General features: G+C 69.1%; 51 protein-coding genes, 3 tRNA genes and 1 pseudogene (1 of these 55 running past the window's edge). 17 read left to right on the forward strand and 38 right to left on the reverse strand.

Annotated features, from left to right (window positions below):
• From ACWCOV_RS13555 to ACWCOV_RS13575, 5 genes are all read right to left on the reverse strand, one after another.
• On the reverse strand, positions 1–293 hold the start of the coding sequence (locus tag ACWCOV_RS13555) for an MCE family protein (RefSeq protein WP_449829532.1). 742 nt of this gene lie to the left of the window's left edge; the window shows 293 of its 1,035 coding nt (coding positions 1–293); its start codon is at positions 291–293; its stop codon lies off the left edge, out of view.
• Complete coding sequence (locus ACWCOV_RS13560) at positions 290–1,618, reverse strand: MCE family protein (RefSeq protein ID WP_449829533.1); 1,329 nt, start codon at positions 1,616–1,618, stop codon at positions 290–292. The genes ACWCOV_RS13555 and ACWCOV_RS13560 overlap by 4 nt, the downstream gene beginning before the upstream one ends.
• 123 nt (positions 1,619–1,741) lie before the next feature.
• Positions 1,742–2,572, reverse strand: coding sequence for an MlaE family ABC transporter permease (locus ACWCOV_RS13565; protein ID WP_449829534.1), 831 nt, complete (start codon positions 2,570–2,572; stop codon positions 1,742–1,744).
• 1 nt (position 2,573) lies between these two features.
• Positions 2,574–3,347, reverse strand: a complete 774-nt coding sequence (locus ACWCOV_RS13570) for an MlaE family ABC transporter permease (protein WP_360527679.1) — start codon at positions 3,345–3,347, stop codon at positions 2,574–2,576.
• Positions 3,348–3,462: 115 nt separating this feature from the next.
• Positions 3,463–4,410, reverse strand: a complete 948-nt coding sequence (locus ACWCOV_RS13575) for an ABC transporter ATP-binding protein (RefSeq protein ID WP_449829535.1) — start codon at positions 4,408–4,410, stop codon at positions 3,463–3,465.
• 387 nt (positions 4,411–4,797) lie between these two features.
• On the opposite strand from ACWCOV_RS13575, the gene ACWCOV_RS13580 reads away from it, so the two are divergent.
• Positions 4,798–6,255 (forward strand): PhoX family protein, encoded by a 1,458-nt coding sequence (locus ACWCOV_RS13580; protein WP_449829536.1) that lies wholly within the window; start codon positions 4,798–4,800, stop codon positions 6,253–6,255.
• The gene (locus tag ACWCOV_RS13585) at positions 6,234–6,743 is read left to right on the forward strand and encodes a phosphatase PAP2 family protein (RefSeq protein WP_449829537.1); all 510 of its coding nucleotides are present in this window, start codon (positions 6,234–6,236) and stop codon (positions 6,741–6,743) included. Before ACWCOV_RS13580 ends, ACWCOV_RS13585 begins: the two co-directional genes overlap by 22 nt.
• 49 nt (positions 6,744–6,792) lie before the next feature.
• Here ACWCOV_RS13585 and rplL read toward each other — a convergent pair whose 3' ends face one another.
• The 4 genes from rplL to ACWCOV_RS13605 all read right to left on the reverse strand — a co-directional run bounded on the left by rplL (position 6,793) and on the right by ACWCOV_RS13605 (position 10,088).
• Positions 6,793–7,179 carry a 50S ribosomal protein L7/L12 gene (rplL, locus tag ACWCOV_RS13590; protein WP_133789427.1) on the reverse strand — a complete coding sequence of 129 codons (387 nt, stop codon included), beginning with the start codon at positions 7,177–7,179 and terminating at the stop codon, positions 6,793–6,795.
• A 66-nt stretch (positions 7,180–7,245) separates the two neighbouring features.
• A complete protein-coding gene (rplJ, locus tag ACWCOV_RS13595) occupies positions 7,246–7,869 on the reverse strand; it encodes a 50S ribosomal protein L10 (protein WP_449829538.1) in 624 nt (207 codons plus the stop codon).
• A 225-nt stretch (positions 7,870–8,094) separates the two neighbouring features.
• A complete protein-coding gene (locus tag ACWCOV_RS13600; protein ID WP_449829539.1) occupies positions 8,095–9,267 on the reverse strand; it encodes an MFS transporter in 1,173 nt (390 codons plus the stop codon).
• On the reverse strand, positions 9,264–10,088 hold the full coding sequence (locus ACWCOV_RS13605) for an IclR family transcriptional regulator (RefSeq protein WP_449829540.1): 825 nt from the start codon (positions 10,086–10,088) through the stop codon (positions 9,264–9,266). The genes ACWCOV_RS13600 and ACWCOV_RS13605 overlap by 4 nt, the downstream gene beginning before the upstream one ends.
• A 123-nt stretch (positions 10,089–10,211) precedes the next feature.
• Between ACWCOV_RS13605 and ACWCOV_RS13610 the strand changes: the two genes are divergently transcribed.
• Positions 10,212–11,027 carry a fumarylacetoacetate hydrolase family protein gene (locus tag ACWCOV_RS13610; protein ID WP_449829541.1) on the forward strand — a complete coding sequence of 272 codons (816 nt, stop codon included), beginning with the start codon at positions 10,212–10,214 and terminating at the stop codon, positions 11,025–11,027.
• The gene (locus ACWCOV_RS13615; protein ID WP_449829542.1) at positions 11,024–11,608 is read left to right on the forward strand and encodes an SMI1/KNR4 family protein; all 585 of its coding nucleotides are present in this window, start codon (positions 11,024–11,026) and stop codon (positions 11,606–11,608) included. Before ACWCOV_RS13610 ends, ACWCOV_RS13615 begins: the two co-directional genes overlap by 4 nt.
• Here the strand turns inward: ACWCOV_RS13615 and ACWCOV_RS13620 are convergent, their stop codons facing one another.
• From ACWCOV_RS13620 to ACWCOV_RS13630, 3 genes are read right to left on the reverse strand one after another with little or no spacing between them, the layout of a single operon-like run.
• Positions 11,609–12,013 (reverse strand): RidA family protein, encoded by a 405-nt coding sequence (locus ACWCOV_RS13620; protein WP_449829543.1) that lies wholly within the window; start codon positions 12,011–12,013, stop codon positions 11,609–11,611.
• Positions 12,014–12,027: 14 nt separating this feature from the next.
• Positions 12,028–12,762 carry an IclR family transcriptional regulator gene (locus tag ACWCOV_RS13625; protein WP_449829544.1) on the reverse strand — a complete coding sequence of 245 codons (735 nt, stop codon included), beginning with the start codon at positions 12,760–12,762 and terminating at the stop codon, positions 12,028–12,030.
• Positions 12,759–13,751 carry a sugar kinase gene (locus ACWCOV_RS13630; RefSeq protein ID WP_449829545.1) on the reverse strand — a complete coding sequence of 331 codons (993 nt, stop codon included), beginning with the start codon at positions 13,749–13,751 and terminating at the stop codon, positions 12,759–12,761. Before ACWCOV_RS13630 ends, ACWCOV_RS13625 begins: the two co-directional genes overlap by 4 nt.
• Before the next feature lie 118 nt (positions 13,752–13,869).
• Between ACWCOV_RS13630 and ACWCOV_RS13635 the strand changes: the two genes are divergently transcribed.
• From ACWCOV_RS13635 to ACWCOV_RS13650, 4 genes are read left to right on the forward strand one after another with little or no spacing between them, the layout of a single operon-like run.
• Positions 13,870–15,174, forward strand: coding sequence for an amino acid deaminase (locus ACWCOV_RS13635; protein WP_449829546.1), 1,305 nt, complete (start codon positions 13,870–13,872; stop codon positions 15,172–15,174).
• A 1-nt stretch (position 15,175) separates the two neighbouring features.
• Entirely contained in the window at positions 15,176–16,762 is a 1,587-nt protein-coding gene (locus tag ACWCOV_RS13640) for an N-acyl-D-amino-acid deacylase family protein (protein WP_449829547.1), read from the forward strand.
• Between the two features lie 22 nt (positions 16,763–16,784).
• On the forward strand, positions 16,785–17,414 hold the full coding sequence (locus tag ACWCOV_RS13645) for a bifunctional 4-hydroxy-2-oxoglutarate aldolase/2-dehydro-3-deoxy-phosphogluconate aldolase (protein ID WP_449829548.1): 630 nt from the start codon (positions 16,785–16,787) through the stop codon (positions 17,412–17,414).
• On the forward strand, positions 17,411–18,598 hold the full coding sequence (locus ACWCOV_RS13650; RefSeq protein ID WP_449829549.1) for a mandelate racemase/muconate lactonizing enzyme family protein: 1,188 nt from the start codon (positions 17,411–17,413) through the stop codon (positions 18,596–18,598). The genes ACWCOV_RS13645 and ACWCOV_RS13650 overlap by 4 nt, the downstream gene beginning before the upstream one ends.
• Here the strand turns inward: ACWCOV_RS13650 and srmL are convergent.
• Positions 18,581–19,696: a PheS-related mystery ligase SrmL gene (gene srmL / locus ACWCOV_RS13655; protein ID WP_449829550.1), complete on the reverse strand. Its 1,116-nt coding sequence runs from the start codon at positions 19,694–19,696 to the stop codon at positions 18,581–18,583. The two genes, ACWCOV_RS13650 and srmL, sit on opposite strands and share 18 nt — an antisense overlap.
• A 226-nt stretch (positions 19,697–19,922) precedes the next feature.
• On the opposite strand from srmL, the gene ACWCOV_RS13660 reads away from it, so the two are divergent.
• A complete protein-coding gene (locus ACWCOV_RS13660) occupies positions 19,923–20,966 on the forward strand; it encodes an alpha-hydroxy acid oxidase (protein ID WP_449829551.1) in 1,044 nt (347 codons plus the stop codon).
• A 5-nt stretch (positions 20,967–20,971) separates the two neighbouring features.
• Positions 20,972–21,823 carry a methionyl-tRNA formyltransferase gene (locus ACWCOV_RS13665; RefSeq protein ID WP_449829552.1) on the forward strand — a complete coding sequence of 284 codons (852 nt, stop codon included), beginning with the start codon at positions 20,972–20,974 and terminating at the stop codon, positions 21,821–21,823.
• Positions 21,824–21,881: 58 nt separating this feature from the next.
• Here ACWCOV_RS13665 and rplA read toward each other — a convergent pair whose 3' ends face one another.
• From rplA to ACWCOV_RS13695, 6 genes are all read right to left on the reverse strand, one after another.
• Positions 21,882–22,604, reverse strand: coding sequence for a 50S ribosomal protein L1 (gene rplA, locus ACWCOV_RS13670; RefSeq protein ID WP_449829553.1), 723 nt, complete (start codon positions 22,602–22,604; stop codon positions 21,882–21,884).
• A gap of 139 nt (positions 22,605–22,743) precedes the next feature.
• Positions 22,744–23,175 carry a 50S ribosomal protein L11 gene (rplK, locus tag ACWCOV_RS13675; RefSeq protein WP_132319511.1) on the reverse strand — a complete coding sequence of 144 codons (432 nt, stop codon included), beginning with the start codon at positions 23,173–23,175 and terminating at the stop codon, positions 22,744–22,746.
• A gap of 9 nt (positions 23,176–23,184) precedes the next feature.
• A complete protein-coding gene (nusG, locus tag ACWCOV_RS13680; RefSeq protein ID WP_449829554.1) occupies positions 23,185–24,369 on the reverse strand; it encodes a transcription termination/antitermination protein NusG in 1,185 nt (394 codons plus the stop codon).
• Between the two features lie 88 nt (positions 24,370–24,457).
• Entirely contained in the window at positions 24,458–24,700 is a 243-nt protein-coding gene (gene secE, locus ACWCOV_RS13685) for a preprotein translocase subunit SecE (RefSeq protein WP_020388149.1), read from the reverse strand.
• Between the two features lie 55 nt (positions 24,701–24,755).
• A tRNA-Trp gene (locus ACWCOV_RS13690) sits at positions 24,756–24,828 on the reverse strand.
• Positions 24,829–25,038: 210 nt separating this feature from the next.
• Entirely contained in the window at positions 25,039–25,284 is a 246-nt protein-coding gene (locus tag ACWCOV_RS13695; protein ID WP_449829555.1) for a hypothetical protein, read from the reverse strand.
• Positions 25,285–25,441: 157 nt separating this feature from the next.
• Here ACWCOV_RS13695 and ACWCOV_RS13700 point away from each other — a divergent pair, with 157 nt between their 5' ends.
• The 3 genes from ACWCOV_RS13700 (at position 25,442) to ACWCOV_RS13710 (ending at position 29,207) form a co-directional block, all read left to right on the forward strand.
• Positions 25,442–26,635, forward strand: a complete 1,194-nt coding sequence (locus tag ACWCOV_RS13700) for a pyridoxal phosphate-dependent aminotransferase (protein ID WP_449829556.1) — start codon at positions 25,442–25,444, stop codon at positions 26,633–26,635.
• Positions 26,636–26,710: 75 nt separating this feature from the next.
• A complete protein-coding gene (locus tag ACWCOV_RS13705; RefSeq protein ID WP_449829557.1) occupies positions 26,711–27,754 on the forward strand; it encodes an adenosine deaminase in 1,044 nt (347 codons plus the stop codon).
• 82 nt (positions 27,755–27,836) lie between these two features.
• Positions 27,837–29,207: a TrpB-like pyridoxal phosphate-dependent enzyme gene (locus ACWCOV_RS13710; RefSeq protein WP_449829558.1), complete on the forward strand. Its 1,371-nt coding sequence runs from the start codon at positions 27,837–27,839 to the stop codon at positions 29,205–29,207.
• Here ACWCOV_RS13710 and ACWCOV_RS13715 read toward each other — a convergent pair.
• Positions 29,204–29,599 carry a hypothetical protein gene (locus tag ACWCOV_RS13715; protein WP_449829559.1) on the reverse strand — a complete coding sequence of 132 codons (396 nt, stop codon included), beginning with the start codon at positions 29,597–29,599 and terminating at the stop codon, positions 29,204–29,206. The two genes, ACWCOV_RS13710 and ACWCOV_RS13715, sit on opposite strands and share 4 nt — an antisense overlap.
• Before the next feature lie 867 nt (positions 29,600–30,466).
• Here ACWCOV_RS13715 and ACWCOV_RS13720 point away from each other — a divergent pair.
• Positions 30,467–31,783 (forward strand): hypothetical protein, encoded by a 1,317-nt coding sequence (locus ACWCOV_RS13720; protein WP_449829560.1) that lies wholly within the window; start codon positions 30,467–30,469, stop codon positions 31,781–31,783.
• 10 nt (positions 31,784–31,793) lie between these two features.
• Positions 31,794–32,408 carry a 2'-5' RNA ligase family protein gene (locus tag ACWCOV_RS13725; RefSeq protein WP_449829561.1) on the forward strand — a complete coding sequence of 205 codons (615 nt, stop codon included), beginning with the start codon at positions 31,794–31,796 and terminating at the stop codon, positions 32,406–32,408.
• Between the two features lie 48 nt (positions 32,409–32,456).
• Here the strand turns inward: ACWCOV_RS13725 and ACWCOV_RS13730 are convergent, their stop codons facing one another.
• The 10 genes from ACWCOV_RS13730 to ACWCOV_RS13775 form a co-directional block, all read right to left on the reverse strand.
• Complete coding sequence (locus ACWCOV_RS13730) at positions 32,457–34,655, reverse strand: FAD-dependent oxidoreductase (RefSeq protein WP_449829562.1); 2,199 nt, start codon at positions 34,653–34,655, stop codon at positions 32,457–32,459.
• Positions 34,656–34,666: 11 nt separating this feature from the next.
• Positions 34,667–35,590 (reverse strand): MurR/RpiR family transcriptional regulator, encoded by a 924-nt coding sequence (locus ACWCOV_RS13735; protein WP_449829563.1) that lies wholly within the window; start codon positions 35,588–35,590, stop codon positions 34,667–34,669.
• A 10-nt stretch (positions 35,591–35,600) separates the two neighbouring features.
• The gene (locus tag ACWCOV_RS13740) at positions 35,601–36,974 is read right to left on the reverse strand and encodes a hypothetical protein (protein WP_449829564.1); all 1,374 of its coding nucleotides are present in this window, start codon (positions 36,972–36,974) and stop codon (positions 35,601–35,603) included.
• Positions 36,971–37,789, reverse strand: a complete 819-nt coding sequence (locus ACWCOV_RS13745) for a carbohydrate ABC transporter permease (protein WP_449829565.1) — start codon at positions 37,787–37,789, stop codon at positions 36,971–36,973. Before ACWCOV_RS13745 ends, ACWCOV_RS13740 begins: the two co-directional genes overlap by 4 nt.
• Positions 37,782–38,729 carry a carbohydrate ABC transporter permease gene (locus ACWCOV_RS13750; protein ID WP_449829566.1) on the reverse strand — a complete coding sequence of 316 codons (948 nt, stop codon included), beginning with the start codon at positions 38,727–38,729 and terminating at the stop codon, positions 37,782–37,784. The genes ACWCOV_RS13745 and ACWCOV_RS13750 overlap by 8 nt, the downstream gene beginning before the upstream one ends.
• Positions 38,729–40,027, reverse strand: coding sequence for an ABC transporter substrate-binding protein (locus ACWCOV_RS13755; RefSeq protein ID WP_449829567.1), 1,299 nt, complete (start codon positions 40,025–40,027; stop codon positions 38,729–38,731). The genes ACWCOV_RS13750 and ACWCOV_RS13755 overlap by 1 nt, the downstream gene beginning before the upstream one ends.
• 75 nt (positions 40,028–40,102) lie before the next feature.
• Positions 40,103–41,653: an alkaline phosphatase D family protein gene (locus tag ACWCOV_RS13760; RefSeq protein ID WP_449829568.1), complete on the reverse strand. Its 1,551-nt coding sequence runs from the start codon at positions 41,651–41,653 to the stop codon at positions 40,103–40,105.
• Positions 41,654–41,729: 76 nt separating this feature from the next.
• The gene (locus tag ACWCOV_RS13765) at positions 41,730–42,755 is read right to left on the reverse strand and encodes a UDP-N-acetylmuramate dehydrogenase (protein ID WP_449829569.1); all 1,026 of its coding nucleotides are present in this window, start codon (positions 42,753–42,755) and stop codon (positions 41,730–41,732) included.
• A complete protein-coding gene (locus tag ACWCOV_RS13770) occupies positions 42,752–43,159 on the reverse strand; it encodes a MaoC/PaaZ C-terminal domain-containing protein (RefSeq protein WP_449829570.1) in 408 nt (135 codons plus the stop codon). The genes ACWCOV_RS13765 and ACWCOV_RS13770 overlap by 4 nt, the downstream gene beginning before the upstream one ends.
• The gene (locus ACWCOV_RS13775; protein WP_449829571.1) at positions 43,156–43,578 is read right to left on the reverse strand and encodes an FAS1-like dehydratase domain-containing protein; all 423 of its coding nucleotides are present in this window, start codon (positions 43,576–43,578) and stop codon (positions 43,156–43,158) included. Before ACWCOV_RS13775 ends, ACWCOV_RS13770 begins: the two co-directional genes overlap by 4 nt.
• Before the next feature lie 79 nt (positions 43,579–43,657).
• On the opposite strand from ACWCOV_RS13775, the gene ACWCOV_RS13780 reads away from it, so the two are divergent.
• Positions 43,658–44,404, forward strand: coding sequence for a hypothetical protein (locus ACWCOV_RS13780; protein ID WP_449829572.1), 747 nt, complete (start codon positions 43,658–43,660; stop codon positions 44,402–44,404).
• Between the two features lie 68 nt (positions 44,405–44,472).
• Here the strand turns inward: ACWCOV_RS13780 and rpmG are convergent, their stop codons facing one another.
• The 8 genes from rpmG to ACWCOV_RS13820 form a co-directional block, all read right to left on the reverse strand.
• Positions 44,473–44,640 (reverse strand): 50S ribosomal protein L33, encoded by a 168-nt coding sequence (rpmG, locus tag ACWCOV_RS13785; RefSeq protein ID WP_337003938.1) that lies wholly within the window; start codon positions 44,638–44,640, stop codon positions 44,473–44,475.
• A 69-nt stretch (positions 44,641–44,709) separates the two neighbouring features.
• Positions 44,710–44,783: transfer RNA gene (locus tag ACWCOV_RS13790), tRNA-Met, on the reverse strand.
• Between the two features lie 50 nt (positions 44,784–44,833).
• Positions 44,834–44,906: transfer RNA gene (locus ACWCOV_RS13795), tRNA-Thr, on the reverse strand.
• 123 nt (positions 44,907–45,029) lie between these two features.
• The gene (locus tag ACWCOV_RS13800; protein ID WP_449829573.1) at positions 45,030–45,755 is read right to left on the reverse strand and encodes an NAD-dependent epimerase/dehydratase family protein; all 726 of its coding nucleotides are present in this window, start codon (positions 45,753–45,755) and stop codon (positions 45,030–45,032) included.
• A gap of 55 nt (positions 45,756–45,810) precedes the next feature.
• Positions 45,811–46,587, reverse strand: a complete 777-nt coding sequence (locus ACWCOV_RS13805; protein WP_449829574.1) for a DUF1684 domain-containing protein — start codon at positions 46,585–46,587, stop codon at positions 45,811–45,813.
• 36 nt (positions 46,588–46,623) lie between these two features.
• Positions 46,624–47,568 carry a hypothetical protein gene (locus ACWCOV_RS13810; RefSeq protein WP_449829575.1) on the reverse strand — a complete coding sequence of 315 codons (945 nt, stop codon included), beginning with the start codon at positions 47,566–47,568 and terminating at the stop codon, positions 46,624–46,626.
• Entirely contained in the window at positions 47,565–47,984 is a 420-nt protein-coding gene (locus ACWCOV_RS13815; RefSeq protein ID WP_449829576.1) for an NAD(P)H-dependent oxidoreductase, read from the reverse strand. The genes ACWCOV_RS13810 and ACWCOV_RS13815 overlap by 4 nt, the downstream gene beginning before the upstream one ends.
• 175 nt (positions 47,985–48,159) lie before the next feature.
• Entirely contained in the window at positions 48,160–48,240 is an 81-nt protein-coding gene (locus tag ACWCOV_RS13820; RefSeq protein WP_449829581.1) for a putative leader peptide, read from the reverse strand.
• Between the two features lie 340 nt (positions 48,241–48,580).
• Between ACWCOV_RS13820 and ACWCOV_RS13825 the strand changes: the two are divergent.
• Positions 48,581–48,957: pseudogene (locus tag ACWCOV_RS13825) on the forward strand (M23 family metallopeptidase); the annotation flags it as partial.

The following is a 48,957-nucleotide window of genomic DNA, read 5'->3' on the forward strand; positions in this document are numbered from 1 at the left end:
TGCGTCGAGGTGTCCAGGACCTGGTCGGAGTCGACGCTGAACGTCACCATCGCCAACGTGTCCTGGTAGAGCGCGATCTTGTCGACCTGGCCGACCTTCACCCCGGCGATCCGGATGTCGTCGCCCTTGTTCAGGCCGACCGCGTCGGTGAACACGGCCCGGTACTTCGTCGTCGGGTTGAAGCTGATGTTCCCGATCGTCACCGCCAGCAGCGCGGTCGCGATCGTGGTGACGACGACGAAGATCGCCAGCCGCACGGTGTCGAAGGTGGTCTTCCGGTCCAGGATCTTCACTTCAGGTTCACCTGGCCTCCGCGCAGCAGGGGCCCGACCATCAGCGTGGTCAGATCCGGCACGTCGGACGGCGCGACCCCCAGCTCGGGGGCGACGACCGAGTCGATCACGGTCTGCTCGGCCGGCGTGCCGACGCCATGGGTGTCCAGGGCGAAGCCCGGCATCGCGCGGTTGAGCTGCAGGTTGAGCGGGAAGCGCTGGTTCTTGTTGTGGTCGCCGATCACGCCGTCCTCACCGGTGATGTACGGCGCCGGGTTCTCCTGGGTGTACGGACCCGGCTTCTCCCCCGGGTGGCTGTAGTTCTTCCCGACGCAGGTCGGCCCCCGGTGGTCCTCGTACGCCGGGAGCTCGTTCGGCTCGTACGGCGTCGGCTGGTTGGTGATGACCTCCAGGTTGATGTTCAGCCGGCCGTCCCGGAACGTGTCGTTCAGGATCGGCGCGGTGTCGGTCATCACCTTGAGGAAGCACGGGAACTCCGGCGAGTACCGCTCCAGCAGGTCCAGCACCGGCCGGCTCACCTCGCCGAGCCGGATCACCCGGTCCTCGTTCTCCGTCAGGAACGTGTTCCCGGTCGAGGACAACCGCTGGACGTCGACGAAGAACTGCTGCAGCTGGACCTGCTTCTCCACCACGGTGTTCCCGGTGACGGTCAGGTTGCGCAGCGCGCGGACGAGGTCCGGCGTCGCGTCGCCGTACAGCTGGGAGACCTGGGTGAGCTTGGTCAGCGCCGCCATCAGCTTCGGGACGTTCGGGTTCAGCTTCTTCAGGTACGCGTCCAGCTGGGTCAGGGTGCCGGCGATCTCGGCGCCGCGGCCCTCGAGGGCGGTCGCGAGGGTGTTCAAGGTCGCGTTCAGGTCGGCCGGGTCGACCGCCTGCAGCAGTGGCAGGGCGTCGTTCAGCACCTTCTCGATCTCGATGCCGACCGCGGTCTTGTCCCGCGAGATCACGTCACCGGCCTTGATGTGCCGGCCCTGGGCGCCGGTCGGCGGGACCAGCGCGACGTACTTCTCGCCGAACAGCGTCTTCGGCAGGATCCGGGCGCTGACCGCGCTGGAGATCTCGTCCACCTCGTCCGGCTTCAGGGACAGCTCGACGGTCGACTCGTCGCCGTCGGTGGACACGCTGCGGACCTCGCCGACGATGATGCCGCGCAGCTTCACGTCGGCGTGCTTGTTCAGCTGCAGTCCGATGTGGCTGGTCTTGAGCTCCACCTCGACGGTCTTGGTGAAGACCTTGGCGTAGAACGCGTAGGTCAGCCAGAGCAGGAAGCACAGCACGCCGATGAAGGCGACACCGAGGACCTTGTGGGACACGAGTCTGGTCATGGGGCCTCCCGTCCTGGACTGAGGAGCGGAGGGAGCGAAGCGACTGGAGTGACGAGGGAAGGACGGGAGTTCCAGCCCCATGACCCCCGCGCCGGAGGCGCGGCATTCAACTCAGTCATGGCGTCACCCCGCCAGCCTGACGGTGGTCGTCGTACCCCAGATCGCCATCGACAGGAGTAGGTCGACAACGTTGATCACGACGATGGAGGTCCGTACGGCGCGGCCGACGGCGACACCGACACCGGCCGGGCCACCGGTCGCGTGGTAGCCGTGGTAGCAGTGCACCAGGATCACCAGGACGGCGAAGACGAGCACCTTCCCGAACGACCACAGCACGTCCCCGGGTGGCAGGAAGAGATGGAAGTAGTGGTCGTACGTGCCGGTGCTCTGGCCGTAGAACATGGTCACGGTGAGCCGGGTGGCGAAGTACGACGCGAGCAGGCCGACCACGTAGAGCGGGATGACCGCGACCAGGCCGGCGATGATCCGGGTGGTGACCAGGAACGGCAGCGACGGGATCGCCATCACCTCGAGGGCGTCGATCTCCTCGCTGATCCGCATCGCTCCGAGCTGGGCGGTGAACCCGCAGCCGACCGTCGCGGCCAGCGCGATCCCGGCGATCAGCGGGCCGATCTCGCGGGTGTTGATGTAGGCGCTGACGAACCCGGCGAAGGCCGAGGTGCCGATCTGGTTCAGCGCCGAGTAGCCCTGCAGGCCGACCTCGGTGCCGGTGAAGAAGGCCAGGAAGGTGATCACACCGACGGTGCCGCCGATCACCGCGAGCGCGCCGGTGCCGAGCGTCACCTCGGCCAGCAGCCGCAGGATCTCCTTGCGGTACCGGGTGATCGACTTGCCGGACCAGGCCAGCGCCTTGATGTAGAAGGCGAGCTGCTCACCCAGACGATCGAGTGAGTCGAGCGGCTTCTTGACCAGCGTGTCCACCAGGGCCGACATGTCAGGCCCCCTTCGGCGGGACGAGCTGGAAGTAGATCGCCGTCATCGCGAAGTTCGCGACGAACAGCAGCATGAAGGTGATGACGACGGACTGGTTCACCGCGTCGCCGACCCCCTTCGGCCCGCCGCCGGCGTTCATTCCCTTGTACGACGCCACGACCGCCGCGATGAACCCGAACACCAGGGCCTTCGCCTGCCCCTGCCAGAGGTCGGGCAGGTGGGCGAGCGCGGTGAACGAGGCGATGTAACTGCCTGGTGTCCCGTCCTGGAGCACGACGTTGAAGACGTAGCCGCCCATCACGCCGACCACGCTGACGAAGCCGTTCAGGAAGAAGGCGACCAGCATCGTCGCCAGCACCCGCGGCACCACCAGCCGCTGGATCGGGTCGATGCCGAGCACCATCATCGCGTCCAGTTCCTCGCGGATCTTGCGCGCGCCGAGGTCGGCGCAGATCGCCGAGCCGCCGGCGCCGGCGATCAGCAGCGCGGTCGCGATCGGCGAGGCCTCCCGGACCACGGCCAGTACGGCGGCCGACCCGGTGAAGGCCTGCGCGCCGAACTGCTTGATCAGACCACCGACCTGCAACGCGATCACCGCGCCGAACGGGATCGCGACCAGCGCGGTCGGGATGATCGTCACGCTGGCCACGAACCAGGCCTGCTGAAGGAACTCGCGCAACTGGAACGGCCGCCGGACCGAGGCCCTGGCGGTATCGAGAGCAAACGAGAACAGCGAGCCGGCATGCTTCAGCGGGGCGGTCGCGGACACGGTCACGGGGCCTCCCGGTCTGGACCGAGGAGCGCAGGGAGCGAAGCGACCGGAGGGACGAGGGAAGACCGGGAGTCACAGCCCCGGGACCGGCCGCGCGGCAGCGTGGCATTCAATACAGTCACGTCGCGCCCACCACGTCAGCGGCAAAGGAGCCTGGTGGCGGGGTGACGCCGTTGTCGCGGCACCACTCGCCGGGCGGGCGCTGGGTCGGCCGGATCAGGCCGCTGCTCGGCAACTGCTGCAGCGGGATCGGGGGCAGTGGCGGCAGCTCCTGGTCGGCCTCCCGGGCGAGCTCGTCGGCGTCCTTCTCCTCCGACATGCCGATCGGGCCGACCCGCTGCGCGTTCAGGAACTGGCGAACCACCGGCTCCTCGCTGGACAGCAGCATCTCGCGCGGGCCGAACATCGCCAGGTGCCGGTGGTACAGCAGGCCGATGTTGTCCGGCACGGTCCGCGCGGTGTTGATGTCGTGCGTGACGATCAGGCAGGTCGCCTGGGTCATCTCGTTCAGGTCGATGATCAGCTGGTTGAGAAACGCCGTACGGACCGGGTCCAGACCGGAGTCGGGCTCGTCGAAGAGCAGGATCTCTGGCTCCAGCACCAGCGCGCGGGCCAGGCCGGCCCGCTTGCGCATACCGCCGGAGATCTCGCCGGGCAGCTTCTTCTCCGCGCCGACCAGGCCGACCATCTCCATCTTCTCCATCACGATGGAGCGGATCTCGGCCTCGGACTTCTTGGTGTGCTCGCGCAGCGGGAAGGCGACGTTGTCGTAGAGGTTCATCGAGCCGAACATCGCGCCGTCCTGGAACAGCACGCCGAACAGTTTGCGGATCTCGTACAGCTGCCGCTCGCTGCAGGTGGCGATGTCGGTGCCCTCGATGTGGACGTGGCCCCGGTCCGGCTTGAGCAGGCCGATCAGCGTCTTGAGGAAGACGGACTTCCCGGTTCCGGACGGGCCCAGCATCACGCAGATCTCACCGGCGGGCAGCGTCAGGGACACGTCGCCCCAGATCAGCTGACTTCCGAAGGACTTGGTCAGACCTTCGACGCGGACTTCTACGCCCACCGGTCCTCCTCACGGGATGTCTGTCTGGCCCCGAACCGACGACGTTCTGCCGGGTCCAACGACGGGCAGTGGCCTAGGTTACGCACGAGTACGATTTTCCGTAACCCCCGCATGTCAAGCGACGGTGACCAATGCGTCACGCTCCGGTCACACCGATCACGGTGTGTTGATCGGTGGAACACTGTGTGCTGATCGGCACGCGGCCCGAGTGATCCTAGCGGCTGCCCGGGTTCGGCTACGCCGCCCCCACCGCGGACCACGGCCGAACTGGTATCCCAGCGCAAACGACCCGACACACACGGCGACCGGTGGTCCGAGATCTGTCCGGAATACGGCCCGAAAGTTAGCGTCGATCCAGGGAAACGCTGTGGCCGAGGAGGGGAACGGATGAGTATCGAACGAAGGACATTCCTGAAGGGCAGCGCGGCGGTGGCGGGCGGCGTGCTCGCGGGCGGGCCGTTCCAGGGATTCGTGGCACAACAGGCGACGGCCGCGCCGGCCGGCCGGTCGCCCGCTCTGCAGGCGATCCCGGACCTGCGCGACGGCAAGGTCCGGCTGCACCTGCCGAAGGGCTTCGCCTACCGGTCCTTCCACGACACCGAGTTCCCGGTGGTGCTGACCGACGGCACCAACCTGCCCGGCCGGCACGACGGGATGGGCGCGTTCAAGCGACGCAACGGCAACATCGTGCTGGTCCGCAACCACGAGCTGAACAACCCGGGACCGCCGTTCGGGCCGGGGACGCCGTACGACGCGATGGCTCAGGGTGGTACGACGACGATCGAAGTGACCCGGCACGGCCAGGTGATCGAGGCGTTCACCAGCCTGAACGGCACGATGATGAACTGCAGCGGCGGGATCATGCCGTGGGGCAGCTGGGTCACCTGTGAGGAGACGGTGAACGGTCCGGACGTCGGACCGGACTTCACCGGGACCTCCAACGTGCCGCTGACCAAGCCGCACGGGTTCGTCTTCGAGGTGCCGGCCCGGGGGCAGTCCGACCGGCAGCCGATCACGCACGCCGGCCGGTTCGCCCACGAGGCCGTCTCGTTCGATCCCAAGGACGGCATCCTCTACCTGACCGAGGACAACTTCGCCTTCCCGTCCGGGTTCTTCCGCTACATCCCGCCGAAGAACCCGCTGAAGACCGGCCGCTTGCTGGACGGCGGCCGGCTGCAGATGCTCGCCGTCAAGGGCCGCCCGAACCTGAACCTGGCCGCCGAGCAGCCCAAGCGGGCGACGTACGACGTGAAGTGGGTCGACATCGACGACCCGGCGCCGAGCTTCCCGTACACCCCAGGACAGACCGCGCCGACGACGAACGACCAGGCGCTGGTGTACGTCGGCGACCAGGGTCGCGCGCAGGGAGCGGCGTACTTCTCCCGGCTGGAAGGACAGGTGTACGACAACAACGTCGTCTACTTCACCTCGACCCAAGGTGGCGGTGCGGCCGAGACCGGACCGGACTCGGTCGGTGGCTACGGCAACGGCTTCGGCCAGGTCTGGGCGTACCACACCCGGGCACGCAAGCTGCAGCTGATCTTCCAGTCGCCGAACCGGGCGACGCTGGACTTCCCGGACAACGTGACGACCAGCAAGCGCGGGACTCTGGTGCTCTGCGAGGACAACACCGAGGACAACTACCTGCGCGGTCTGTCCCGTGGTGGGCAGCTGTGGGACATCGCGCTGAACCGGCTGACCAGCAGCACCGGCGTGGACCGGTCCGGTGACGAGTTCGCCGGGTCGACGTTCAGCCCGGACGGGCACACGCTGTTCGTGAACATCCAGGCCAGCCGCGGGATGACGTTCGCCATCTGGGGACCGTGGCACCGCATCGGCGTCTAGCGCTCGAGGACGACGTCCTCGTCTGGTTGCACGACGACGCACCGGCTGCCCAGGCGGTCAGCGACCTGACCGAACTGGAGCCGCTCGCAGCCGTTGCGCTCGTCGTGCTGGTGGTGCTGCTCGTACTGCGCCGGTGGCGCGACGCGATCTTCTTCACAGCCGGGGTCGGGGTCGTGTGGGCGGTGAATCCGCTGCTGAAGGAGCTCGTCGGGCGGTCGCGGCCGGATCTCTGGCCGCTGCCGCCGGACGTGTCGGAGTACAGCTTTCCGAGCGGTCATGCGGCGAACACCGCGGCCCTCGTCGGCGCGCTGGTGCTTATGGTGCGCCGGCTGCCGGTTGTCTTGCTGGGTGCGGCCGTGCTGCTGCTCGTGGGGTGGTCGCAGCTGGCACTTGGTCGGCACTACCCCACCGACATCCTCGCCGGGTGGCTGTGGGCGCTGGCCTGGGTCGGGGTGGCCCGGAACATGACGAAGGGCGGCCCTGGGTAGGACCGCCCTTCGGCGTACAGCTGGTTGTGCGGTCTGCAGACCGCACAGGTCACTTCAGGGTGACGGTGGCGCCGGCGCCCTCGAGGGCCTCCTTGGCCTTCTCCGCGGCAGCCTTGTCGACCTTCTCGAGGATGGCCTTCGGGGCCGACTCGACGAGGTCCTTGGCCTCCTTCAGGCCGAGGCTCGTGAGACCGCGCACCTCCTTGATGACCTGGATCTTCTTGTCGCCGGCGCTCTCCAGAACGACGTCGAACTCGTCCTGCTCCGCGGCCTCCTCGGCAGCGGCAGCCGGCGCGCCCGGGGCGGCGGCAACGGCGACCGGGGCGGCGGCGGTGACGCCGAACTCCTCCTCGAACGCCTTAACGAACTCCGACAGCTCCAGCAGGGTCAGTTCCTTGAACTGGCCGAGGAGCTCTTCGGTGCTGAGCTTCGCCATGGTGGCGGTCCTTCCTAACTGTGGTACTTCGTGATCACTGATGGGGTACTACGTGTGAGCTTCGCTTCAGCTGTCAGCCGAAGCGGTCTCCTCGGTGCTCGCCTCGGCAGGTGCCTCGACCGTGTCCTGCACGGCCGGCGCCTCGTCCGCCACTGCGTCCTGCACAGGGGCGGCCTCGGCCGGCAGCTTCTCCTGCAGCGCCGCGAACAGGCGCGCGGCCTGCGACAGCGGAGCAGCGAACAACGACACCGCCTGCTGCGGAGCCGCCTTCATCGCACCTGCGAGCTTCGCGAGGAGAACCTCACGCGACTCCAGGTCAGCGAGCTTGCTGATCTCGTCAGAGCCGAGTGCCTTGCCTTCCAGCACTCCACCCTTGATGACGAGATGGGGATTCGCCTTGGCGAAGTCACGCAGGCCCTTGGCCGCGACCACCGGGTCACCCTTGATGAACGCGATGGCCGAGGGACCCTGCAGCAGCGAGTCGAACGACTCGAAACCGGCGTCCTTGGCCGCAATCTTGGTCAGCGTGTTCTTCACCACGGCATAGTTCACGTCGTCACCGAGCGCAGTCCGCAGTTGCTTGAGCTGCGCCACGGTGAGTCCGCGGTACTCGGTCAGCACGGCGCCGTTCGAGCTGCGGAACTCGTCCGTCAACTCGGCGACTGCGGCTGCCTTGTCCGGCCTCGCCATGGGGTCTCCTTCTCTATGGCTTCCACGCCTCGGACCCCTGGACAAAAGAAAAACGCCCCTGCGCAGGCGCAAAGGGCGTGAAAGAAACGACTCACACTGTCTAAGCTCACCTGCGCGGGCCGCCCACTCGAGAGTGGGACCTTCAGTCACCCCCACACTTTCACACAGGGGCGACAACCAGCGGTCTTCGGCAGTAGACAGTGTGCCTGGTGTACACGCCGTTAATCAAATCGGCCGTGGATGGGGTGGTATCCAGCGGTGCATCGCGGTGGCCGCCGCCCAGCCGGTGGCCGCCATGATCACGATCGCCGGCCCCAGACCGAGCATTGCCGTGGCACCCGCCAGCAGCAGTGGACCAGCACCGTTGCCGGTGTCCGCGAACAACCTGAACGCACCCAGGAACTGAGCCCGCCCGACCGCCGGCGACGCATCCGCCCCCAGCGTCATGATCACGCCCGCACCCAGCCCGTTGCCGATCCCCATCAGCAGCGCGACCGCGGTCAGCGTCGCCATGGTGTGGGTCAGCGGGAGCAGCAGGTGCGCCAGGCCGAGGACGAACATCGACGGTACGGCGACCCACTTGCGACCGAGGCGGTCCATCACCGACCCGGCCGGGTAGAACAGCAGCATGTCGACCGCGCCGGACAGCCCGAAGATGATGCTGGTGGTCTCCGGATCGAGCCCGATGTGCAGCGCCCACAGCGGGATCACCACCTGGCGTGACGCCCGGACCGCACCGACCAGCAGCGCCCCGACCCCCAGGGTCCGCAGGACCGGCAGGTGCTCCCGGATCACGGTCCAGGTCGACTGCGCGACCACGGGCCGGCTGCCGCGCGTCCGCCGTACCGACTCGATGTCGGGGAGGCTGAGCAGGACGCCGCAGGCCAGGACCGCGGCGACGAAGTGGACCCAGTAGGCGCCGTCCGTGCCGAGGAACCGCATCGCGAACGCGCCCAGGAACGGGCCGATGAAGGAGCCGATGCGCTGCACACCCCCGAGCGTGGACAGCGCGCGAGCTCGCATCTCGATCGGCACGGCCTCGCTCAGGTAGGCCTGCCGGGCCAGCCCCCAGACCGCGCCCGCGACGCCGGTGGCGCCGATCGCGATCGCGAGGCCCCAGACCGTCGGGACGAGCAGGCAGGCGACCAGGGCCAACGCGACCAGTCCGGTCGCGAGGAGCATCGCGTGGCGTTCACCGATCTTGTTGGTGAGCGCACCGGCCGGGATGTCGCCGATGACTTGGCCGAGGCCGGCGGCCGCGACGACCAGCCCGGCGACTGCGACCGAGGCGCCGAGATGGGTGGCCGACACGGCCACGACCGGTGCGATGGCGCCCTGGCCGATGCCGTAGAGCAGCGCCGGGAGGTAGACCGACGGTGCGATTCGCCAGAGGTTCATGAGGCCGGCCCGGAAGCCAGCGCCGTACCGCGGTCACGCTCGGACTCGGTCGCCCCGAGCAACTCGGACACCGTCCACGCCGCCGGGACGATCAGCTCACCGAGCTCTTCCAGCCGCTCCGCCGGCATCCGCAACTCCGGCCCGGAGATCGACAGACACCCCACGGCCTGGCCCGAGTAGTCGAAGACCGGCGCCGAGACGGACCTGATTCCCGGTGTGCGTTCCGACATCGATTTGGCGAAGCCCCTCTGCCGGATCTCGGCCAGCTGCGCAGCCAGCACGGCGGGATCCGTGATCGTCTGCAGAAGCACCTGCTCGAGTGGAGCCGCCAGCACCTCGGCCTGCCGCTGCCACGGCGAGAACGCGAGCAGCACCTTCCCCGGCGCCCCCAGCGGCAGCGGCACCGGGATGCCGAACTCCGTGTAGGTACGGCGCAACTGGTGCCGGCTCTCGACCTGGTCGAGGACGACGCGCTGCCCACTCGGGAGCAGCTCGTGCACGGCCGCGGTCTCCTCGGTCGCGTCCCGGAGCTCACGCAGCACCGGCATCGCGGCGTCACGCAAACCGGCCGGGGTGCCGCCGCTGTGCGCCAACTGGACGACCAGCGGACCGATCGCGTACCGGCGGTGTGCGGTCTGCCGGATCAGGCCGTTCTCCTGCATCGCGAGCAGCAGCCGGTGCACCGTGCTGGTGGACAGGCCGGTGGCCCGGGCCAGGTCGCTGATGCCGAGATCCGGCGTGCGGGCGTCGAAGCAGCGCAGGATCGCCACCGCCCGGTCGATCGACTGCACCGACCCGCGGCGAAGGTCCGATTCCTGCATAGCGGCATGCTATCCCACGATGCGGGAAATGGACCCGGGTTCTCGATCACTGGACACAGCGACCCCCTAGGCTGCAGACATCGCCGATCACTTGGGAGCCGCATGTCCGTCCAGCTGGGGTCCGTGAGAGTTGCTGAAGGCAACGAGGCCGCCGCGGTGGTTTCGGAACGAGGAGCGGCGCTGGCTACCGACCTGGGGTTCGACGGCGACACGCTGTCGATCCTGTCCCGGACGTCGCTGAACGAGCTGGCCGCCGCGTCCGGCGACTTCCGCGACCCGGCCGGCTTCGAGTTCGTCGCGCCGTACCGGCATCCGCGCAAGCTCTGGGGCATCGGGCTGAACTACCTCGAGCACGCCGGCGACCTGTCCGAGAACGTGCCGACCGAGCCGGCCTCGTTCCTGAAGGGCGACCACACGATCATCGGGCCGGGCGACCCGATCCCGGTGCCGTCGCAGAGCAGCCGGACCACGGCCGAGGCCGAGCTCGGGCTGGTGATCGGCCGGGAGTGCTACCAGGTCGAGGAGGACGAGGCGCTCGACTACGTGTACGGCGTGGTGCCCGTGCTGGACCAGACCGCCGAGGACATCCTGGAGCGCAACCCACGGTTCCTGACCCGGTCGAAGAACTTCCCCGGATTCTTCTCCTTCGGACCGACGATCGTCGGGCTGGACGCCGTACTCGCACACTGGGGCTCGCTGGACGCCGTCGAGGTGTCGACGGTGCTCAACGGCTCGGTGCACCGGAGCAACACGGTGTCCAACATGGCCTTCAGCCCGGCGTTCCTGGTCAGCTTCCACAGCAAGGTGATGCCGCTCTTCCCCGGCGACATCATCTCCACCGGTACGCCGGGGGCCGTCCACATCAACCCGGGTGACGTGGCCGAGTGCCGCATCCCCGGCGTCGGCACGCTCACCAACCCCGTGATCGCCGGCCGATGACGATCACCGAGTCCTGGCGATCCATCGACGCCTGGCTGGCACAGCACGCGCCTGCGACGTACGCCGTCCTCGCGCCGCCGGCAACCGACGTGGAGCTCGCCGGGATGGACCTGCCCCCCGAGGTGGTCGAGTCGCTCCGTTGCCACAACGGCCTGACCGAGTGGGCCAACGTCCTGCCCGAGGGCCCGCCGTCGAGCGCGGCCGAGATCGCCGCCAACTACCAGATCCGCCTGGACCTGGCCGAGGAGTTCGTCTATCCGCCCGACCAGGAGCCGTACTGGCACCCGGCCTGGATCCCGTGGTCGGACAGCGACGGCGACCTGCAGTTCGTCGACCTCCGCCCCGGCCCGACGTACGGTCAACTCGCCCTCGCGCCCCACGACGGCCCCGTCGACTTCATCGACGCCTTCGCCAGCCTCACCACGTACCTGCAAACCGTGGTCGACTCCCTCAACCACGGCACCGGCATCAACAACTGGTACCCCTACCTCACGACGCACCAGGAACTCTGGTGGGACCAGGGCCCGGACAAGCGGTCCGTCAACGACGAGCCCCTCGTCCGGGCCCCCACACTGGGCTAGCTAGCTCAGGACGGCGAGGGCGTCGATCTCCACCAGCATGTCCTCGAGGGGAAGGCCGGTGAAGACTGTGGTGCGGGAGGGCAGGACGCCGCTCGGGGTGCGGGTGGAGAGGAACTCGGCGTACGCCTCGTTCATCGCGGCGAAGTCGTCGCGGGTGGTGAGGTAGACACGCATCATCACCACGTCGTCGAAGCTGCCGCCGCCGGCGGTCAGGATCGCCTCGACGTTCTGCAGCACCCGGGCCGTCTGGCTCTTCACGTCACCGGTGTGGACGAACTCGCCGCTGGCCGGGTCGACCGAGCCCTGGCCGGACACCTGCAGGATGTTGCCCTTGCGCACGCCCTGCGAGTACACCGGCAGTGGCGCCGGCGCTTCGGTGGTGGAGACGGCGGTCTTGTCGGACATCAGCGTCATACCTCTCAGTTGTAGTCAGCACTGATCGCTCGCGTGGTGGCGAGCAGGTCTGGCAGCAACTCCAGCACCTGCTCGTAGTTCAGCAGCACGTCGGGTACCGAGACCGACACCGCCCCGACGATCCGGCCGGCGCGGTCGGCGACCGGCGCCCCGATGCAATTGATGAAGGACTCGTGCTCGGCCCGGTCCTGCGCCCAGCCCTGCGCCCGCACCTCGTCCAGCTCGTCCCGCAGTACGTCGGGATCGGTGATCGTCTGCGGCGTGAACGCGTGGTAGTCGATCGACGCCAGCAACGCTTCGCGCTGCCGCTTGGGCTGCGCGGCCAGCAACACCTTCCCTACCGCAGTGCAGTGCAGCGCGGCAGGTACGCCGACCTGCGAGTACATCCGCACCGACCGCACACTGTCCAGCTTGTCGACGTAGATGACCTCGCCGTTCTCCCATGCCGCGAGGTGGACGGTCTGGCCGGTCCTCTGGTTCAGCTGACGCAGGTGCGGTGCAGCGACCGCGCGTACGACGTGCTGTTCGCGAGCAGCGTCCGCCAGCGAGAACAGACGGGAGCCCAACCGGTAGCGGTGCGACTCGTCACGCCGTACGAACCTGTCTGCTTCCATGGTGCGCAGCAGCCGCAGCACGGTTGTCTTGTGGACGCCGAGCTCGGTCGCGAGCTGATCCAGCGACCGCTCGCCCTCTCCCAAGCTGGACAGGATCTGCAACGCCCTGGCGAGGCTCTGACTCATGGCAGCGTCACACCCGACGGACCGACCTTGACCACCGCCCACTCCTCGTCGGAGCAGTCCAACAGCTTCTGACGTACAGCGGGATCCAACGGCGCAGCGTGGTCCTCAGGCACGGCCAGCACCGCGGCCGCGCCCAGATGCCCCTGCCGCAACCGCTGCTTCATCGGCAACCCCTGCAACGTCCCCGCGAGGAACCCGGCCGCAAACGCGTCACCGGCGCCGACCGGCTCGACCACCTCGACCGTCACGGCAGGAACCTCGGTACGGCGACCATCCGGCTCCAGCACGAGGGCAGTATGCGCATCGTTCTTCATCACCAACGTGCACCGCGGCCCGAGCGCATCACGCAACTCTGCCGGGTCGCTGGTCCCAGCAAAGACCTCAGCCTCGTCGGCGCCGATCAGTACGACGTCAGCCGCCCGCAGCACCCGCCACAGCGGCTCCGGGTCCTTGTCGCGCCACAGCGCCGGCCGCCAGTTGAGGTCGACACTCAAGATGTAGTCCCGCGCATCACCGGCCAGGCGCTCCAGCATCTCGGCGCAGGTGCTGGAGATGGCTGCGGTGATACCGGTGGTGTGCACCAGGTCAGCGCCGGCAAGCCGTTCGCGCACCGCGGGCCGGTCCAGGAACGCGGGGGCCATCGCGGACGCGGCCGAGCCGGAGCGGTAGTAATGCATCCGCGAGCGACCGTCGGTCGTGTGCTTCACGTACAGCCCGGTCGGCCGGTCCGGGTCCGCCTCGACGCCGCCGACGTCGACCCCACGCTCCCGCAGGTCACGCAGTACGTGCCGGCCGAACCCGTCGTCGCCCAGCCGCGACACCCAACTCGTCGAGACCCCCAGCGCAGCCAGTCCGCCGGCCACGTTGCACTCGGCGCCACCCACCGACCGCCGGAACGTCTCGACGTCCTCCAGCGGTCCGCCGGCGTCCCCGGCGAGCATGATCATCGCCTCACCGAGACACACTGCACGTGAGACGACATCCGCCATCGGCGTTCTCCCGGAATGCTTGTCTTTGACTGGAGTTCGGGCGTGATGCTACAACCGTGAAGTCAGAATGCGCAATCAGCGTTGCGTATTCTGCAACTCAACCACCGCAGGGGATCAGATGCCAGCTTCGTACGACGCAGCAGCCCTCGCCGCTCTTGCCGACCAGCAGGTGAGCTGGCAGGACAAGGCACTACCGCCCGCCTTCTGGGGCCGGACCGTCGCCGAGGTGCTGGCCGACAAGCCGCGGCTGTCCCAGCTGCCCACTCCTCTGCTGACCCTGTCCGCGCCCGGCCTGCGCCACAACGTGGACACCCTGGCCCGCTGGTGCGCGAACCACGGCGTCGAGCTGGCGCCACACGGCAAGACGACGATGGCGCCCGCGCTCTGGGCCATGCAGCTCGAGGCCGGGTCCTGGGCTATCACCCTCGCAAACGGCTTCCAGCTCGGCGTCGCCCGCGCGTACGGCGTGAGCCGGGTGCTGATCGCCAACGCGATCGTCTCCCCGCTGCAGCTGCGCTGGATCGCCGACGAGCTCGCCGCCGACCCGGAGTTCGAGGTCCTGGTCTGGGCCGACTCGGTCCGGACGGTCGAGATCATGGAGGCGGCCAGGGCGGCGTACGTCGGACCGCACGCCCGACCCCTCGACGTCCTTGTGGAGGTCGGCGGACTCGACGGCCGGACCGGCGCTCGCGACGCGGAGACCGCGGTGGCCGTCGGCGAGGCGATCGCCAACGCGTCGACCCTGCGGCTCGCCGGTGTCGCCGGGTACGAGGGGGCGATCGGCCACGGCGTCGACGAGGCCGACCTCGAGACGGTGCGCGCGTACCTCCGCGAGCTGGCCGGGATCCACACCCGGCTCAAGGGTCTGTACGACGCGGACGTCGTACCCGTGGTGAGCGCGGGCGGCAGCCAGTACTTCGACGACGTCGCGACCGTGCTTGCTCCACTCGGCGAGGACGGCGCGCGCGTGGTGCTCCGGTCTGGCGCGTACATCACCCACGACGACGGCATGTACCGCCGGCTGTCACCCCTCGGCGAGGCGCCGCGGACCGACGGGGACCGACTGGTTTCCGCGATGCACGGCTGGGTCCGGATCACCTCGCAACCCGAACCAGGGTTGGCGATCTTCGACGCCGGCCGCCGCGACCTGCCGTTCGACCAGGACCTGCCCGAACCACAGCTGATCCGGCCGCGGGCCGACGGCGAGCCGGTGCTGAAGGCGACCGGGATGACCGTCGCCAAGCTGAACGACCAGCACGGCTACCTGCGGTTCGACGGTGACCCGGTGCTGATCGGCGACGAGCTCCGGGTCGGTCTCTCGCACCCGTGTACGGCGTTCGACAAGTGGGGACTGATCCCGGTCGTGGACGACCCGGATGCCGCGGATCCTGTCGTGGTCGACCTGGTCAGGACCTTCTTCTGACATGGCCGACCTCCTGATCAAGGGCGCCACCGTCCTGGACGGATCCGGCGCTCCCGGCGCGCCGGCCGACGTGGCCGTCGACGGCGCCCGCATCGTGGCCATCGGCAACGACCTGCCGGCCGGCCGCCGGACGATCGACGCCGACGGGCTGGTGCTGTCCCCCGGCTTCATCGACATGCACGCGCACTCCGACCTCCAGATCCTGGCGAACCCGGACCACACCGCGAAGGTCAGCCAGGGCGTCACGCTCGAGGTGCTCGGCCAGGACGGCCTGTCGTTCGCCCCGATCGACGACCCGACCCGGGCCGCGCTCCGGCGCCAGATCGCCGGCTGGAACGGGGAACCGGACGACTTCGACTTCAGTTGGTCCACAGTCGGTGGATACCTGGACCGCCTCGACCAGGGGATCGCCTGCAACGCGTCGTACCTGGTCCCGCAGGGCACGTTGCGGATGATGGTCGTCGGCACCGAGAACCGCCCGGCCACTCGCGCCGAGTTGGACGAGATGAAGCGACTGCTTGCCGAAGGGCTCCAGCAGGGCGCCGTCGGGATGAGCAGCGGCCTCACCTACACCCCTGGCATGTTCGCGACCACCGCCGAGCTCGTCGAGCTGTGCACGGTCCTGGCCGAGTACGGCGGCTACTACAGCCCGCACCAACGCTCGTACGGCGAGGGCGCACTCGACGCGTACGGCGAAATGGTCGAGGTCGCTCGGCAGTCCGGATGCGCCCTGCACCTCACCCACGCGGTGATGAACTTCGAGCCGAACCGCGGTCGCGGCGCCGACCTGGTGGCGATGATCGACAAGGCGGTCGCGAACGGGGTCGACGTCACCACCGACACCTACCCGTACTTGCCTGGGGCAACAACACTCGCGGCGATCCTGCCGAGCTGGACCGCCGAGGGCGGGCCGGACGCGCAGCTGTCCCGGCTCCGGGACTCCGAGTCGCGCCGGCGGATCGCCCACGAGCTGGAGCACCTCGGCTCGGACGGCTGCCACGGCTGCGTGACCGACTGGAACACCATCGAGATCGGCGGGGTGAAGAACCCGGCGCTGAACGGTGCAGTGGGCAAGACGATCGCCGCGCTCGCCGGTGACACCGGCGCCGAGCCGGCCGAGGTGTTCTTCGACCTGCTGATCCGGGACAACCTGGCCACCTCGATCCTGCAGCACGTCGGACACGAGGAGAACGTCCGGACGATCATGCGGCACTCGAGCCACACCGGCGGCTCGGACGCGATCCTGGTCGGCGCGAAACCGCACCCGCGCTCGTGGGGCACGTTTCCGCGCTACCTCGGCCGGTATGTGCGCGAGCTCGGCGTCCTGGAGCTGGCGGACTGCATCCACCACCTGACCGGTCGCCCGGCCCGGCGGCTGCGGCTGACGGATCGCGGTCTGGTCCGCGAGGGGTACCACGCGGACCTGGTGCTGTTCGACCCGGACACCGTGATCGACACCGCGACCTTCGACGATCCCCGGCAGCAGGCCGAGGGGATTCCGTACGTGTTCGTCAACGGCGTGCCCGTCATCGACGACGGCCGCCGTACCGATGCACTTCCCGGCGACGCTGTCCGCCGTACTGCCTAGATCGTGTCTGAGAGGAAGCCTCATGCTGGACTTGCTGCGCGCCGACCGGGTTCTGACCGTCGTCCGGGCTCCGGAGATCAGTGACGCCCGCGACCTGTGCGCGGCGCTGGTTGCCGGCGGCATCCATGCGGTGGAGCTGACCTACACCACGCCGGACCTGCCCCGGCACCTCGAGCGGGCCGCGTCGACTGCCGCCGAGACGGGTGCGGTGGTGGGCGCCGGGACCGTGCAGACCGGCGCGCACGCCAAGCAGGCGATCGACGCCGGCGCGCAGTTCCTGGTCACCCCGGGCCAGGGCCCCGAAGCGGCCGCAATCGCCGAGGCAGCGCGTGCAGCCGGCATCCCGGTCGTGCTGGGCGCGTTCACGCCCTCCGAGGTGATGACCGCGCTCGCGCTCGGCTCGGACGCGGTCAAGATCTTCCCGGCACACCAACTCGGGCCGAAGTACTTCAAGGACCTCAATGGCCCGTTCCCCGGCGTGCCGCTGATCCCGTCCGGTGGTGTCAACGCCGGCAACGCCCGCGACTTCCTCGCCGCGGGCGCGCTGGCGGTCAGCGCCGGTACGGACGTCGTCGCCCCGGCGGACGTGGTGGCGGGGAACTGGCATGAGATCACCGCCAAGGCCGAGGCGTTCTGCAAGGCACTGCAGTGAAGGTGACAGCGGTCGAGACCATCCGGCCGCGAGTGCAGTCCAACCTGTGCTTCGTCCGGTTGCACACGGACACCGGGCTGACCGGGCTCGGCGAGTCGTTCTTCGGCGCGGCCGCGGTAGAGGCGCACATCCACGAGACGGTCGCGCCGGTGCTGCTCGGTCTGGACGACCCTTCGCCACAACAGGTCGCCGTACTGCTCGCGCCGTACGTCGGTTATCAGGGTGGTGGCGCCGAGTTGCGTGGCAACGGCGCGGTCGACATCGCGCTGTGGGACCTGATGGGTCAGGCCACCGGGTTGCCGTTGGCGCGGCTGCTCGGCGGGCCGGTGCGCGACCGGATCCGGACGTACAACACGTGCGCGGGCGGCCGGTACATCAGCACGTCGACGCGGCAGAACTCCTCGAACTGGGGCCTGCCTGCCGACGCCGGCGAGTACGAGGACCTGTACGCGTTCATGCACCACCCGGCCCGGCTGGCCCGCGAACTGTGGGACGAGGGCACCCGCGGGATGAAGATCTGGCCGTTCGACCAGGCCGCCGAGGAGAGCAACGGCACCGACATCTCGCCGCGGGCGCTGGCCGCCGGCCTGGACATCGTCGAGGCGATCCGGGCCGAGGTCGGGCTCGAGATGGACCTGATGATCGAGTTGCACGGCCTGTGGACCCGGACCGCGGCCGCCAAGCTGGCCCGGGCGCTGACGGAGTTCCGCCCGTTCTGGATCGAGGACCCGCTGCGTCCGGACGCCGCCGACGCACTCGGCGCGCTCCGCGCGGAGATCGACGTGCCGATCGCGACCGGCGAGACCTGCATCGGGCGACGCGGCTTCCTGCCGCTGTTCCAGCGTGGTGCGGTCGACGTCGCCACGCTCGACATCGGCTGGACCGGCGGCATCACCGAAGCGGTGAAGATCGCCTCCCTCGCGGACGCGTTCTCGGTCCCGATCGCGCCGCACGACTGCACCGGCCCGGTCTCGCTGGCCGTCGCGACACACGTGGTCTGCAGCCAGCCGAACGGGCTGATCCAGGAAACCGCTCGGTCTTTCATCCGCACCTGGTACCCCGAACTCGTCGAAGGGCTCCCGGAGCTGGTCCCGGGCGAGGTCGTCCTACCCACCTCGCCCGGGCACGGTGTCCGTCTCCGTGACGACCTGGACGCGGTCTCCCGGCTAACCGATCAGCTCTAGCACCGGCCCTTCGTGGAGAGCCCGATAGACCTTGTCGCGTAGGGCATTCGCCTCTGCGTCGGTCAGGGTTCGGTCGACCGGTCTGAGGATCAACCTGACCAGCACGTTGCGCTGACCCGGGTTCAGCTGGAGCCGATCGCGGGCGGGCTGCGGCAGGTCGTCGTACGACGTCTCGCTGATCACGTCGACGGACTCCGCGGCGTCGGCGTCGGCACCGAGTGCGTTGCGGACCTTGTCACCGATCGCCTCGGGCGACAGGTCAGCAGCCGTGTCCATCACCACCGACAGGTCGCGGCGGACCGGTGGCATCGACGAGACCGACCTGTACGGCGACAGGTCGAGCATCTGGTCCGCCACCCGGGGATCCGTTGACCGGAGCAACCGGATGTCCCGGATGCCCTTGCGGAGCATCAAGAGCCGGTCCAACCCCGGCCCCATGGCCAGACCGGTCCAGCTCTCGTCCAGACCGGCCTTCCTGAGCACGTGCGGCGCCGCGACACCACACTCACCGATCTCGATCCACTGGTCGTCCAGCAGTACGTCGATCTGGCGGCCACGGATCGTGTAGGGGTGCACCGCGGGCACGGTGCGATACATCTGGCCCGGCAGGACGGTGTCGACCAGCCGGGCGATCATGTCCTCCAGCTCGGGCTCGCCGAGCGTGACGTTCCGGCTGATCCGCCACAGGTCGAGCTGGTGCGGCGTACCCGTGTGCTGCCAGTCGACGGAGTCGCGGCGGTAGCAGATGCCCGCACAGACCATCAGTACGTCGGACGACGTACTCGTTGCCAGCTCCCGCAGCGCAGGCGGGATCATCGCGGACGTGTGGCTCCGCAGTACCTCGCCGTCCGAGGCATAACGCGTGTAGCGGGCTTCCCGGGTCACCGCGTCGGCGGCGTACCCGAGGTTGTCGTAGTTGTCGGCCAGTGGGACGACCGGATGGTCGCGTCTGGTCCAGATCTCGGTGTACGGCCAGGCCTGGCCGAGCGCCGTACGGATCGAGTCGACGATCAGCTGGATGGCGTGCGGTCCCTGGGCCGGGTCGGTCAGGTCGCGCAGGGACAGGGCAGCGTGCAGTTCTTCGATGGTGATCGACATCGGAGTCTCTCCAAGGGTGACGGTCTCGACGGGGGTCCACCCCGGTCGGCCGCGGTCCTCAGGAGAGAGCGCAGCAGCGGCTCACCCCGTCGGCACCGTCGTGCCGGCCGGGGCGCAGAAATCGCCGCCCGTACTGCGTCATGCGACCAGGGTACCCGGTCGCGGCCGCGGTTCTCCTGTGGAAATTTTCTGCCCGGAGCACCGGACCGGTGCGACGATGGGGCGCATGCGATGGATCGACACCCTCGAAGCCGCGGCCGCCGAGAAGCTCCCGGAAGCCGTGCACCGGTACTTCCGGCAGGGCTCGGCCGGCGGGATCAGCGCCGGCGAGGCCGTCGAGGCGTGGTCGGCGTACCGCTTCCGGCCGCGGGTGCTGCAGGACGTGTCCTCGGTCTCGGTGCGAACGACGGTGCTCGGCACGCCGGTCGACGTACCGGTGCTGGTTGCGCCGTCGACGATGCACCGGATGGTGGATCCCGATGGCGAGGTCGCGACGGCGACCGGCGTCGGCGCAGCTGGGTCGTTGATCGGCTTGTCCAGCAACGCCGGGACGACCTTCGCGGACCTTGGCGCGACCGGTGTGCCGTGGTGGCTGCAGATCTACGTCGTGCGGAACCGGTCGGTGACCGAGCGGATGCTCGACGCCGCGGTCGAGGGTGGTGCGCGGGCCGTCGTACTGACTGTCGACACACCGGTGGTCGGTCGCAAGGAGGACTCCGGCGAGACGGTGTGGGACCTCGTGCAGCCTGGTCAGTTGCTGGCGAACCTGCCCGCGGGCGACTGGACCGATGACGATCTGGCGAAGGCGGACGACCTGGGTCCGGACGTGATCGGCTGGCTCGCTTCTCGGACCGGGCTGCCGGTGGTTGTGAAGGGCGTGCTGCGCGGCGACGACGCCAAACGCTGCGCCGACGCTGGTGCCGCCGGAGTGATCGTGTCGAACCACGGCGGTCGCCAGCTCGACGGCGCGATCCCCACAGCACTGGCACTACCGGAGGTCGCGGAGGCGCTTGCCGGCACGAGCACTGAGGTCTATGTCGACGGCGGCATCCGGCGCGGCGAACACGTGCTCGCCGCGTTGGCGCTGGGCGCTCGTGCGGTCTTCGTCGGCCGGCCGGCGCTGTGGGCGCTCACGGTCGGCGGCTCGGCGGGGGTCACTCGGTTGCTCACGGACCTCGGCGAGGAGTTGGAGCATTGCCTCCGGTTGGTCGGCTGTCCCACGCCAGCCGAGCTCACCCCGGACCTCGTCACCCGGCACTTCAGGGACTGATTGCGGTGGACAGCCTGCGGATCGTCACGCTGAACGCCTTCCCGGCCGGCTACCGGCTGGTGCACGACTTCGCCGAGCGGAACGGTCACGAGATCGCGCTGGTGGTCACGCTGCCGCACACCGACCGGTACGGCGCCTCGATCCGGCCGCTGGTCCTGGACCTGCCGTCGCAGAGCAACGTGCTGATCACTGCCAAGCTGCGGACGGTGGCGGCGCCGGCGATCGCGGCGCTACGCGCGGACGTGATCATCTCGGCCGCGTTCCCGCGCCTGATCCCGCCGGAGATCCTCGAACTGCCCAAGTACGGCGCGATCAACTGCCACCCGTCGCCGCTCCCGGCCGGGCGCGGGCCGACGCCGCAACGGCTGATCTACGAAGGTGACGACCGGGTCGGCGCGACCGTGCACCGGACCGCCGCCGAGTTCGACACCGGGGCGATCCTCGCGCAACGGATCGCGCCGCTGCCGGAGGATCTCAACGGCACCGGCATCATGCAGACCTGGCGCACCCTCCTCGCCGAGTGCCTGGACGAAGCCGTCCCCCGCCTGGTCGCCGGCGACCCCGGCCTCCCCCAAGACCCGGCCAAAGCCACCGAAGCCCCGCTCTTCACCGAGTCCGAACACCTCCTGGACCTCACCGAGCCGTCCTTCGTCATCCGCCGCAAAGCCGCCGCCCTGAACGTCACCTCCCCCACCGCCCGCCTCCACCTCAACGGCACCACCCACCTGATCTCCCGCACAGACCCCGCCCCCGGCTCTTCCCCCGCACCCCCCGGCACCGTCCTGTCCGAACACCCGAACGGCTGGACCCTACAGACCGCCGACCACCCCCTCCGCCTAACCCGAGCCACCCCCTAACTCCAGGCATGCGAAAGGGCCCCGGTCGGGTGACCGGGGCCCTTCTCATGCGTGTGGATCAGGCGTCTGCGTTTTCCTCGGTGAGGTTGCGGGTGAGGTTGGGGTCAACCTGGACACCCGGGCCCATCGTGGTCGAGAACACCGTCTTCTTGATGTAGCGGCCCTTCGAGCTGGCCGGCTTCAGCCGGAGGATCTCCTCCAGCGCGGCGCTGTAGTTCTCCACCAGCTGCGCCTCGTCGAACGACGCCTTGCCGATGATGAAGTGCAGGTTCGCGTGCCGGTCGACCCGGAACTCGATCTTGCCGCCCTTGATGTCGGTCACGGCCTTGGCCACGTCCGGGGTGACCGTGCCGGTCTTCGGGTTCGGCATCAGACCACGCGGACCGAGGACGCGGCCGAGCCGGCCGACCTTGCCCATCAGGTCGGGGGTGGCGACGACGGCGTCGAAGTCGAGCCAGCCGTCGGTCACCTTCTTGATCATGTCGTCGTCGCCGACGAAGTCGGCGCCGGCGGCCCGTGCGGCCTCGGCCTTGTCACCGGTGGCGAAGACGAGGACCCGTGCCGTCTTGCCGGTACCGTGCGGAAGGTTGACGGTGCCGCGCACCATCTGGTCGGCCTTGCGGGGGTCGACCCCGAGGCGCATCGCGACGTCCACGGTGGAGTTGAACTTCTTGCTGCCGGCGGCCTCCTTGGCCAGCCGGATCGCCTCGATCGGCGTGTACAGCTTGTCGAAGTCGATCTTCTCCGCGACTGCGCGGTAAGCCTTGCTGCGCTGTGCCATTGCTGTTCCTCTCTGGGGTGTGGTCCACGGGCGGCGCTTCGCCCTGCCACAACTGCGTGAAGTTGTTGCTGGTACGGCGACCAACCGGTCAGCCGGCGTGGTCCGTCGTACCTGGTCGTGTCCTGCCGCTGGGCGGGACTCAGCCGTCGACGGTGACGCCCATCGAGCGCGCGGTGCCCTCGATGATCTTCATCGCGGCGTCGATGTCGCGGGCGTTCAGGTCCGGCATCTTGGTGGTGGCGATCTCGCGGACCTGGTCCTTGGTGATCTTGCCGACCTTGTCGCGCTGCGGCACGGCCGAACCCTTCTGCAGACCGGCGGCCTTCTTGATCATCTCCGGCGCCGGCGGCGTCTTGGTGATGAACGTGAAGGAACGGTCTTCGTAGATGGTGATCTCGACCGGAACCACGTTGCCGCGCATGGACTCCGTCTGGGCGTTGTACGCCTTGCAGAACTCCATGATGTTGACGCCGTGCGGACCGAGCGCGGTACCGACCGGCGGCGCCGGCGTCGCGGCGCCGGCTTGGAGCTGCACCTTGACCAGGGCAGCGATCTTCTTCTTGGGAGGCATTTCGGGTCCTTAGACTTTCTGGATCTGGCTGAAGCTGAGTTCCACCGGGGTCTCCCGGCCGAAGATCTCCACCAGCGCCTTGATCCGCTGGGCGTCGGCGTTGATCTCCGTGATCGTGGCGTGCAGGGTCGCGAACGGCCCGTCGACCACCATGACCGAGTCGCCGACCCCGAAGTCGGCCACCTCGACCTTCTTCTTGGTCGCGGTCTTGGTGGGTGCGGCGCCGGCTTCGGCAGCCGCCGCCTCGGCCGCCGCCACGACGGCCGGAGCGAGCATCTTCTCGACCTCTTCGAGGCTGAGCGGTACGGGCTTCTGGCTGTTCCCGACGAAGCCGGTCACCGACGGCGTGTGCCGCACGGTCGCCCAGGACTCGTCGGTCAGGTCCATCCGGACCAGCACGTAGCCGGGGAGCACGGTGCGCTTCACCATCCGGCGCTGCCCGTTCTTGATCTCGGCGACCTCTTCGGTCGGCACGATGATCTCGAAGATGTAGTCCTCCATGTTCAGGGAGGTGATCCGGTTCTCCAGGTTGCTCTTGACCCGGTTCTCCATCCCCGAGTACGTGTGCACCACGTACCAGTCGCCGAACTGCGAACGCAGCCGGCTGCGCAGCTCCTCGAGCGGGTCGCCCGGCTCTTCGGGCTCCTCGTCGGCCTGCGCGGCGGCGGCCGCGGCGGCGAGCGCGTCCACGTCGGCGTCGTCGTCGGCCGCCGTACCGGTCTCGTCCTCGTCGGAGTCGCCGGCATCGGCGGAGGAGAAGACCAGCTCGTCGGCGGCCGGCTCCTCGTCGGTGTCCTCGGGCGCCGTCTCGGCGGTCTCGGCGGCCAGCTCGTCGGCGGCGTCCTCGACGTCGGACACGGTCACGACCTCGTCGTCCTCCGCGTCGTCGGCAGCAGCGACCACCACGACCGGCTCGTCGTCGGAGTCGTCCTCGTCCGCGGGGCCGTCCTCGGCCTCGTCGTCGGCCGAGTACTCCTCCACCTCGTCGTCCTCGTCCTCGTCAGCGGTGTCATCCTCGTCGTCGAGGTTCGCGAACGGGTCGTCGTCTTCGTCACCGAACAGGTCGTCATCGTCGTCGGTGGCGGTCTCGTCGAAGTCGAAATCGACGTCGTCGTCGGAGTCAGCGGATACGTCGAACTCGTCCTCGTAGTCGAGGACCTCGTCGTCGCGCTCGGACACGTTGTACTCCGTCATCTCTGCATCGGGTCTTGTCTGGTTCTCTGCTGCGGGTCGGGCCACGGCCCGGGACCCCCGGCGGGAGCGTTCGTGGGCGGCTGCGAACTCAGCCGAAGATCTTGAACATCGCCCAGCCGAAGGCGAGGTCGAGGACCGAGACGATCGCGATGACGAACACCACGAAGGTCAGGACGACCACGAAGTAGGTGGACAGCTGCTTGCGAGTCGGCCAGACGACCTTGCGGAGCTCGGCGACCACCTGGCGGTAGAAGCGCAGCAGGCGGTTGCCCGACTTGCTCTCCGCAGGTTTGCCGGCGCCGGACGGTGCCGGGGTGCGCGTCTCCGTCACGACCTACCTCTTTCGCTAGCGGCGGCCTGACCGGCCCTGCGCCGGTCAGGATTTGCAGGGCACGAGGGACTTGAACCCCCAACCTTCGGTTTTGGAGACCGATGCTCTGCCAGTTGAGCTAGTGCCCTCTGCAATCCTCCGGACGCCGCGGGACCTGATCTCGGGCATGCCGATTCAGGGCCACCAACGCCCGGACTAGAAGAGTGTACGGGGTCGAAGCCACCTGGTCGAACTGAGGCCCTACCCCGCACGACCCCCACTCGGGCGTCGCACCGCGACCAGAACCATACAGCCTCCACCGGTTCCCAACGGACCACACCCCCCGCGTGTTCCCCGGATCACACCGGCCAGTGCCTGGCGAGATGGATCCAGTACGCGATACCGCCGGCCACGACGATCACCAGCGCGATCACCGCACCCACCCGGCTCCGCCGGTACGCCGTCTCGCTCGGCTCATGCAGCTCCGGATAGCGGTACTGCGACGCGGTGGCCCACCACGCACCCTTCGGATCCACCGCGCCCCACACCAGGATCACGATCAGCACCAGCCAGACCACGACTGACAGCGCCACGAACAGCTTCACGGCCGACTCCTCCACCCGGGGTCCCGAACCACCCACGGTCGGCACAGCGGGTGACGGCGGGATGAACAGCGATCCAGATCCGATCCACCCCCGGCCCAGAACCGGTCCAGCCCCACCCCGGTGTCGGCAGCGCGCGGGCAGTGCCAGGATGGGCACCATGGGTTCCAGGGTTTCGGCGCGGATCGGCGCCATCAGTGAGTCGGCGACGCTCGCGGTCGACAGCAAGGCGAAGGCGCTCAAGGCGGCCGGACGGCCGGTGATCGGGTTCGGCGCCGGCGAGCCGGACTTCCCGACGCCGGACTACATCGTCGAGGCGGCGGTCGAGGCCGCCCGCGATCCGAAGAACCACCGCTACAGCCCGGCGGGCGGCCTGCCCGAGCTCAAGCAGGCGATCGTCGACAAGACCAAGCGTGACTCCGGCTACGAGGTCGAGGCCGCCCAGGTCCTGGTCACCAACGGCGGCAAGCACGCGGTCTACAACACGTTCGCGACGCTGCTCGACCCGGGTGACGAGGTGCTGCTGCCGGCGCCGTACTGGACGACGTACCCGGAGACCATCCAGCTGGCCGGCGGGGTGCCGGTCGAGGTGCTCGCCGACGAGACGCAGAACTACTGCGTCACCATCGAGCAGCTCGAGGCGGCCCGGACCGAGAAGACCAAGGCCCTGCTGTTCTGCTCCCCGTCGAACCCGACCGGCGCGGTCGACAGCCCGGAGGCGATCGAGGCGATCGGCCGCTGGGCGCTCGAGCACGACCTCTGGGTGATCACCGACGAGATCTACGAGCACCTCACGTACGGCGACGCGCAGTCGACGTCGATCCCGGTCGCCGTGCCGGAGCTCGCGGACAAGACCGTCGTCCTGAACGGAGTCGCCAAGACCTACGCGATGACCGGCTGGCGGGTCGGCTGGATGATCGGCCCGAAGGACGTCATCAAGGCCGCGACCAACCTGCAGTCGCACCAGACCTCGAACGTCTGCAACGTCGCGCAGCGGGCCGCGATCGCCGCGCTGACCGGCGACCTGAGCGCGGTCGACGAGATGAAGAAGGCGTTCGACCGCCGCCGCCAGACGATGGTCCGGCTGCTGAACGAGATCCCCGGCGTCGAGTGCCCGGAGCCGACCGGCGCGTTCTACGCGTACCCGTCGGTCAAGGGTCTGCTCGGCAAGGAGATCAACGGCCGGACGCCCGCCTCGTCGGCGGAGCTGGCCGAGATCATCCTGGACGAGGCCGAGGTGGCCGTGGTCCCGGGTGAGGCGTTCGGCGCGCCCGGGTACCTGCGGCTGTCGTACGCGCTCGGCGACGCGGACCTGGCCGAGGGCGTCGGGCGGATCGCCAAGCTGCTCAGCTGAGCTCTCCGGGACGTCCATCCACAGGGTGGACGGCCCGATTTCTGTCCGGGCGCTGTGGATCGGTAACCTTCTGTGATGACGCATCGGGATCTGCGGGTGCTGCCGAAGGCACATCTGCATCTTCACTTCTCGGGCTCGATGCGGCACCTGACGCTGGTCGAGCTGGCGGACAAGCACGGCGTCCGGTTGCCCGACGCGCTGCGCACCGAATGGCCGCCGGACCTGTCCGCGGCCGACGAGCGCGGCTGGTTCCGGTTCCAGCGGCTCTACGACATCGCCCGCTCGGTGCTGCGCACGGAGGACGACGTACGGCGCCTGGTCCGGGAGGCGGCCGAGGACGACCGTGCCGACGGCTCCCGCTGGCTCGAGATCCAGGTGGATCCGTCGGGGTACGCGAACCGCTTCCATGGCATCACCGAGTTCACCGACCTGGTCCTGGACGCGGCCCGGGACGCGGCGGCCTCGACCGGTATCGCGGTCCAGGTCGTGATCGCGGCCAATCGGACCCGCCATCCGCTCGACGCCCGGACGCTCGCTCGACTCGCCGCGCAGTACGTCGGGCGCGGGGTGGTCGGGTTCGGGCTGTCGAACGACGAGCGCCGCGGGACGACGTCGGAGTTCGCCGCGGCCTTCCGGATCGCGCGGCACGCAGGGCTGCTCGCCGCGCCGCATGGCGGTGAGCTGTGCGGTCCTGCCACTATCCGGACCTGCTTGGACGAGTTGGGCGCCGGGCGCATCGGTCACGGAGTGCGCGCGGTCGAGGATCCCGACCTGCTGAAGCGTCTGGTCGACGCGCAGGTCGCGTTGGAGGTCTGCCCGGCGTCCAACGTCTCCTTGGGCGTCTACCACCGGCCTGAGGACGTCCCGCTGCGGCAGCTCTACGAGGCCGGCGCCCGGATCGCGCTCGGTGCCGATGACCCGTTGCTGTTTGGGTCGCGGCTGGCCGAGCAGTACGAGACTGCCCGGACGGTCCACGCCTTCACCGACGAGGAGCTGGCCGACCTGGCCCGCGGCTCGATCCTGGCCTCGACCGCACCGCCCGAGATCCAGAAGGCGTTGCTCGCGGACGTCGACAACTGGCTCGGGGTCAACAGTCCGGCGGCGGTTCCGACGTACTAGCCGGAAAAATGCCGGAAGAGTGCCGGTTCGGTTCCTAGGCAGGTCATTGTCGGGGGGCTTCGGCGGGGATTACGTTCTGTGCATGACGCCGACGAAGATCCTGCTGCCAGAGGACGAGCTGCCGACCCGTTGGTACAACGTGCTGCACGATCTGCCCACGCCACCACCGCCGGTGCTGCATCCGGGCACCGGGCAACCAGTGGGGCCGGACGATCTGGCGCCACTGTTCCCGATGGACCTCATCATGCAAGAGGTCTCCCAGGATCAGTACGTCGACATCCCCGGCGAAGTGCTGGACGTCTACCGGCTCTGGCGGCCGAGCCCGCTCTACCGGGCGCACCGGTTGGAGAAGGCGCTCGATACCCCGGCGCGGATCTACTACAAGTACGAGGGCGTCTCGCCGGCCGGGTCGCACAAGCCGAACACCGCCGTGCCTCAGGCCTACTACAACGCGAAGTCGGGCGTCCGGAAGCTCACCACCGAGACCGGCGCCGGTCAGTGGGGGACGGCGCTCGCGTTCGCGTGCGCGCAGTACGGGCTGGAGTGCGAGGTGTGGCAGGTGCGGGCGTCGTACGACCAGAAGCCGTACCGGCGGACGATGATGGAGGTCTTCGGCGCGACCGTGCACCCGAGCCCGTCGGAGCTCACCGAGGCCGGGCGGAAGATCCTGGCCGGGGACCCGTCGTCGACCGGGTCGCTCGGGATCGCGATCAGTGAGGCGGTCGAGGTCGCCGTCCAGGACCCTGAGGTCCACTACGCGCTCGGGTCGGTGCTCAACCACGTGCTGCTGCACCAGACGATCATCGGCGAGGAGGCGCTGATCCAGCTCGCGATGGTCGGCGAGACCCCGGACCTACTCGTCGGGTGCACCGGCGGCGGGTCGAACTTCGGCGGTCTCGCGTTCCCGTTCCTGCGGGAGAAGTGGGCCGGCCGGATGTCGCCGGTCGTCCGGGCGGTCGAGCCGGCCGCGTGCCCGTCGCTGACCCAGGGGACGTACGCGTACGACTTCGGCGACACGCTCGGGATGACGCCGCTGATGAAGATGCACACCCTCGGTCACGACTTCGTCCCGGACCCGATCCACGCCGGCGGCCTGCGGTATCACGGGATGAGCCCGCTGATCAGCCACCTCTACGAGACCGGCGAGATCGAGGCTGTCGCCAAACCGCAGTCCGAGTGCTTCGCGGCCGGCGTCCAGTTCGCCCGCACCGAGGGCATCGTGCCGGCTCCCGAGCCGACCCACGCGCTCGCCGCCGCGATCGAGGAAGCCCAACGCTGCAAGGAGTCCGGCGAGGAGAAGGTCATCCTCACCGCCCTCTGCGGCCACGGCCACCTCGACCTCGCCGCCTACGACGCCTACCTCACCGGCACCATCACCGACCGTTCCTGGGACGACGCGGAAATCCAATCAGCCGTCCAGCAAGCCCTGACGCGCCTGCCCGCCCTGGGCTAACCGCCGCCCCGCTTCCACCAGGGCTTGGGCCGCTTCCCCACCGCTGCCAACCAGTCATCCGGAACGGCCCAACCCCTGGTGGCAATCGCCTGGAAGTACTGCGCTTTGAGTGTCTCGGGCAACCAGTACGTCGCGCTGCGTTGGTCCGCGACCTCGAAGTACGACGTACGAAGACCCTCGCTCCACACCGTGGCCAGGTTGGAGCAGTACGCCAGTCGCGCGTAATCCCACCGAGCCTGGTCGTCGGTCATGTCGTACGTCCGCTCGGTGGCCTGCAGCAACCGCCGCTTCGGCCGAGGCTCCTGCTCGATCGCGTCGATCAGTCCCTGCACCACCACCCGGTCCTCGGTCATCTCGTCCGGCAACCGCAACCCGACCGGATCCAACACCACCGGCCCCAACCGCGACCCGGCAACCTCCAAAAACACCTCCAACAAAGCAAACGCCACCCCCGCCCGCCCAAACCACCCAAGCTCCGCCCGCAACGTAGTAACCGCCTCCACACCCACCCACCAACCCTAAAACCCCCTCCCCCACACCCCAGCCATCACACCCCCGCGCCAGCTTTCAGCGCCGGCAGGTTGCATCCTCCGCCCCTGCGCACGCGCGCCCCGGCTCGGCGACCTATCTCGCCCACCCGCGTGCCCCGGCAGCTCGCACAACTGCTGCCCGCGCATCGTCTCTCCCCTCGCGACCTCGGGCTGCCGGCGCCCCGACTCCACCTCTGGGCCCATGGGCTCCGTACCCACGCACCCCCGCGCCATGGCACACCCCGTCCACCTCCTCACCCCTCGCGACCCCGTGCGCCCCCGTGCGCTGGGATGCCTGCCCCATCCTCCGCGCCGATCTGCCCGCACCCGCTGCTGCCTTTGCACCGAGGACCCGAGCACCCCTGCCCGCGCCTCGCGACCCGTGCACCCGCATTCCCGCCGCCGGGGTGCCTCGGCCTCGGGCAAGCCCGGGCACGGAGGTCGACCTGCCCCGTCGTCGACCGTCCGTTGGCAGTCGTTGGTCCTTCGGCTGGGGTATCTGCCCCGGGTTGCCCCGGGGTGCCCCGGTTGTTCACGCTCAGCTAACCCGTCGCCGGCAGCAATCTGCCCCGGTGCAGCGATCCGACGCGGTGATGGCGGGTGCTGAAGTGCCTTGTGCAGTGGGGGATTTGGGGCAGGGCGGGGCATGTCGGGGCAGTTGGGGGCAGATCATCCACAGGGGCCTTTGACGTGGTCGCAGACGGTGTTTGGGCACCTACAGTTACCGCCATGCCAGAGCCCAACGAACTGCTGCGAGCCGCCCGCGAGCGGACGCCGTCGCGGCGCGCGCCCGGTGAGCAGATGTCCCGGGCCGAGCTCGCGGAGGCGGTCTGCACCTGGCTGTGGGAGACGACCGAGACGAAGTACGAACTCGACGGCCACTACATCGCCAAGCTCGAACGCGGCGCGGTCCGCTGGCCGGGTGCGGCGTACCGGTCCGGCCTGCGCTTCGTGCTGAACGTCGCCGACGACAGCGAGCTCGGTTTCGTCCCGCCGGGTGGTCCCGGCACCGTCGACCCGGAGCCGGGCACCAGCTCGGTGCTCGGGATCGAGGACGAGCTGGTGCAGGCCGGTGACGAGTCGGTCGCCCTGCTCGCCCTCGCCGAGGAGTCGAACGTCGGCGACCTGACCGTCGAGCAGCTGCAAGCGGACATCCTCCGGATCAGCCAGAACTACCTGCGGACGCAGACGAAGGCGTTGTTCGTCCGCACCCGCGCCGTACGCGACCGTGCCTTCCGGCTGCTGTCCGGACGGCAGTCACCGAACCAGGCCCGCGACCTGTACGCCACGGCCGGCTGGGCGCTGACGCTGCTCGGCTGGATGGCGGTCGACCTCGGCCGCCCCGACGTCGCCGAGAGCCATACCCGGACGGCGTGGGCCTGCGCCGACGCGGCCGACCACGACGACCTGCGTGCGTGGGTCCGCGCGACGCAGCACACGGCCGCGTTCTGGCAGGACGATTTCGCCGCGGCGGCGTCGTACGCGCAGGACGGGCTGCAGTACGCCCGCGGCAGCTCGACGTTGTTCCTCGCGAGCGCGTCGGCGGTCGACCTCGCCCGGTCCGGGCGGCACGCCGAGGCCCGCGAGGCGCTGGCCATTGCCATGCGTACGACGGTCCGGACCGACGTACCCGAGTTCGGCGGCCCGTTCCTGTGTACGCCGGAACGCGCAGAGGGGATCTGGTCCGACGCCCACCTCGCGCTCGGCGAAGTGGTCGAGACGTTGAAGCACGCCGACCACGGCGTCGCGATGTTCGAGGCGGCGCCGCACGCGATCCGCAACTTCGGATCGGAACGCATGGTCCGCCTTCAGCTCGCCAAGGCGCACCTGCAGCTCGGCGAGCTGGACGGCGCCACCGAAGCGGTCTCCGCCGTCCTCAGCACCCCGGTCGAGTACCGCGTCCGCCCCCTCGTCCACCGGATCAGCGAAGTCGCCGCCCTCACCCGGCTCAGCCGGCACGCCACCGACCCCAAGGCCCTCGCCCTGCACGGCTCCATCCGGGTCTTCACCCGCCACCCCGCCATCCGCGCGAACCCCAGCAAGTAGAGGAGTACTGATGCTCGAAGAAGTCCGCGACCACTGGTACTGGCGGCCCGGTTGGCGGCCTGACCGCAGCTTCTACGCCTGGCACGTCACGTTCGACGGCCGCCCCGAGATCGCTGCGCTCCATGCGTCGTACGGCGATCTGCTCAACGACCTGCCCGGGTTCACGCCGGTGCCGCTCGAGTGGCTGCACCTCGGCCTGCAGGGCGTCGGCTTCACCGACCGCGTGCCCGACGCGGACCTGGCCGACATCGTCGAAGCCACCCGCCGCCGGATCACCCAAGTCGAGTCGTTCCCAGTCACCGTCGGCCCCGCCGTACTCGACGCCGAATCCATCCAGCTCCCGGTCCGCCCGATCGAGCCGCTGCAACACCTCCGCGACCTCACCCGCGCCGCCATCACCGACATCTGGGGCGACGACGCCGTACCCGAGCTCCCCGAGCTCAACCCCCACATCACCCTCGCCTACTGCAACCACAACACCCCCGCCGCCCCCATCACCACCCGCCTCCTATCCCACACTCCCCACTCCACAGCCCTCTCCATCACCACCCTCACCCTCCTGGCCCTCACCCGAACCCACCACCTCTACCACTGGAAACCCGACCTGTCCCTCGAGCTGGACTGACCACCCCACCAACCAGCATGTGGTGGGGTGTCGTACTTCTGCAGCGGATCAGGAGCCGTAGGCGCGGAGGTTTACTACGTGGGCTCGGGGGGTGCCGTTGGTGGTGTGGGCGACCAGGCGGATGGCGGTGGTGGTGAGGGTGACGGGGTGGTGGTGGGTGCGGTGGTGGTTGGCGGTGATGGTGGTGAGGGGTTGCCACGTGCCGGAGGGGTCTTGGGCTTGGAGGGTGTAGGAGTTGAGGAGGGTGGGGAGGGCTTCGAAGGGGGTGCGGTGGTGGTGGAGGTTGATGAGGTCTTCTTCGACGTCGTCGTCGAGGATGACAACGATCTCGGTGAGGTCGACGGGGGTGGGCCAGGTGAGCTGGATCCACGGTTCGGGGTCCCAGGCGAGGTCTTCGGAGGACCAGAGCTGGGGGCCGCCGTACGGGCGGGAGTAGCCGCCGACGACGTTCGAGGCGGCGTACGCGGTGGTCTCGCCGAGGCGGAGGCAGAGGCCGGCTCGGGGCAGGATGTGCTTCCAGGAACGGAACTGTTCGGTCCACTGCTCGTCCGGCGCCGGATCGCGGTGGGCGAAGAAGAGCGTCCCGGGCAGCGCCGACGAGGCCGTGTGGACCGAGACGGCAGGGTTCTCCCGCAGTACGACGATCGCGTTGCCGGAAGCACGCCATTCGAGCGGTACGTCGATCCAGCGCTTCTCGCCCGCCGGCACCTCAACCGTGCACGAGTCGAGGAGCTCCAACGGCAGGTAGTTCTGCGGCTTCAGCGGGTCGTGGAGCTCAACGGTCAACGAGGTGTCCGAGACAGCGTCGACGAGCAGGGACAAACCCGTTGGCGAGGGAAGGACCATCGCGAGGTCCGTGCTCAGCGGCAACGTTCCCGACGACTCCTCTACGGCCGGTCGCACCAATGTCGACGAAGCAGAAACGGTCGCAGTCAAAGCCAAGTTGGCCGGGTCATCGTCGACAACCCCCAGGACCGAGGCGTCGGCGCGTTGCAGCGCCCGGCGCATCAGCTCGAAGCGTTCGGTGGCCAGTTCCCGCGGCGCCAACCCGTTGCGCTGGGCAACAGCCGAGGCGATCCCGACGGCCTCACCGAGTACGGCGCACGTCGCCATCACCCGCGTCGTACCGAAGGCCACGTGACTCGCGCTGATGTTCCGCCCGGCCATCCACAGGTTGGAGACGTTCCGCGAGTACAGCGACCGCAGCGGAATGTGGTAGTTCCCGTCCGGATGCCAGTGCTTCGACCCACGCTCGGCCGAGTAGACCCCACCAGGCGGGTGCAGGTCGATCGACCATCCACCGAAGGCCACCCGGTCCTCGAAGGGAGTCTGCCCGAGTACGTCGTGCTGCGTCAGCACGTGGTCCCCCAGGAACCGGCGGTACTCCCGCTTCCCCGGCACCGCCCCGATCCACTCCAGCGTCAGCGTCTCGGCGTCGAAGCGCCCGGAGTTCTTGATGTAGTCCCAGATGCCGTAGACGACCGCCTGCAGCTCGTCCCGGATCCGTTCGTTGTCGTCGACAACGTCCAGCTCACCACCCCACTCGATCCACCAGTAGGCGCATCCGTTCATGTCGGACCGAATGATCCGGCGATCGGGAATCGCCGTCTCGGTGATGTCACGAGCGAACGACGGCGGCACGAAGCGCACCGGCGCCCCGGTGTCCTTGGTGTAGAAGAGAATCGTGCTCCCCAACGTGTTCGCGTCGGGCACGTCCGGCGCCCACGACTCGCCGTACAACGACCGTGGCTCCCGCCCGGTCGCGAAGTCCGCCCCCGCGAGGTACCCGACCAGCCCGTCCCCCGAGCAGTCGGCGAACGCCGGGCTGTAGAACGTGATCTCCTTCTCCGACCCCATCTGCCACCCGGTGACGGAGCGGATCGTGCCGTCGGCGGCGTCCACGGTCCGCACGTCCGTGTTCAGGAACAGCGAGATCCGCGGTTCCGCGCGTACCGCTTCCAGCAGGACGAGGTCCCAGTAGTACGGATTCCCCTCCGGATTCCGGTACTGGTTCTCGACGAACAGCTCGCCCATGATCCCGGTCTCCCGGGCGAAGTGCTGGACGCCGTGCGCGGTCGCCCCGCACACCCACACCCGCACCTCGCTGGAGGAGTTGCCGCCGAGCACCGGCCGGTTCTGGATCAGGGCCACCGTGCTGCCCTGCCGGGCGGCGGCGATCGCCGCGCAGACCCCGGCGAGACCACCGCCGACGACGGTCAGATCACTGTGGACGTCGAGCTGCTGCATCTAGGAACCTCTCAAGTTTCCGGATGTACGACGGGATGGTCGGCGGTCGTGTCTGGATGGACGACGGGTTGTCCGGGACCGTTCGGGTGGTTGGCGGTGAGGTGATCGGGGACGCGCTGCGCGACCAGGACGAACAGCAGCCCGGCGGTCAGCACGTCGCTGGCCCGGCCGGCGAAGAACTCGGTCCACGTGGTCCCGTTCGGCGTGCCGGTGTCGAGGGTGACGTCGGCCAGCCGGGCGATCGGCGACTCGACGACCCCGGTGATCGCGACCGTGAGCGCCCCTTCGTCGGCCGACCGCTGCAGGAACTCGAGCGTGGTCTGGTCGGTCCCGGACCGGGAGATGACCAGCGCGACGTCGCCCTCGTTGAGCAGTCCGCCGCCGATCTGCGACGACTGCGGTCCGTCGAAGAACCACACCGGGATCCCGATCCGCAGCAGCCGGATGTAGAGCTCCCGCGCCGGGATCGCGTCACCCCACTCGCCGTAGATGTGCGTACGGCGTGCGCCGGCGATCGCATCGGCGACCCGGGTGGCCGCGGTCAGGTCGATCGCGGCCAACGCGTTTCGCAAGGCGTTCGCCTGGGTGGAGGCGAGAACGTTCAGCACCTGCTCGGGTGGATCCGCCGGACCGATCGCCAGCCCGATGTCACTCGCCCAGCCGGCCTCGAGACCGCGGCCGATCTCCATCGCCAGCGCGGCCCGGAGTGCCGGGTACCCCTCGAACCCGAGGTGGGTGGACAGCCGGGTGACCGTCGCGGCCGAGGTCTGGGCGGCCTCGGCCAGCTTGGTGATCGACCCGCGCGCGACCTCGTCCGGGTTCGCCAGGATGTGCTCGGCGACCCGCTGCATCGCCCCGTGCAGCTCGGGCAGCGCGCGCTTGACCAGCTGCAACGGACTCGGGCTGCCGGCTCGCTCCATCGAAGAAGATCCCATCCCGTGATCATCACGTATAGACGAACTGGGCACTCGCCACAGCATCGGTGTCGCTGACCACCCGCACCCAGTGCGCACTGAATCCGGGCGGGAACACGTGCGTCCGGATCTGCCCCGGCTCGACCGTCAGCGACTCGACCGCACCGAACCGCCCGTGCCCGTGGAAGTCGATCTCCACAGTCACACCGATGGGCACGTCGCTGAAGTTCTCCAGGTGCAGGCATTTCCCGTCGAAGCCCGTCATCAGGTACGGATCCGACGGCTCACCCGCGACCACCGGCGTCTCCCACCACGGCCCGCCCCACCCGGCCGGCTTGCCGAAGCTCCACAGGTCGTCGGTCTTCCCGAACCACAGCCCGGACTGCGGTTCCGCCGTGGTCGGGTTCAGCCCGTGGCTCGGCGACGCGTTGTCCGCTCCGGCGACGAGCATCCCGCGCCACGAGCAGAAGTCGCCGAGCACCCACAGATGCGTGGAGATCGGCCGCACGCCCCAGATCCGGCCGCCGTACGCCCAAGGCGACAACTCGTAGAACATGCCGTGGTGGTCGAGCAGCAGCCGCTCGTGCTCGACCTCCCGGATCCGCGGCCACTCGGTCTGCCACTTGTGGTCGAAGCAGTGCGACGCCTTGGGCAGCCGGTACCGCGTCCACTGCTGGTCGGCCTCGGTGAACACCTCGAGGATCGCCGACGCCCGGTCCCACCCGGCCGCGAAGATGGTCCCGCCGAACTCGTGCCGCCCACCGATCGCGGTGTAGGGGTCCTGCCGCAGCACGGTCCACGAGGTGCCGTCGTACGACGCCAGCCGGCCGCGCGACCGTACGCCGGCCCACTCGGGTTCGGCGTACTCGTTGGAGCAGACGACGAGGCGGCCGAAGGACGTGTAGCAGTCCTTGTAGTGGACCTTCATCTCGCCGTCGGTGCCGAGCTCGTCGTTGAGGTCGAAGAGCTGCGTGCACTCGTACGTCGTCAGGTCGAGCTCGAGCAGCTCGCCTTCCATCGCGAGCACGTACACGTGCGTGTCCGGCTTGGTCAGGTGCCGCGACGTGCCGCAGACCCGGAGCGGTTGCAGCTCGGGGATCGTGACGATCTTGTGGTCGGCCGAGATCACGTGCGGCCCGAGCACCAGCTGCGAGGTCGGGAAGTGCACGAACCGGTTGGTGTAGGTGCCGTCCACCCCGAGCGTCTCGGCGACGATCTCCATCGAGAAGTCGGGGTCGATCCGGCGCAGGCTGACCCCGGCGCCGGACGCCGCCTTGTGCGAGTTGTAGTTCTGGACGTAGAGCTTCCCGTTCCACGGCATCAGCGAACCGACGCCGAGCTCGCTGCGCGGCGGGCCGAAGTCGCCGATCTGGGCGAGGTGCGGGAAGACACCGGAAACGTTCATTTGATCCCCGTATGGGTCATGGCGGCGATGAACCGCCGTTGCAGGACGACGAAGACGAGCAGCACCGGGACGATCGAGATCACCGAGGCGGCCATGGTCAGGCCGGGCGCGATCTGGCCCTGCTCGTCGACGAAGTTGGTCAGGCTGAGCGGCAGCGTGTAGCGGTCCGGGTTGCTGATCAGCACCAGCGGCGTCTCGTAGTCGTTCCAGGACCAGACGAACGCCAGGATGCCGAGGGCGCTCATCACCGGCGTCGCCAGCGGCAGGTAGATCCGGGTGAACACCTGCCACTCGTTCGCGCCGTCCATCCGGGCCGCCTCGGCGAACTCGGCCGGCTGGCTGACGAAGAACTGGCGCATCAGGAAGGTGCCGAGCACGGTGAACATGCCGGGCAGGATGAGCGCCCACAGCGTGTCGTAGAGCCCGAGCTTCTGGAAGTAGATGAACCGCGGCACCAGCAGCAGCTGGGCCGGGATGATCGCGGTCGCCAGGTACAGCAGGAACAGCCGGTCCCGGCCCTTGAACGACATCCGCGCGAACGCGTAGCCGGCCATCGTCGCGGTGATCAGCTCACCGGCCACCCGCAGTACGGCGACGAACACCGACCGGCCGAACGCGGGCAGCACCGAGGTGGCGCCGCTGAGCACAGTCGAGTAGTTGTCCCACTGGAACGGATCGGGGATCCACTGCATCGGGATCCGGTACGCGTCCACGTCCGGCTTCAGCGCGGTCGACAGCATCCACGCGAACGGCGCGAGGAAGGCGATCGCCAGGATCCACAGCGGGATCCCCCACAACCACTTCGACTTAGTCATTGAGGGCCCTTCCGCGTTGCGCCCGCCAGGTCACCAGGGTCAGCGCGAGGACGCCGAGGAACGTCACCAGGCCGATCGCCGACGCGTAGCCGAACCGGTAGAACTGGAAGCCTGTCTGGTACATGTAGTAGGAGATCGTCGTGGTCGCGTCGCCCGGACCGCCGGCGGTGATCAGCGCGATCAGGCCGAAGCCCTGCGAGGCGCCGATGATCAGCGTGACCAGCAGGAAGATCGTTGTCGGCAGCAACGCCGGCCAGGTGATCACGCGGAACTTCGCCCACGCCCCGGCCCCGTCGATGTCGGCCGCCTCGTACAGCTGCTGCGGCGCGTCCTGCAACGCGGACAGGTAGATCAGCGAGCAGTACCCGACGCCGCCCCAGACCGCCATCACGATCAGCGCCGGCAGCGCCCAGTGCGAGGACGCGAACCATCCCGGCTGGATCCCGAACGTGTCCAGCACCTGGTTGACCAGGCCCGCCTTCGGGTTCATCAGCATCAGCCAGGTCATGCCGATCGCCACCACGTTGACGATGTACGGCAGGAAGAAGATCGCCCGCAGGACGGCGCGACCCGGCAGCGGCCGGTTCAGCGCGATCCCGAGCCCCAGCCCGAGTACGACGGTCAGCGGCACACTCACCCCGACGTACACCAAGGTCAGCAGCGCCGCCCGCCAGAACCCGGGGTCCTGGGCGATCGCGACGAAGTTGTCGAGGCCGTTGAAGGTGATGCCGCCGAGCCCGGACACCAGGTTCCAGTCGGTGAAGGCGAGCACGATCACGCTGACCAGCGGGATCAGGGTGAAGGCGACGACCCCGAGCAGGTTCGGCGCGATGAAGAGGAACCCGATCCAGCCGCGCGGCCGGATGCCGGGACCTTGACCGGTCTGGGCCGGCGGGCCGGTGGTGACCTCGTCAGGGGCCGTGACTGTGGCGGTGGCCATCAGGACCTCCTCTCGTTCCGGGCGATCGCCGCGTCGGCGAGGCGCCGTACCTCACGGATCGCCACGCCCGGGTCCTTCTCGCCCAGCCAGCACAGGTCGCGCTGCTGCTTGACCGCGAGGCTGATCTCCGGAAAGCCGGTCAGCCGGGTGTCGGTCGCGAGCTTGGGCTCGGCGTCCAGGACGACGCGGCGGAACGACTCGACGTCGAAGTACTTCTCCGGTTCCTTGCCGAGCATGCCGCTGATCACCTGGTCGTCGGTGACGTTGCCGAGGGTCGGCAGCTTGCCGGCCTTGAGCATCGGCGTGGAGCCCTCGGTGAGCCAGAACTTCACGAACGCCCAGGCCGCCTCGAGCTTCGGCGACGTCGGGTTGACCATCACGAAGTTGCTGTAGCTGCCGCCGTTCCAGTCCTTGCCGTCGACCGTCGGCGGCGGGGCGAACGCGACCTTGAAGTCGTGCGGGTACTTCTTCGGGTCGTACAGGTAGCGCAGGTTGAACGGCGCGGTCGGCCACAGGTGGAACTCCTCGCGCAGGAAGGAGTTCTGCTGGTAGGCGTCCAGGTGCCGGGACAGCACCTCGGTCTGCGGGAACGCCGACCCCTCGCGGATCATGTCCCGGCCGAGCCGGAAGCCCTGCTCGAAGTGCGGATCACCGAAGTTCGAGCGGTCGCCGTCGTACCAGTAGTTCGGGCCGAGGGCGATCCGGGCGACGTCGGGGATCGTGTAGGCGCCGATCGTCGACCCGGTCGTCAGGCGTTGCGCCGTCCGGCGGTAGTCCTCGATCGTCCACTGCCGCGGCAGGCCGAGGCCGGCCTGCTGCCGGAGCTTCTCGTTGAACAGCACGAACGCGGGCTCGCGGGCGGTGGCGAGCGCCTTCACCTTGCCGTTGTCGATGTAGGCCCGCGGCTCGACCGTGTCCAGGAACGGCTTCAGGTCCGGGTCCGCGGTGACCCGGTCGGTCAGGTCCGCGGCCAGTCCGGACCCGGCCCGCAGCGCCATCGACGCCTGCGAGTAGGTGAAGTACACGTCGATGTCGAGCCCGCCCTGCAGCGCGGTGTCCAGCTTGAGGTTGCCGCGGGCATCGTTCACGAAGCGGGTGTAGTTGACCTTGTACTGCGGGAACTTCTGCTCGAACGCCTTCACCACGTCCGCCGGGCCCGACGCGGCCGGCACACCACCCCACACCTGCAGCGCGCTCGACCGCGCGCCGCCGGACGAACAGCCGGGCACAGCCGCCGCGGCGGCGGCCGCGCCCAGCCCGGCCAGCACCTCCCGCCGTGAAAATCCTTTGCGCCTCACACTCCACCTCCCACCGGATTTCGCAAAAGATTAGCGAGAGGAGCGGAGCTTGCCTAGCCCTGATGCAAATCTTTTTCAGGACACGTCGGCGACTCCCGGCCGGCCCGCCTCGACCGTGACTCCGGCGCGAGTGATCACCGGCCCGCCCGGCACAGTCACCTCGGGTACGACGCGATAGTCGGTCCGCCACCCGGATGGCGTGACCACGCAGCGCTGATAACCGCGCTGGCTGTTGTGGAACCGCATGTGCGGGTTCTCGGCCAGCCACGTGACCCCGAGGGCGTCCGTGTCGACGCCGTTGCCGCCCGAGCTGATCGACGTACCGAGGAACTCTGTGCCGACGGTCCGCGACGACGGGTCCGCGAAGTTCAGCTTGAGGTCGGCGGCGACGCTGCGGTGGGCGTCGCCGGTGATCATCACGAAGTTGTCCACCTTGCGCTGGACGACACCGTCGAACAGTCGCTGCCGCGCGGCGGCGTACCCGTCCCAGGTGTCCATGCCGTACCGCTCCGACTCGCCCGCGTCATGGTCGGCCTCGAACGCGAAGATCTGGTTGCCCAGCACGTTCCAGCGCGCGTGCGACCGGCCGAGCCCGTCGAGCAGCCACTTCTCCTGCTCGGCGCCCAGCATGGTCCGTGCCGGGTCGAACCGGTCGTCGCAGCCGCGCACGCACTCCAACTGGTCGGTGCGGAACCGGCGGGTGTCGAGCACGTTGAGCTGGAGCAGGTTGCCGAAGGTCAGCCGCCGGTACACCTGCATCTCGGGTCCCCGCGGCATCGACGTACGGCGAAGTGGCAGGTTCTCGTAGTACGCCTGGTAGGCCGCGGCCCGGCGCTGGCGGAACACGGCCGGGTCCTGGTCGGGCTCGGTGTCGATCTGGGAGATGTCGCCGGCCCAGTTGTTCTCGACGTCGTGGTCGTCGGGCGCGACCACCCACGGCGCCGCGGCGTGCGCCGCCTTGAGGTCGGGGTCGGACTTGTACTGCCCGTACCGGACCCGGTAGTCGGCAAGGCTGAACACCTCGGCGGTGGGGATGTGCGCGCGACCGATCGTGCCCGCACCGCCTCCTTCGTAGATGTAGTCGCCGAGGTGGACGACGAGGTCGAGGTCCTCGTCGGCCATGTGCCGGTAGGCGGTGAAGAAGCCCTCGGTGTAGGCCTGGCAGCTGGCGAACGCGAACGTCAGCTCGTTCAGCCGGCTGTAGAGTGCCGGTGCGGTCCGGGTCCGGCCGACCGGGCTGATCTGGTCGCCGACGATGAACCGGTACCAGTACTCGCGGTCCGGTCGCAGCCCATGGACTTCGGCGTGCACCGAGTGGGCCCAGGCGCGCACCGCGTGCTCGACGCCGCGGCGGACGATCCGGCGGAAGCGTGGATCTTCGGCGACCTCCCACTTCACCAGGTAGCGCTTGTCGGGCATACCGCCGTACCCGTCCGGGGCGACGGGCTCGGGCGCGAGGCGGGTCCACAGCACGACGCCGTCGGGCTGTGGATCGCCGGACGCGACTCCCAGCGTGAACAGGTCACCGGAAGCTCGGGCCTCCGGGACAACGGCAACAGCAACGGCGGCGGCGCCGGCCAAGGTCAGGAAATGTCGACGGCCAAGATGGGCGGGCAACTCTCGCATGAATCCTCCAGCGATGGGTCGGAAGCCGTAAGTCATTCACAGCTACCGGACCTCACACCGAAGAACAAGAGAACGTTCAGAGACTGGCGTTCACCAGGACGGGTTCGTTGACCAGGGTGATGCCGAAGGCCTGCTGGACCTGGGCGCGGATGTGGGCGGCCAGCGCGAGGATCTCCTTGGCGGTGGCGCCGCCGCGGTTCGTCAGCGCCAGCGTGTGCTTGGTCGACACCGAGGCAGCCCCGATCGCGAACCCCTTCGCGATACCGGAGTGCTCGATCAGCCAGGCCGCGCTGGTCTTCACCCTGCCGTCCGGCTGCGGCCACTGCGGCGCGCCCGCCGGTACGTCGGCAGCCGCGTCCAGGATCGGGTTGGTGAAGAACGAGCCGGCGCTCCACGTGTCGTGGTCGGCCTCGTCCAGCACCATGCCCTTGCCCCGCCGCAACCCCAGCACGGCTTCCCGTACGTCGGTCATCGGCGCCCGCGACCCTGGCTCGACCTCGAGCACTCGGGCCAGCTCGGCGTACCCGACCGGCGCGGACAGGTCGCCGAGCCGCAACTGGAACACGACCTCGAGTACGACGTACCGCGACGGGTCGGCCTTGAAGCGCGAGTTGCGGTAGCTGAAGCCGCAGTCGGCCGCGTAGAACGTCCGGATCTGGTGGTCGACGCGATCCCAGACCCGCACGGACGCGATCGTCTCGGCGACCTCGTGGCCGTAGGCGCCGACGTTCTGCACCGGGGTCGAACCGGTCAGCCCGGGGATACCGGACATCGACTCCAGGCCACTCCACTCCTCGGCGATCGCGCGCTGGACGACCGCGTCCCAGTCCTCGCCGGCCTGGATGTGGACCATTGCGCCGGAGCACATGTCCGCGTCGACCCGGATCCCGCGGGTGGCGACCTTGATCACGGTGCCGCGGAACCCGTCGTCGCCGATCACCACGTTGCTGCCGCCGGACAGCAGCAGCACCGGTTCCCCGGCGGCGTCGGCGTCCCGGACCGCGGTGACCAGGTCGTCCTCGGTGGTCACCTCGACCAGCTTGTCGGCCACACCTCCGATCCGGAGGGTGGTGAAGTCGGCCAGGCGCACATGGGTCTTCACTGGACGCGCACGACCGCCCTGGCCCGGCCGAGCACCTTCTCCTCGCCGGCGATCGCGGTGATGTCGATCTCGGCCAGCCCGTCGGCGACCTTGTCGACCTTCGCCGAGAACGTCACGCTCGCGCCCTTGTCGTCGTCCGGTACGACGACCGGCTTGGTGAACCGGACGCCGTACTCGACGAGGTCGGCGGGGTCGTCCAGCCAGTCGGTGACGACGCGGGCCGCGGTGGCCATGGTGAGCATGCCGTGCGCGATCACGCCGGGCAGGCCGAGCGCGGCCGCCATCCGGTCGCTCCAGTGGATCGGGTTGAAGTCGCCGCTGGCGCCGGCGTACCGCACCAGGTCCTCGCGCCGGAAGGTGACGGTCAGCGGGGGCAGCTCGGTCCCCACCTCGACGGTGCTCATGCGTCCGCCCGGTTGTGCGAGATCGTGGAGGTCGAGGTGGCGATCGGCTCGCCGTCGACGGTGGTCAGGGCGGTCTCGTACATGATCACCTCGACGTCACCGGCCTTCCGCACGGTGGTGATGGTCGCGGTCGCGGCGATGTCGTCGCCGGCCTTGATCGGGCGCGTGTAGCTGAACTTCTGCGCGCCGTGCACGATCCGATCCAGCCGCAGGCCGAGCTCCTCGTCGCTCAGCAGCTGCTCCAGGGCCCGGCTGCCGAGCATGAACGCGAAGGTGGGCGGCGCGACCGCATCGGCGCCCCGGTACGCCGGGTTGGGGTCGCCGATCGCGTCGGCGAACTCACGGATCTTCTCCCGGCCGACCTGGTAGGACTCGGCGGCCGCGTAGCTCCGGCCGACCATCGTGGCGTCGATCGTCATATCTCGTAACCCTACTGGCAGACTAAGGCGGCGAGTGCCGCCACCCACTCTCAGTAAGACCGGACTGGGAAGGTTGAATGTGACGGCTGTGACAGCGCTGGCCAGGTACGCGCCCCGGTACCAGCTGGAGATCGGCGAGCCGACCGGGTCCGCGTGGCTCCGGGTGGACCGGATCCTGGAGCCGGACAGCCCGGAGCTGACCGAGCTGCTCAAGCGGGACCACGACGCCAGCGGGCACCGGTCGGACCACGCGAACGCGCTCAGCCTGATGTCGTTCTACGCCGGCCGCGCACCCGCGACCGCGCTGCTGCTGTGGGCGCTGGAGGGCCATGTCCTCGACATCCGCCCGATCAACCTCTGGGTCCGGCCGCAAGACGGTCATGGCCTCGCGGCGGTCGCCATCCGGTCCGCCCGCTACCTCCCGGGCGGTCTGGAGACGCTGTACGACGTGGTGCTCCGGCAGCACCTGCTACCACTCTCGGCTGAGCTCCACCGCCGTACCCGGGCCGGCCTTCGCCAGCTCCACGGCGGCGTCGCGGCGGGCTGCGCGATGGGCTTCTGCGCGGCGACCCGCGAGCAGGAGACCGTTTCCCCGGCCTACCTCCTGGACCGCTGGCAAACCTTTGTCAGCAACGCCCCTGGCGGTCTGTCCCGGCTCGGCGACGTGGAGGTCGCGGCCGGGAAGCTCGTCTACCTCCGCAACACCTGCTGCCTCTACTACACCAGTGAGTCCGGCACGAACACCTTCTGCGGCTCCTGCTGCCTGACTCCCCGTGACGAACGCCTCACCGCCTACGAGGCCGGCCGCCCGATCCTGACGGTCTAGACCCATTCCCAGGCACAGCGAAAGGGCCGCTTCGGTCTCCGAAGCGGCCCTCGCGAAGAAGCTGAAGGTCAGCGGGTCTCGCGGTGGTCGGTGTGGTCGTTGCAGCGGAAGCAGTACTTCTTCAGCTCAAGACGATCCGGGTCGTTACGCCGGTTCTTCTTGGTGATGTAGTTGCGCTCCTTGCAGACGGTGCACGCCAGCGTGATCTTCGGGCGGATGTCGGTTGCCTTGGCCACTGCTGCCTCTTCTTGTTCATGAGTGCGCAACTTGGGTGATCGCACTCTCGAGCTACTGCAATTGGTGGGTAGCGGGGGCGGGAGTCGAACCCGCGACACCACGATTATGAGCCGTGTGCTCTAACCACCTGAGCTACCCCGCCGGGAGAGTTCGTCATCCCACCCGGCGGACCGGGTGAGATGCCGTGCTCAGAGCCCCTTTACGGAATCGAACCGTAGACCTTCTCCTTACCATGGAGACGCTCTGCCGACTGAGCTAAAGGGGCGGGCCGAGGAGAGAGATTACACGGTCCGCAGCCTCGATGTGAAATCGAGCCGGCTGGACCCTGCGCACCCCTCAGTCCGACCCGGAAAGCATACCGTCTCCGCGGAGTGCTTCTGACCAATTTTCAGTCCAGTACGGCGTCATCCGCCGAAAAGTCGTCCGAGGCGTCGGCAGGAGGGTTCTCCAGGTGCCAGGCCACCGCCCGACGCAGGCTCGCCGGCGGGTCAGCCGGCGACCAGCCGAGCACCGTGTGCGCCTTCGACGGGTCCATCAGCAGGTGCTGGCTGAACGCGCCGGTCAGCGACAGATCCTCGGGCAGCAGGTCGTCCCGGACCGTCACCAGCTCCACGTCCGAGGCCCCTGCTGCCGCCAGGGTCTGCTCCGCGAACAGCCGGTACGGCGCGGTCACCGGCTCGACCACGTTGAACGCCGTACCCCGATGGTCCCCGGCCAGCGCCAGCGACACCGCGGTCGCCACGTCCCCGACGTACACCCGGCTGAACAGGAACTGCCCCGACCCGACCGGGATCCGCTTCCGCCCGGCCCGCACCCGCCGTAGCACGAACTCGAACCGCCGCTGGTAGTCGTGCTCCCCGTACACCGCCCCCAGCCGCAGCACGGTCGCGCCCCGCGGCAGGTACCGCTCCTCCATCTCGAGGTTCTCGTACTGCGGCCCGTCCACGAACCGCCGTTCCCGCAGCGGCGACTCCTCCGTCAGCGGCACCCCGTCCGTCGTCCGGTCGGAGTGCAGGCCGTCGTACGCGCGGTACACATCCCCACTGGAGACCGCCACCAGCTTCACCGACTCCCCGACCGCCCCCAGCGCCGCGTCGGCCGCCGCCGCGTTCATCCCGGAGATGTCGACCAGCCCAACACCACCGTCTGCGCTCAGCAGACGCTCCGATTCATCGCGCCTTCTTCTCGCCCGCGGTGACTGGGAGGGCGAGGCGGTTGGTGGGGACCGGGGCCGGGCAGGTTCCGTACGCCGTGAACGCGAACGGCAGGTTGATGGTTCGGTTGAAGTCGATCAACACCGAGCCGTCCTTCCCCACCACCCCGGTGGTCACCGTGCGCCAGGGAGCCGTCTCCTCGCCGTTCGTCTTGTCGTGGAACGACAGTGCGAGCCGCCCACCGCCGGCCGCGGTCGCCACCAGTTCGTACGCCGACCCACCTAGCGCGACGTGGACCGTGCCGACCGTAGTGACGTACTGACGCAGGTCGGACCGAGCCGTGGACACCTCGACCCGACGCGGCTGCGGATACGGCGTGTAGTACGCCTTCACCACCCAGTCCGGGGTCACCCTGTACGTCGGCACGCCGCTGAACCTACGTAGCGTCGAAGCACGGGGGTCCCGCTGGCGAACGGCGTACCGGCCACCCCGCAACACCAGTTCGGCAAGGCGATCGCCGTACAGCAGCCAACTCAATGAACCCGCCTCGGCCACGCTTGCCGAGGTCTCGCCGTGTACCGGCTCACCGCCCAGCGTCAGCTCGCCCTCAGCCCGCACGTGCGCACGCTCGTCGTCGGCCCACCACTTGCCGGGCAGCCCCTGGAGCGCGATCGCCGTCGACGGCAGCCAGTCGAAGGCGACGATGGACAGCCAGCCGTAGGCGGTACCGAGGTCGCCCTCGCGGGCGGCGTGCCAGGTCGCGAAGTCCTGCTCGGCGTCGGTGACGCTCATGAGGCCAGGTCCTTCCGGGTGCTCTGCTCGCGGAACTCAACTGGCATGACGTTGTTCCTTCCGTGCGGTGGGTGCGAGGAGTTTCAGCAGGCGCCGGGCGACCGCGTCGTTCTGCCGGAAGCCCGCGCCGTTGAAGTGCGGCCGGGAGAACCCCGACGACCCGGCCGAGCCGGACACCGACGGCCCGAGCAGGAACAGCGCCGGATGCACGGTCCCGTCCGCCTGGATCGCCCGGCACTGCGAGTCCGCCTTGAGCTGGCCGCCGCCGAGACTCGTCCCGTCCGCGGCGAACAACTCGTCGGCGGCGAGCACGCCGGACGCCAGCAGCCCGCGCAGCAACGGATCGGTGGCGGCCAGTACGTCGGGACGCGGCAACCGGGCCTCGACGAACGCCCGGGCCCGGATCTCACCTGCCACTCCGGAGCTCTGGGCTGCGAACCGGCCGTTGTCGATGGCAACCTCGAGGCCCGGGCCGGCGAACCGGACGATGCCGGCCCGATGTAACGCGAGCAGTTCCTCGAGCCGGCGCGGCGGCGGTCCGCTGGCGACGAACGAGAACAACCCGTGCCACTCGGTCTCCACGTGCCGGACCCGGTCCTCGTCGGACAACCGTCCCTCGGTGATCGCGACCGACAACACGCCGTAGATGCTCAGCAATGCGTTGAAGACCGCGAGGTCCGCGGAGTACGCCGGATCCGCTCGGCGCAGCAGGTCGGTCTCGATCATCCCGGTCAGGAACCGCTCGAACCGCTCCCGGTCCTCGAAGAACCGCCCGGCCAACGGCCGATCCACCTCGGCCCGGACGAACCGGTCCGCGGGATCCGGTACGGCGTCCTTGACCGCAGCCTCGAACTCCACCGGCGACCACCTGTCGAGGACGTCGGCGAACCGTTGCCACGACCACCGGGTGCGCTCCGGATGCGCGGTGAACAGCTGCTGGTAGTGGGCGAAGGTGAGCTCCTTGTCGATCAACGGGCTCACTTGGGTCGTGAAGTCGAGCAGTCCGTCGCCGAGCTCGTCGAGCGCGGCCGGAGCGCGTAGTCGATGGCGAGTACGTGGGCCGGCGTACCACCCGTTGCCAACGGCAACACCGTCTTGCCCTTCAGCGCGTACTGCGGCAGCAGGTCGAGGAACACCTTGAGCAGCCCGGAGTACGCCGCCTTGTAGACCGGCGTGGTCACCACGACGGCGTCGGCGGCCGCCAGGATTCCGGCAGCGGCCGCGATCGCGGGGTCGCCGGCCCAGCCGCGCAGCAGCGGCTCGGCCGGGAGGTCACGGAGCACGATCGGGGTGACGGTGTGACCGTGGCTGAGCAGCCGCCTGGTCACGTAGTCGAGGACCGCGTCGGTGCGAGAGATCTCCGACGGACTGCTGGAGATGGTCGCGATCGTTGCCATGGCTGACGTCTCCTATTTCTGCTTGTCCTTGGGCAGACCGGGCGGGTCGATCAGGCCGTTGTCCTTCTTCGTGGTGATCCCGACCAGGCCCTGGACCGTGGGTGCGGGCACGGCGCGGCGGACGTCCGGTGGCCGGACGTCGTCGTACGGAATGTGCTGTGTCTACAGCGATTCGTCAGCGCAGACAGAGGGCGCTGGAGACCCGGAGCAGGTCGATGTGGAGGCGGTAGTACGGCAGCTTGCGCGTCATCCGCATCCTCCTCAGTGACTCCTGAACCGGTGGCTGATCCCAGTATGAGTCGACCGTGAAAGGTTAGTAACTGAGTAGACAAACCTCTCATTATGTGGACGCCTTATACCGGTCTGAACGGCCCGCTCCGCGCCATTTCGGGAGTGATCCGCGTCACGCACGGATTCAACTACCCGCGGGTCCGATTCCCGCGTGAGCGTGTACACGGGGGCAGGAGGTTCTCACCGTCCGTGTGCGATTTTGTTGATCTGCGCGCAGTCGGCGTTTGAGGGGCCGTGACCTTCTCGTTATGGTCGTTGGGCCGCTGTACCCCTCGCAGCGGTGCCCCTCCTGGAAGGCCCTCCCTGTGTCTCCTCAGTACGACGGCCCGGCCGCCCCGCGCCGGGTCGCCAAACATCGTCTGTCCCGCCGAAGTACCAACCGCCGCACCCAGCTGATCGGCATCACCGCCGCTCTGGCCGCCGCAGCCGGCACCACGGCAGTCGGCGTCAGCTCCTCCGCTTCCGCACCCTCCACGGCGAGCACCGGCCTGAGCCCCTCACAGGCCGACGCTCTGACCGCGGCCCGGGTCGAGCGGCGGGACCTCGCGTCGCGTGACGCGTCCCGGATCGACCTGTCCCTCGCGGCGACCCGCAAGGCACAGGCCGAGAAGGCGGCGCAGGCCCGTGCCGCGCGCCTGGCCGCGAACGCGACCCTGACGCAGCGCCGCGCGCTCGCGCTCGC

The organism is Kribbella sp. NPDC002412, assembly GCF_053592935.1.

Coding starts and splice junctions, on each gene's coding strand:
- ACWCOV_RS13560 (WP_449829533.1), bottom strand. CDS start 1,618: ATGACCAGACTCGTGTCCCACAAGGTCCTCGGTGTCGCCTTCATCGGC.
- ACWCOV_RS13565 (WP_449829534.1), bottom strand. CDS start 2,572: ATGTCGGCCCTGGTGGACACGCTGGTCAAGAAGCCGCTCGACTCACTC.
- ACWCOV_RS13580 (WP_449829536.1), top strand. CDS start 4,798: ATGAGTATCGAACGAAGGACATTCCTGAAGGGCAGCGCGGCGGTGGCG.
- rplL (WP_133789427.1), bottom strand. CDS start 7,179: ATGGCGAAGCTCAGCACCGAAGAGCTCCTCGGCCAGTTCAAGGAACTG.
- rplJ (WP_449829538.1), bottom strand. CDS start 7,869: ATGGCGAGGCCGGACAAGGCAGCCGCAGTCGCCGAGTTGACGGACGAG.
- ACWCOV_RS13600 (WP_449829539.1), bottom strand. CDS start 9,267: ATGAACCTCTGGCGAATCGCACCGTCGGTCTACCTCCCGGCGCTGCTC.
- ACWCOV_RS13605 (WP_449829540.1), bottom strand. CDS start 10,088: ATGCAGGAATCGGACCTTCGCCGCGGGTCGGTGCAGTCGATCGACCGG.
- ACWCOV_RS13615 (WP_449829542.1), top strand. CDS start 11,024: ATGACGATCACCGAGTCCTGGCGATCCATCGACGCCTGGCTGGCACAG.
- ACWCOV_RS13620 (WP_449829543.1), bottom strand. CDS start 12,013: ATGTCCGACAAGACCGCCGTCTCCACCACCGAAGCGCCGGCGCCACTG.
- ACWCOV_RS13625 (WP_449829544.1), bottom strand. CDS start 12,762: ATGAGTCAGAGCCTCGCCAGGGCGTTGCAGATCCTGTCCAGCTTGGGA.
- ACWCOV_RS13630 (WP_449829545.1), bottom strand. CDS start 13,751: ATGGCGGATGTCGTCTCACGTGCAGTGTGTCTCGGTGAGGCGATGATC.
- ACWCOV_RS13635 (WP_449829546.1), top strand. CDS start 13,870: ATGCCAGCTTCGTACGACGCAGCAGCCCTCGCCGCTCTTGCCGACCAG.
- ACWCOV_RS13640 (WP_449829547.1), top strand. CDS start 15,176: ATGGCCGACCTCCTGATCAAGGGCGCCACCGTCCTGGACGGATCCGGC.
- ACWCOV_RS13645 (WP_449829548.1), top strand. CDS start 16,785: ATGCTGGACTTGCTGCGCGCCGACCGGGTTCTGACCGTCGTCCGGGCT.
- srmL (WP_449829550.1), bottom strand. CDS start 19,696: ATGTCGATCACCATCGAAGAACTGCACGCTGCCCTGTCCCTGCGCGAC.
- ACWCOV_RS13660 (WP_449829551.1), top strand. CDS start 19,923: ATGCGATGGATCGACACCCTCGAAGCCGCGGCCGCCGAGAAGCTCCCG.
- rplA (WP_449829553.1), bottom strand. CDS start 22,604: ATGGCACAGCGCAGCAAGGCTTACCGCGCAGTCGCGGAGAAGATCGAC.
- rplK (WP_132319511.1), bottom strand. CDS start 23,175: ATGCCTCCCAAGAAGAAGATCGCTGCCCTGGTCAAGGTGCAGCTCCAA.
- nusG (WP_449829554.1), bottom strand. CDS start 24,369: ATGACGGAGTACAACGTGTCCGAGCGCGACGACGAGGTCCTCGACTAC.
- ACWCOV_RS13700 (WP_449829556.1), top strand. CDS start 25,442: ATGGGTTCCAGGGTTTCGGCGCGGATCGGCGCCATCAGTGAGTCGGCG.
- ACWCOV_RS13705 (WP_449829557.1), top strand. CDS start 26,711: ATGACGCATCGGGATCTGCGGGTGCTGCCGAAGGCACATCTGCATCTT.
- ACWCOV_RS13710 (WP_449829558.1), top strand. CDS start 27,837: ATGACGCCGACGAAGATCCTGCTGCCAGAGGACGAGCTGCCGACCCGT.
- ACWCOV_RS13720 (WP_449829560.1), top strand. CDS start 30,467: ATGCCAGAGCCCAACGAACTGCTGCGAGCCGCCCGCGAGCGGACGCCG.
- ACWCOV_RS13725 (WP_449829561.1), top strand. CDS start 31,794: ATGCTCGAAGAAGTCCGCGACCACTGGTACTGGCGGCCCGGTTGGCGG.
- ACWCOV_RS13730 (WP_449829562.1), bottom strand. CDS start 34,655: ATGCAGCAGCTCGACGTCCACAGTGATCTGACCGTCGTCGGCGGTGGT.
- ACWCOV_RS13735 (WP_449829563.1), bottom strand. CDS start 35,590: ATGGGATCTTCTTCGATGGAGCGAGCCGGCAGCCCGAGTCCGTTGCAG.
- ACWCOV_RS13740 (WP_449829564.1), bottom strand. CDS start 36,974: ATGAACGTTTCCGGTGTCTTCCCGCACCTCGCCCAGATCGGCGACTTC.
- ACWCOV_RS13745 (WP_449829565.1), bottom strand. CDS start 37,789: ATGACTAAGTCGAAGTGGTTGTGGGGGATCCCGCTGTGGATCCTGGCG.
- ACWCOV_RS13750 (WP_449829566.1), bottom strand. CDS start 38,729: ATGGCCACCGCCACAGTCACGGCCCCTGACGAGGTCACCACCGGCCCG.
- ACWCOV_RS13760 (WP_449829568.1), bottom strand. CDS start 41,653: ATGCGAGAGTTGCCCGCCCATCTTGGCCGTCGACATTTCCTGACCTTG.
- ACWCOV_RS13770 (WP_449829570.1), bottom strand. CDS start 43,159: ATGAGCACCGTCGAGGTGGGGACCGAGCTGCCCCCGCTGACCGTCACC.
- ACWCOV_RS13775 (WP_449829571.1), bottom strand. CDS start 43,578: ATGACGATCGACGCCACGATGGTCGGCCGGAGCTACGCGGCCGCCGAG.
- ACWCOV_RS13800 (WP_449829573.1), bottom strand. CDS start 45,755: ATGAACGCGGCGGCGGCCGACGCGGCGCTGGGGGCGGTCGGGGAGTCG.
- ACWCOV_RS13805 (WP_449829574.1), bottom strand. CDS start 46,587: ATGAGCGTCACCGACGCCGAGCAGGACTTCGCGACCTGGCACGCCGCC.
- ACWCOV_RS13815 (WP_449829576.1), bottom strand. CDS start 47,984: ATGGCAACGATCGCGACCATCTCCAGCAGTCCGTCGGAGATCTCTCGC.
- ACWCOV_RS13820 (WP_449829581.1), bottom strand. CDS start 48,240: ATGCGGATGACGCGCAAGCTGCCGTACTACCGCCTCCACATCGACCTG.